This window comes from Chryseobacterium sp. SIMBA_029 (assembly GCF_046535275.1).
Lineage (GTDB): Bacteria > Bacteroidota > Bacteroidia > Flavobacteriales > Weeksellaceae > Chryseobacterium.
Genome location: NZ_JAWRXA010000017.1, coordinates 1 through 48,773, shown reverse-complemented (window position 1 = coordinate 48,773; position 48,773 = coordinate 1). Strand labels below are relative to the sequence as shown.

Sequence of the window (48,773 nt, the reverse complement as noted above, 5' to 3'; positions counted from 1 at the left end):
GCTTGACATACTGGGTTTCTAAATGTTCTTCCATAACGATTCTTTTTTTGTGTATCGATATTTCAGGACTAGACATTTCTAAATAATAAATACCTCCAATTTTTTTGGGGGTATTTTTTTTTCGTATACTTTTAAGTAATTTTGTTGAAAATTTAAAAATAAAAATGGGAAGAGCATTTGAATATAGAAAAGCTTCTAAAATGGCCCGTTGGGATAAAATGGCCAAAACTTTTTCTAAAATTGGAAAAGATATCGCATTAGCAGTAAAAGCTGGTGGACCAGATCAGGAAGCTAATCCTGCATTAAGGAGATGCATCCAGAATGCAAAAGGCGCGAATATGCCAAAAGACAATGTGGAAAGAGCCATTAAAAAGGCAAGTGGGGCTGATGCTGAAAACTATGAGGAGATTACCTATGAAGGATATGGACAGGGTGGTGTTGCGTTTTTTGTAGAATGTACCACTAATAACACAACAAGAACTGTTGCCAACGTAAGAGCTATTTTTAATAAGTTCGACGGTAACCTTGGGAAAAATGGAGAGTTAGCATTTGTCTTCGACAGAAAAGGTATTTTCAGTATTGATAAAGCCCAAATCAAAATGGATTGGGATGATTTCGAAATGGAAATGATTGATGGAGGTGCTGAAGATGTAGATCAGGATGAAGAAGAAGTAATGATTACGACTGCTTTTGAAGATTTTGGATCAATGTCTCATAAACTGGATGAACTTGGAGTGGAAGCTAAAAGTGCAGAACTTCAAAGAATTGCCAACAATACGAAAGAAGTGAATGCAGATCAGTTTAAGGCTAATATGAAAATGCTTGAACGTTTTGAAGAAGATGATGATGTACAGAACGTTTATCACAATATGGAAATCACAGAAGAGTTAATGAACTCTCTCTAAAAAAATAATATAGCATTCATATATAATTAACTTTCAATTAGTTTCTTTGCATAAAACTATGAAAAGAAACGTAGAGCTAGTTGTTATTTCGGATGTTCATTTGGGAACTTATGGATGTAAGGCTAAAGAATTGCTGAGATATCTGAATTCTATTCAACCTAAGACTCTGGTTTTGAATGGAGACATTATTGATATCTGGCAGTTCAAAAAGTCTTACTTCCCTAAACCTCATTTGAAAGTGATCAAAAAGATCCTTTCATTGGCTACCAAAAGTACGGAGGTCTACTATATTACAGGTAATCATGATGAAATGTTCCGGAAGTTTACCGATTTTGAATTGGGCAAATTAAAGGTCTGTAATAAAATCTGTCTGGATATCGATCAAAAGAAAACCTGGATTTTTCATGGTGATGTTTTCGATGCATCAGTCCAGCATTCTAAATGGATCGCCAAACTCGGTGGCAAAGGCTACGACCTGTTAATTATCATCAACAATATGGTTAATTGGTTCTTGGAGAAAATGGGACGGGAAAAGTATTCATTTTCAAAGAAAATCAAGAACAATGTAAAGAAGGCGGTGAAGTACATTGGCGATTTTGAGCTGACGGCTTCTGAGCTGGCTATTGACAATCATTATGACTACGTAATCTGCGGACATATTCATCAGCCTCAGATCCGGAAAGTAATCAATAAAAAAGGATCCTGTACTTACCTTAATTCCGGAGACTGGATAGAAAATCTGTCTGCACTGGAATACAATGAAAAGGAATGGACTATTTTTTATTATGATGAACATAAACATCTGCTTCAGGATGATGGAACAGAAGATATTCAGGATATGGATAATTCTGAACTTTTAAAAATAGTTACCAATTTTTCCTAAATGAAAATTTTATACGCATTTCAGGGTACCGGAAACGGTCACGTAGCAAGAGCACAGGAAATTGTTCCTATTCTTAAAAAATACGCTTCGGTAGACACGTTAATCAGTGGACATCAATCGCAATTAAAGGCTGATTTTGACATTAACTACCGACATAAGGGTATTTCTCTGCTTTATAACAAAACAGGTGGTTTGTCCTACCGCAAAACGTTTACTGAAAATAAATTTCTCGAAGCTGCTAAAACAATCAGGGAACTTGAGCTTTCCCAATATGATCTGATCATTAACGATTATGAGCCTCTCACCGGATGGGCTTGTAAATTGAAGAAATTACCCATGATTGAGCTGAGCCATCAGGCATCCATGAGCTTTGCAGAGACACCAAAACCTGAAAAGAAAGACTTCCTGGGAGAATTGATCTTAAAATATTATGTTCCCAGCGACAGAAAAATAGGATTTCATTTTGAAAATTATCATCCTCAGATTAAAAAGCCGGTTATCAGAAGAAAAATCAGAAATCTTAATCCGGAGAAAAAAGGATATTATTTGGTTTATCTTCCTAGTTTTGCCGACGAGAATATTATAAAAATCTTGCGGCAGATTCCTGTTGAATGGAAAGTATTTTCAAAATACAGTAAACAGCAGGTTAAAGTGAAGAATGTTGAGGTTTTTCCTATCGATGAAACTCAATATCTGAAATATTTTGAAAGCTGTGACGGTATTCTATGCAATGCAGGCTTTGAGAGCCCGGCGGAAGCACTTTTTATGGATAAGAAATTATTCGTCATTCCCATTCATAACCAATATGAACAGGAATGTAATACTTGCGCTTTAGATCAAATGGGAATTCCTAATTCTAAAGTGTTAGAACTTGAAGAGATCATGAATTGGGTAGCTTCTGATCATCACCTTAAAGTAAACTACCCGGATAATATTGAAGATATACTGGTGAATGAAGTTTTAATTCTTTAAGAAAATATCATCTACATCGGTCATTCTCGTCATCACAGCTCTTGCATAAGAACAGTGCGGATATACTTTCCAGTTGTTTTCCCTTGAAAATTTCAGGGCTTCTTCAACCAAAAATTTTCCCATTCCCCTTCCTTCAAATTCCGGATGTACCAGTACGAAAGAAATAATCAGTTTATTTTCTTCAGGGAAAATAGTATACGTAAGTCTTCCTACTTCTTTTACTTCGTTGTTGAGCATAATAACACCGCCGTTTCCTGATTTATTGTTTTCAAATTTCATAATCAATAATTTGTTAATGGAAATACAAAAATTGCACCGACCTTTTGGTAAACATAAATAACACGAATTTTTTCAGAAGCAGTATCAATTTTCAAAGTCATTCAGGCTATCAAATGAAGCCGTAAATTGAACTTTACTTATCTTTCCCTGTGTAGTAATTATAGTCTTTGATGATCACATTAATAAACTGTCTTTCTGTCAATTTTACTGCATCAACATCCAGTTTTAAAATACTCTTAATCTTGTCAGACAATTTACTGATGACCTGTCTGTCATCAATTTTAAGGGCTTTTGTGTAATTGTCTTTGATAATTCTAATGTCGTTATCACTCAAAGCAATTACCTGAGGGAATGAAGGAACGTAATCCTGGTGGATATTTTCTAAAATCGTATGAGAAATATTGATATTATTTTTGAGTGAAATCACGGCAGTACCGGAAGCAATATCTCCTAACCGCTGGTTATTTTTCGAAATGATCATTGAGATCAGACCAACCACTCCGGCAAAAGAAGTGTCAATGAGCCTGAAGACCCATCGAATCAGATAATCTCCAAAACTGGCCTGGTATCCATCAATTTTTACCACCCGGATTTTCATGGCTTTTTTACCGGGAGTCTGGCCTTCCATCAAACTTTCCAAAACAACGGGATAAACATAAATAGGAAAGGTAATGGCAATATAGATAGCCATTTGCGACCATTGATCAAGCCCGGTCAATATATATCCTAAATCAAAAACACTAAAAAATAGATACAAAGAAACAACTGCATATGCCACCTTTATCAAAAGATCAATGATGAAAGCAAGCATTCTTTCTCCAACACTGGCAGTGGTAAAGTTAATATTTACATTTTGTGAAGTATTTATCGCAATTTGAGACATATTTTTTATTATTTTAGCCTTACAATTATGAGAGAAGTTTATTTTATTAAACAAAATAAAGAAAAATGGTTGGGAATAGAACAGGTTATTCAAGGGAAAATCAAAAAAAATCCTGATGACCTGTCTTCGCTGTACATCAATCTCATCAATGATCTTTCTTTTGCACAGACCTATTATCCTAAAAGCAACACCACTGTATATCTGAATCACCTGTCTTCACAAATATTTCAGAAGATTTATAAAACGAAACGGGTGGAAGAAAACAGACTGTTGTATTTCTTCAAAACAGAAGTGCCTTTACTGGTGTATCAGTACCGGAGGTATTTGATGTATGCTTTTATTTTCTTCATTTTATTTACTTCCATAGGAGTTCTTTCCGCAATATATGATAAAGATTTCACGAATATCATTCTTGGAGAAGGGTATGTGAATGAAACGATTGAAAACATCAAAAAGGGAAATGCAGTAGGAGTTTATCAGAGCGGTTCCACTTGGGGAAGTACAATAGGAATTATTTTTAATAATATCGGGGTAGGTACTAAATTATATCTGTATGGGATTGCCGGAGGAGTAGGAACGCTGTATGCGCTTCTTTCCAATAGTGTAATGCTGGGTTCATTCCAGTATTTTTTCTATGATTACGGAGCCTTAATGGACAGCGCGAGAGGAATCTGGCTTCATGGCGTTTTTGAGATCTTTTCAATGGTGGTGGAAGCCATGTGCGGATTGATTCTCGGTGCCTCTATTTTATTTCCCCGAACCTTATCAAGATTTAATTCTTTTAAAAGCGGTTTTAAAGATTCCTTTAAAATATTTTTAAGCACAGTTCCCTTTACCATCTGTGCCGGAATTATTGAAGGATACGTGACAAGACATGCTTTGATAATGCCACTTATATTAAATCTTTTCATTATTTTCGGGTCATTGGTTATAATAGGATTCTATTATTTCATTTACCCGTCCATTGTCTATAAAAAAATTAATACCACACCAAATGATGCAGTTTTATAAAAAAAGGGAGTTCGGAACGTTTATCAGTGACAGTTTCAACTTTTTCAAAATATACGGTAAAAATTATTTCAAAAACTACCTGCTCATCAATGGTCTGTTGATTATTTTGATGATAGCAGTGGTTATTTTCGGATTCAGAGAGATTTTCGGGCAGCTTGCTGGTTCAAACCTTAGCGGTGAAAGCTACTACTTCGAAAGGTATTTTTCTGATAATGCCGGAATGCTTGCCATTGTAGGAGGGTTGATATTTGTGCTTTTTGCTGTGCTGATGATCGTCAATTATTTATATCCCGTGTTTTATCTTAAAAGAATAGCTCAGGGAGCTGAAAAGGTAAAAACTGATGAAATTTTAGGTGATTTTAAAAAGAATGCAGGCAGAATTATTATTCTTTGTTTAGGAATGATGTTCATTATAGTACCACTATCGTTTTTCGTGCTTGGGATCTCCTATGCAATGATGCTGATTATTATTGGATTCTTCCTCTTGCTGCTTGTGTATCCTACACTTTTTAATGTGGTGATATTTTTGATGTTTGATTATTTCAATACAGACAGAGGCTTCTTTGAAAGCTTAAGTTATGCCATCAGATCGCAGTTTTCTTATCCGAATGGAAGAGAAAAATCACCGTATTGGAAATATTGGGGAGCAACCATTGTAATGTCCATCATTTTATATGCGATAACTTCTATTTTCACACTGATACCGATGATGTTTACCTATGGATCAGCGCTTACGACAATTCCTGATGGAAGTTCCGGACAAGATGCTTTTGCAGGGGTAGCAGGGATTATCTTCTTCATATTTTACGGAATTTCAATGCTGATCTCATTTTTCCTCTCTAATTTAATCTTTGTAAATGCAGGGTTGATGTATTATGACAGCCGGACAGATCTTCATCAAAAAGTAGAACTTGCAGAAATAGAAACCATCGGATTTAATGAATAAATTTCTTTTTTTCATACTGATCTTTTTCTCGGTAGAATCGGTGTATGCTCAAAGCGACAGTGCAGCAACTGTGGTTGAAAGCTATATGGAAGATTCTCTGAGTTCGTCACATTATAGAAATATGCTTCGGGCAGATTCTGTTTTGTTGAGGAATCCTGTTTCTGAAAATACAGTGTATCCTAAGAAATTTAAAGAAAATCTTCAGTCAAGATACAAAGGGAATGAATACGATTATACTGTTTCTAAGCCCAGAGAATCTTTTTTTCAAAAGCTTTTACGGAAAATAGATCGATTTCTGCAAAGCATTTTTGGAGAAACAGCGTTTGATAAATCTGCCAATGTAGCCAGTATAGTCATTCGTCTTTTTGCTATCCTTCTTGTCGGGTTTTTGCTGTATTTTATCGTCAGATATATCCTTGGAAAAGATGGAAACTTCTTCTTTGGTAAAAAAAATAAGAAAGTAGAGATCAATGCGGAAGAGCTTCATGAAAATATTCATGAAATCAACTTTCCCGAGAGTATTGCTCAATTTGAAAGATCCGGAGATTATCGGTCTGCCGTGCGGTACCAGTTTTTATTTGTACTGAAAAAATTAAGTGATAAAAAATTAATCAACTGGAATCCTGAAAAGACCAACAAAGAATATGGTGCAGAATTAAAAGCCCCGCATCTTAAAAATGAATTTTTCAATCTGTCTTATATTTTCGATTATGTGTGGTATGGAGAATTCAATATTGATGAGCAGGGATATCAGAATTTTAAAAATCAATATCAGGCATTTAAACCGTAATTAAACTTTTACTATGAACAAAACTTTCAAAATATATGCTGTAATCTTCATCGTAGTGATGGTTATTCTGGCGTTGCTTGAAGTGAATAAAAAAGAAACTACGGACTGGCGGAAAAATTTTGATGTCAATGAAAAAACACCTTTCGGATTGTTTGTTTTTAATAATGAAGCTAAAAACCTTTTTAAAAACAATCTGAAAAAAATAGAACAGACCCCGTACGATTATTACAGCCAGCATCCTAAAAAGCCGCATAATATTCTAGTCATTGAAAGTGACATTGATGAAGAATCGTGGAGAAAAATCCTTGATGAGGTTTCAAAAGGTTCCGATGCGATGCTGGTTGTAAATGATATTCCGAGAGAAATTTCAGACAGTATTGGATACTATGATTCAGACATCTCTTTTCAGGAGGAAAATGTCCTGAAACTTACCGATAAAGAATACCAGAATGATTTTATTAAATTAGATAAATTTCCGTCGGGTAGAGGTTTTACCTTCATTAAACCCAACGTGGAAGTCCTTGGTAAAACCGTTGAAAAAGACAATGGAGATCAGGCTAATTTTATTAAAGTTAAATTTGGAAAAGGTAATATTTACGTTCACAGTGAACCTCTTTTCCTGACGAATTATTATCTTCTGAAACCGGGAAACATAAAATACACCCAGGATGTTTTCTCGTATCTTCAGGATAAAGAGACCCTTTGGTTTGTAGAAAGCAATACGAAGACTTCGCGTTTTTTTATGAGATTTATCTTATCAAATCCCGCACTCAAATATGCCTGGTGGCTATTCCTGGGAGGTCTTGTTTTGTTTATCTTTTTTAACGCCAAAAGAAAACAGCGTATTGTTCCCATTATTGAACCTCTAAAGAATACTTCTGTAGATTTTGTGAAAAGCATCGGAAACCTTTATTTACAGGAAGGCGATTTCCACGATATGATGGCAAAAAAAGCCCAGTATTTCTTACATAAAATACGGCTGGATCTTTTGATTGATACCCAGAATCTAGATGAAGATTTTGTTAAAAAACTTCAGTTGAAAACGGGTAAACCCATTGAAATGATTCATGAAGCAGTCAGGCTTATTAAAAAAGCACAGGATCCTTATTCCCATGTGATGAAAGAAGATCTTGCTGCGCTGAACACAATTCTGGATGAAATAATAAAATAAAAAGTGATAATCTGATCAGCCAGTGATACAAGAAGATTATTGCATTGTTAAATTGATATATTGGTAAATTATAATCCTATGGAAAACATTGAAAACCAAAATATAGAAGATCGAAGTTCTATAAACCTTACGAAAAAAGAAGATCAGTTCGAATCAAGAATTGATATGATTGAACTTCGCGCCAGCCTGGAAAAAGTAAAAGCCGAGATCGGGAAAGTGATCGTAGGGCAGGAAAGCATGATTGAACATCTTTTAGCAGCCCTTTTATCAAACGGACACGTTTTGATTGAAGGTGTTCCCGGAGTTGCCAAAACCATTACTGCAAAATTGCTTGCCAAAACCATTGACGTAGCGTTCAGCAGAATTCAGTTTACACCCGATCTGATGCCTTCTGATATTTTAGGAACCTCAGTTTTTAATGTTAAAAATTCTGAGTTTGAATTTAAAAAAGGACCTATTTTCTCCCATTTTATCCTGATTGATGAAATCAACAGATCGCCGGCGAAAACACAGTCTGCGTTATTTGAAGTGATGGAAGAAAGGCAGATCACCATGGATGGAACCCAATATAAAATGGATGAACCGTTTTTAGTGCTGGCTACCCAAAACCCGATAGAGCATGAAGGGACGTACAGGCTTCCTGAGGCACAGCTGGATCGTTTTCTATTCAAGATCAATGTTGGCTATCCTAATTTTGAGCAGGAAGTTGCCATCATTAAAAATCAGCACGAAAGTAAAAAAGAAGATAAAACGGAAACCGTTCAACAGGTTATTACTGCACAACAGTTGAAAAATTACCAGCATCTGGTAAAAGAAATTATTGTGGAACCTCAGCTGATACAATATATCGCTAAAATCACAGTAAATACCAGAGAAAACCAATTCTTATATCTGGGAGCCTCTCCAAGAGCGAGTCTTGCACTTCTTACCGCTTCAAAAGCATTTGCAGCATTAAGAGGAAGAGACTTTGTAACTCCTGAAGATATTAAAGAAGCCAGTTACGCTGTATTGAGACACAGGGTAATTGTTTCGCCGGAAAGAGAAATGGAAGGTCTTACTGCGGATGAAATTATCCGTCAAATATTAGAAGGAATAGAAATTCCTAGGTAAGGGACGTGATTAGGGCTTAGAAAACAGTTCTGATCCTTAAGAATCTACATCATGAAAAACTTATACATCAACACCCGTTTTTTCTTTACGCTCATTGGAGTGGGGATCCTTTATGTGTTCGCATTTTTCTTTCCGTTTTTAATGATCATTGCGCACATCATTCTTCTGATATGTTTTTTGATGGTGATAGTTGATTATCTTCTGTTGTTTCTTCAGAAGAACGGAGTTCTGGCCCAGAGAATATTACCGGAAAAATTATCCAACGGCGATGAAAATCCGGTGAAAATTGATATTAAAAATGAATACATTTTTCCCATTACAGCGAAAATCATTGATGAAATTCCGTTTCAGTTTCAGAAAAGGGATTTTTTGATTGAAAAAAAGATAGATTCCGGTAAAAACACGTATTTTCAATATGTTTTAGAGCCTAAAGAAAGAGGGGAATATCATTTTGGAAGTTTAAATATTTATGCTTCATCCCCGATAGGTTTTGTCTCCAAAAGATTTATTTTTCAGAAAGATGCCACTCTTCCTTCTTATCCGTCTTTTGTACACCTTCGTAAATATGAATTAATGGCACTGCAAAATGAATTTTTGCTGGGTGGAATCAAAAAAATAAGAAAGCTCGGCCATACCATGGAGTTTGAGCAGATCAAAGAATACGTTCCCGGAGATGATATCAGAACCATCAACTGGAAAGCAACTTCTAAAACGAACCGCCTGATGGTGAATCAGTTTCAGGATGAGAAAGCACAGCGTATTTTTATGCTCATCGATACGGGCAGAACAATGAAAATGCCTTTCAATGGATTAAGCTTACTGGATTATTCAATCAATGCGGCAATGGCTTTATCCCATATTATTTTGAAGAAAGGAGACCGTGCAGGAATGATGACGTTTTCGAAAAAAACAGAGAATAAAATTGCAGGCGAAAATAAATCGGGGCAGCTGAAAAAAATATCGGAAGCACTGTACAATGTAAAAACCGATTTTTTTGAAAGTGACTTCAATCGTCTGTACCAGGATGTAAAATACTCTTTCAATCAAAGAAGTCTGATTCTGCTATTTACTAATTTTGAAACGCTGGATGGCTTAAACCGTCAGCTGAAATACCTTCGTGGAATAGCCAAAAACCATTTATTGGTGGTTGTTTTCTTTAAAAACGCTGAACTTCAGACACTGATCCATAAAAATCCTGAAAGTACACAGGAGATCTATGATGAAATCATTGCCGAGAAGTTTGAATTTGAAAAGAAACTCATCATTCAGGAACTTCGGAAATATGGAATTTACACGGTATATACACTTCCTGAGAATTTGAATATCGATGTTATCAATAAATATCTTGAGATAAAAGCGAGAGGAATTTTATAATTTTGAAGAGATAAATTTGTTGGAGTTACTCTCTTAATGATTTTTTATTTAAATACATCAGATGAGAATCCTATTAATCATATTGTGTTTTTACTTTACATCGTCTTGTAATGATAAAGTGAAATATGAAAATGATTTTGTAATTTTTAAGACCAATCCAAAAATTGAAAATGTTTCGTTCTATTGGAAAGATGATAACGGAGTAATTCTTAAAAGTATTGATCATTTAAAAAGTAAAGTAGAACGGGATAAGAAAATATTAAAGTTTGCTGTGAATGGCGGAATGTTTGAAATGACAAATTCTCCTAAAGGACTTTACATTGAAAACTTTAAAATTCTAAATCCAATAGATACATTATCAGGTAAAGGTAATTTTTATCTCAATCCTAATGGAGTATTTTATCTCACAAAAAACAATGATGCTAAATTAATTGACACGAAAGCTTTTAAATATGATTTAAATATTAAATATGCTACTCAATCAGGTCCGATGTTGCTGGTTAATGAAAAAATAAATCCAATTTTTAAAGAAGATTCCCCAAATGTTTATATCAGAAATGGAGTGGGGATTTTAAAAGATGGAAATATAGTTTTTATCATGTCTAAGAGAAAAGTTAATTTTTATAATTTTGCTTCTGTATTTAAAGAGCTTGGCTGTACAAAAGCTTTATATCTTGATGGCTTTGTTTCAAGAACCTATTACCCTGAGAAAAAATGGATTCAAAAAGACGGCGATTTTGGAGTCATGATTGGGGTAACTGAACCTAAAAAATAAATTTGAAAATGAAAATAACACTTAATAGAATCAACGACGATTTTTTATTTGAATGTACCAATTCTCAGGGAAATTCAATTCTTTTAGACAATACTTCACAACCCGGAGCCAAAGGAGTTTCTCCTATGGAAAGCGTGCTGATGGCGGTAGCAGGATGCAGCGGAATCGATGTGGTTTCCATCTTGAAAAAGCAGCGTCAGGAAATCACAGGATTTAAAGCTGAAGTAGAAGGGGAAAGAGTAGTGGTGGAAGATGCAAAACCTTTTAAGGCAATTAAAGTAAAGTTTTTTCTGGAAGGAACAGTTGATCCTAAAAAAGCAGCAAAAGCAGCAGAATTATCTTTTGAAAAATACTGTTCTGTATCCAAAACCCTGGAACCGAATGTGGAAATTGGATATGAAGTTTTTGTCAACGGAGAAAAGATTTAGATTTTCAATCATAAAAAACAAAAAAACCGGACGTATTGCCCGGTTTTTTTATGTTTGATACGTTCATGTGATTATTATCTACCTTTCTGGTAAGTCCTTTTGCTAACTAAAAGTAATCTTGTTCTGTTGTAAGAATAGTTGTTAGCAAAAGCCCCTTAAAAAAGAGGCTTTGCAGTTATATTGTCAATCTTGGTTTCATAAGTTTTGCAACAGTAGCCGTCCATCCGGTTTGGTGGGAAGCACCTACACCGCGTCCGTTATCACCATGGAAATATTCAAAGAAGGTGATGTAATCTCTGAAATGCTCATCATAGTTAAACAGAGCATTCCCCCCATTGAAAGCCCTCTGGCCATGTTCATCTTTTAAAAATATAGAACACAGTCTGTTGCTTATATCCTGGGCGACTTCATCGAGATTTCTTTTGTCTCCGCTTCCTGTCGGAAGCTCGACCTTTAGGCTGTTTCCATAATAAAAATGGAAACGCTGTAAACTTTCAACGATCAGGAAATTGATAGGGAACCAGATCGGTCCTCTCCAGTTGCTGTTCCCACCGAACATTCTGCTGTCACTTTCTGCGGGTGTATAATAGACTACATTTTCATTGCCGTGAACAGAAAAAACAAAAGGATTTTCCTCATATACTTTTGACATGGCGCGGATTCCGTAAGAACTTAAAAACTCTTTCTCGTCAAGCATTCTTGTCAGTACTTTTGTCAATCTGTTTTTACGTAAAATACTCATCAGGTGCTTTCTGCCATGTCCTTCTTCATCCCAGTGAGAGACTAATTTTGTAAGTTCAGGCTTATTTTTTAAAACCCATTCCATTCTTATTCTGAAATTCGGCATTTTTTCAAGCAAGCTGTGATCAATAACTTCCACTGCAAATAATGGGATAAGGCCTACGATACTTCTTAGACGTAATGATACACTTTCGCCATTTCCAAGCTGCAGAACGTCATAGAAAAATCCGTCTTCCTCATTCCACAATCCTTCTTTGTCATCACCCAGGTTTTCCATAGCCTCAGCGATATACAGATAGTGCTCAAAAAACTTAATTGCCATATCCTCATATACCTGATAGTACTGAGCAAGTTCCATGGCAATACGCATCATATTAAGGGCATACATAGCCATCCAGCTTGTTCCGTCTGCCTGCTCAAGATGCTGGCCGTCTTTTAAGACCATATTTCGGTCAAAGGCCCCAATATTATCAAGTCCTAAGAAACCGCCCCCAAAAATGTTATTTCCGCTTTTATCCTTTCGGTTAACCCACCAGGTGAAATTCAGAAGAAGTTTTTGGAAAACTTTTTCAAGGAATAATAAATCGGGTTTACCGTTTTGCTTTTCATCAATCTTAAAAACCCGGAAACATGACCATGCATGAACAGGTGGATTCACATCAGTTAAGTTCCATTCATAAGCAGGAAGCTGACCGTTTGGGTGCATATACCATTCCTTGGTAAGCAGCAAAAGCTGTCCTTTTGCAAATTCAGCATCAATAATAGCATAAGGAACACAATGGAAAGCCAGATCCCATGTGGCATACCAAGGATACTCCCATTTGTCGGGCATAGAGATGATATCTTTATTATGAAGATGGTTCCACTCCGTATTTCTTACATAATCATTAAAATTTCTCGGAGCTTCAAAATTAGGATCTCCTTTCAGCCATTTTCCGACGTTGTAGTGATAAAATTGTTTATTCCAAAGCAGGCCTGCGAAGGCTTGTCTCTGAACATTTTTCTCATCATCATTCGTTACGTCATTTTGTATTTCGTTATAAAACTCATTAGCTTCATTAATTCTTGCATTCAGGATCTCATCAAACTGCAGGAAAGGCTCATCTAAATCATTCGGACATAATCTGAAATCAAATGTTTTTGACTCGCCGGCGCCAATCATTTCATCAATTAAAAAAGAAGCTTTCGTTCCTCTTTTTTCAGGATTCACTGTATTCGACTGATGAATAATAAAATTATTGATGCCATCTTTAAAATAGGTATTTTCCGTTTCGGGAGCTCCATATAATTTTGGAGTATTCGTTTCATTCTCACAAAAAACACTATTGGCATTCAATCTCCTTGAATACAATTTCTTAATGGAGATGCTATCGTGGTTAATGTCAATACATCCTTCATGAGATGCATTCAGCTGACCTTTATACGTATTATAACCCCATTTCCAGTTATTTCTGAACCATACAGTCGGAGCCACTACAATGGGAGCTTCCTGCTGGCTCCTGTTACACACAGTAACCCTTACCAAAATATCATTATGATCGGCTTTACCGTATTCAATGAAAATATCGAAATACTCATTATTGTCAAAGATCCCGGTATCGATAATTTCATACTCAGATTCTTTTTTACTTCGCCTGCCATTTTCAGCTACGAGGTTATCATATGGGAATTTATTGATAGGATATTTGTACACCATCTTCATATAGCTGTGGGTAGGCGTATTATCCAGGTAATAAAAAATTTCTTTAATATCTTCTCCGTGATTTCCCTGAGGATTACTCAGTCCAAAGAAGCGCTCCTTCACCATTGTATCTTTTCTGTTCCAAAAAGAAAGACCGAAACAAAAAATCTGTTTTGAGTCAGAGATTCCGGCAATACCTTCCTCTCCCCAGCGATAGGCATAGCTTTCTGCATTATTATGATTGGTATGGTTCCAGGCATTTCCGTTCGGACTGTAATCTTCCCGTACATTTCCCCATTGCCGGTTGCTTACATAAGGACCCCAGTTTTTCCAGTTATTATCTTGTAATCTTTGTTTTTCAACACTCATATTGCATCACTTTTCGATACGAAGGTAGTTTTTTTGAAAAATAATTCCAATTCTTTCAATCTGAATAATCCTTAACATAGTCTTGGAAATCTTTTATTTATGGGCTTTGTAAGGGGTAAATTATTTTTTTTAAAAATATAAAATAAAAAGTACTATCTTTGCGACACACGTTCATTCAAATATTGAAAATGTTATCAAGAAAGGTTGAGGGATTAGACCCTATGAAACCTTAGCAACCCTTTGTGCAAGCAAAGAAGGTGCTACGTTCTACCAATTTATTTTGGACAGATAACTTACTGAAGTTCTTTCAGCCATTTCTTATGGCATTTTCAATTGTATTAAAATAATAATAGAATTGAGAACAGAACTAAAAAATAGTACACTTTCGTATCAAACGAATTCCGGCAAGGAATACAATATCCCGTTGAGCTACCAGCTCTTCGGGAAAGACCTGTTTACTGCACCCATCATTGTTATTAATCATGCTTTAACCGGAAACTCCAATGTTGCCGGCGAAAAAGGATGGTGGAAACAGCTGATCGGAAAAGGACAGGTTATTGATACCAATACCTACACTGTTCTGTGTTTCAATATTCCCGGAAACGGATATGATGATTTTTTAATTGATGAATATGAAAATTTTTCTCCTTCAGATATTGCCAATATATTTCTGGAAGGACTTAAAATACTAAACATACAAAGCGTATACGCCATTATCGGAGGATCACTGGGTGGAGGAATTGGCTGGGAAATGCTGGCTAAAAAACCAGATCTGGCGGAAATCTTTATTCCGGTGGCTTGCGATTTCAAAACCCATGACTGGCTTCATGCACAATGTCTGGTTCAGAAATTTTTGTTGAGTGGAGATCACGAGCCATTACAAAAAGCGAGAATTCATGCGATGCTGTGCTACAGAACACCACAATCATTAAACGATAGATTTCAAACTCAATATAATCAGGAAAAACAGTGCTTAGAATCAGAAGACTGGTTGGTTTATCATGGAAATTCACTAAACGAAAGATTTAGTTTGTTGTCTTATAAGCTGATGAACCATCTGCTGATGAATATTAATGCTGAAGAAAAGAAATTGGAAGAGATCAGCGCACGAATGCACCTGATTTCGGTAGATACCGATTTATTTTTTCCGGCCTCTGAAATTCGAATGTGCTTTGAAAAACTGAAAGAGAAAAATAAAAATGTTGACTATCACGAGATACAATCAATACATGGGCATGATGCCTTCTTAATGGAATACGAACAATTAAATAACATCATTAAAAATATTTTGTAAAGAATGAAATGGAGCGGCCGCGAAATTCTATCTGACCAATAATAAAAATTAAAGTAAGAACAGATGAAAAATGCTAACGAAATAAAATTTTTAAAAAACAGATCAATCATCAAATTTGAAGGAGAAGATTTCTTAGGTGAAATCGGGATTGACGGAAGAATTTTCAAAGCCCTTACCCTGGCGAGGATCAGTGTGGGCGTAATTTCTCAACAGGCCATAGAAAACGGCCTCTCAATTTTGGTTCATGAGAATGATTCCGAAAAAGCGGTTAACTGTTTGATAGACGAATTTGAAGCAGAAAGACTATCGGGGAAAGTTTCTCAGATTTACAGTATTAATAATGTTTCTGTACTGGGATTTGTTGCTGAGGATTTTAATAAAATTCTTTCAGAGCTTGCCAGAAATAATGTTTTTCCATTGCTTTTAAACCAGGTAGCAAGTGAGAAAAGAGTCAATATAGTGGTTACTTCTTCACAGGATGAGAAAACTAAAAATATCATTGAATCTGAGATTTCAAAAAAACCTAAAACCGTTCATCTGGCAATTATCGGCCATGGAAACGTAGGGAAAACATTAATTGAGCAGGTGTTGAAATCATCAGAAGAAATTAAAAGACGTAAGAAGATTGATCTTAAAGTAGTAGCGGTGGCCAATTCAAAGAAAATTGCATTTAATAAAAAAGGCTTTGATGGTAATTGGAATGATGAGGTGTTGGCGGCGAAAAACTCTTCCAATGTTGAAGAACTGATTAGCTTCTCCAAAGAAAATCAATTGGAAAACCTGATCGTTGTAGACAATACGGCAAGCAAAGATTTTGTTAAAAATTACCATGCTTTAGCTGAAAATGGCTTCGACCTCGTGTCTTCCAATAAAATATTCAACACGCTTCCTATTGAAGAATATCGTAAACTAAGATATACGTTGAGTAAAAATAACAGAAGATATCTCTATGAAACCAATGTAGGTGCAGGATTACCGTTAATTGACACTATAAAATTATTACATCTTTCAGGGGAAAATATTACCAGAATCAAAGGTGTATTCTCAGGATCTTTAAGCTATATCTTCAATAACTATTCTGTAAGAAATGACAAATTCTCTACAGTAATCGGAGAGGCAATGGAGAAGGGATATACGGAACCGGATCCACGGGAAGACCTTTCAGGAAATGATGTCGCCAGAAAACTATTGATTCTTGCAAGAGAATTAGACCTTATTAATGAATTCAGTGATATCAATATTCAAAATTTAATTCCAGAAAATCTTCTTTCCATTGAGAAAAATGAATTCGTTTCAAGATTAGAAGAACTGGATGATGAATATCAAAAAATTAAGGACAATCAGGAACCTGGTCATGTGCTGCGCTATGTAGGAGATCTGCATGGAGACCTGCAAAAAGAAAAGGGCCAGCTGGATGTAAAACTGATTTCTGTTCCGGGAGGCTCCGCTTTAGGACAATTGAAAGGATCAGATTCAATTTTTGAAATATATACGGAAAGTTATGGTGAAAACCCGATCGTGATTATGGGGGCAGGGGCGGGAGCCCAGGTGACTGCAAGAGGTGTTTTCGGAGATATTTTAAGACTAAGCGAAACAAAATAAATTAATGTACATACAGCGATATAACAGTGTACCAAAAAAAACTACCTCAAAAACAGATACAGCTATTCATTGGTAAACTATTACAGTGATATATTGCTACATTATTAAAATTAAACTATATGGAAAATTTTGAAACATTTGCAATAAGAACACAGACTGAAAGAAGTCAGTTTGATGAGCATTCTACACCATTATACCTTACCTCAAGTTTTGTTTTCCAGGATGCGGAAGATATGCGGGCGAGCTTTGCAGAAGAAAAATCTAAAAATTTATACAGCCGTTTTTCAAATCCTAACGTCAATGAATTTACTGATAAAATCGTAAAAATGGAAGGTGCAGAAGCCGGATACGCTTTTGCAACGGGGATGGCTGCGATCTATTCTACATTTGCAACATTACTGGATGCCGGAGACCATATTGTAAGCTGCCAGTCGGTTTTTGGATCTACCCATACTTTATTTACGAAGTATTTTCCGAAATGGAATATCGAAACTACCTACTTTAAAGCGGATGATGCAAAAAATGTTGAGCAATATATTCAGCCCAACACAAAAATTTTATATCTGGAGACTCCAACCAATCCGGCCATTGAAATTCTGGATTTAGAATTTTTTGGGAAGATTGCAAAAAAACATAATCTGATTTTTATTGTAGATAACTGTTTTGCGACGCCTTATCTGCAACAGCCCATCAAATATGGAGCAGACGTGGTGGTGCATTCCGCAACAAAGCTTATTGACGGACAGGGAAGAGTATTAGGAGGAGTTGCTGTAGGAAGAGCTGACCTGATCAGAGAGATTTATCTTTTCGCAAGAAATACCGGTCCTGCCATGTCACCTTTCAATGCCTGGGTATTGTCAAAAAGTTTGGAAACACTTGCCATCCGTGTAGAAAGGCACTGTGAGAATGCACTGAAAGTCGCTCAGTTTCTGGAGAGTCATCCTAATGTAGAATTGGTGAAATACCCTTTCTTACCTTCTCACCCAAGTTATGAAATTGCAAAAAAGCAGATGAAATTGGGCGGAAATATCGTGGCTTTTGAAATAAAAGGTGGAATAGAAGGCGGCAGGAAGTTTTTAGATAGTATTAAAATGTGCTCGCTTTCCGCAAACCTGGGCGATACACGAACTATTGTGACGCATCCTGCTTCTACAACACACTCGAAATTAACAGATGAAGAAAGAAATGAAGTGGGAATTACTGCCGGTTTGGTTCGTTGTTCGGTAGGTCTTGAAAATGTAGAGGATGTAATAGCAGATCTGAAACAAGCACTGGATTAAAGTATTTGGACAGATTGATCTCAAAAAGTAGCCTTGACAAGGCTTCAGAATAAAAAGTTTGAAATATACAAGAGCCTTAATCGACGATTTCGTTCAGATAGAATGAAAATCCTATTAAAGTCATTTCAATAAAAAAGTAAAATGAAAAATTCAGCACAATTATATAAAGCACTATCCCAGAGAATCCTTGTCCTTGACGGAGCGATGGGAACTATGCTTCAGCGGTATAAATTTGAAGAAGAAGATTACCGGGGCGAGCGTTTCAAAGACTGGGAACATCCTGTAAAAGGAAATAATGACCTGCTTTCATTAACGCAGCCTCATGCTATCGAGGAAGTTCACAGGAAATATTTAGATGCAGGAGCAGATATCCTCGAAACCAATACATTTTCCGGAACTACCATCGCCATGGCGGATTATCATATGGAGGAATTGGTTTATGAACTTAATTATGAATCTGCGAAGATTGCAAGAAAAGTATGTGATGAATTCACCGCTAAAAATCCGGACAAACCCAGATTCGTAGCTGGATCTATCGGGCCAACGAACAGAACGGCAAGCTTAAGTCCCGATGTGAATGATCCAGGATACCGCGCGATTACTTTTGATGAACTGAGAATCGCTTACAAACTGCAGTCAGAAGCTTTACTGGATGGAGGTTCGGATATTTTATTAGTAGAGACGATATTTGATACCCTGAATGCAAAAGCAGCTCTTTTCGCCATTGATGAAATTCAGGAGGAAAGGGGCATAGAAATTCCCATTATGGTTTCAGGAACGATTACCGATGCATCAGGAAGAACATTGAGTGGACAGACTGCAGAAGCATTTTTAATCTCAGTTTCCCATTTGAACCTATTAAGTGTAGGATTCAACTGTGCATTGGGAGCCAACCAGCTGACGCCATATTTAGAAACATTGGCCCACAATTCAGATTTTTATGTTTCAGCCTATCCGAATGCCGGCTTGCCTAATGCCTTCGGAAAATATGATGAAACCCCTGAATTTATGGCAGAACAGATAAAAGAATATGCAGAAAAAGGATTAATCAATATCATCGGAGGATGCTGCGGAACTACTCCTGAACATATAAAAGCGATTGCAGATCTGGTAGAAAATTATCCGCCAAGAAAGGTGTCGGTTATTGGTTTATAGTTGTCTGTTTAATATTATAACATACCATGGAATATACAAATTTAGAAGTTTGGATAGAAGCTAGAAAATTGACAAATTTAATATATAACGGAACAAGAAACTTTCCCAAAGAGGAACTTTTCGGACTTACTAACCAGATAAGAAGGAGTGCGATATCGATTCCTTCTAATATTGCTGAAGGATGTGGGAGGAGAACGTCCAATGATACCCTGCAGTTTTTGCATATTTCAAGAGGTTCTTTATTTGAACTGGAGACACAAATTTTTTTGGCTCTTGACCAAAAATATATTTCTGAAAATGATTTTCAGGAAATTTCAAATCAGATTTTGACTTGTAAAAAACTGATTAATGGATTTATTAACTACTATAAAAATTTGAATAATGGAAACAGATAGTATACATCTGACAACCAATAACCAACAACCATTAACCAAATACTTAAGACTATCGGGCCTTGAGCCTCTTATTATAACGCCAGAAAGTAACTTCATCAATGTTGGTGAAAGAACAAATGTTGCCGGGTCTAAAAAGTTTTTAAGATTAATTAAAGAAGAAAAATTTTCTGAGGCATTGGATATTGCACGTCATCAGGTAGAAGGCGGAGCACAGATTCTTGATGTTAACTTTGATGACGGGCTGATTGATGGAAAAGCTTCCATGATCAAGTTTTTGAATTTAATTGCTTCAGAGCCTGATATCTCAAGAATTCCGATTATGATTGATTCTTCCAAATGGGAGATTTTGGAAGCCGGGCTTCAGGTAGCACAGGGAAAATGTGTAGTCAATTCCATCAGCTTAAAAGGGGGAGAAGAAGAATTTATCAAGCAGGCAAAAGCCATAAAGAGATATGGTGCGGCAGTGATTGTAATGGCTTTCGATGAAGATGGACAGGCAGATACTTTCGATCGTAGGGTAGAAATTACAAAACGTTCCTACGATATCCTGGTGAACCAGGTGAAATTTGCCGCAGAAGATATCATTTTCGATTTAAATATTTTCCCTGTGGCAACCGGAATGGATGAGCACAGGAGAAATGCAATCGACTTCATTGAGGCCACAAGATGGGTGAGACAAAATCTGCCGTATGCATCTGTAAGTGGAGGAGTGAGCAATGTTTCATTCTCTTTCCGCGGAAATGATACCGTGAGAGAAGCGATGCACTCTGTTTTCCTTTACCATGCTATCCAGGCGGGAATGAACATCGGGATCGTAAATCCAGCCATGCTGGAAGTATATGATGAAATTAATAAAGAGCTTCTTCAATTAGTTGAAGATGTAATTCTTGACAAAAGAGAAGATGCCACAGAAAGACTTTTAGAGTATTCTGAAAAAAATAAGTCGGTAAAAAAAGAAAAAGTAGAAGAGCTTGAATGGCGGACAAGACCTTTACAGGAAAGAATTACGCATTCTTTAGTGAAAGGAATTGACCGTTTTATTGAAGAAGATGTGGAAGAAGCAAGGCTCCAGTCGGCAAAACCTTTACATGTTATTGAAATTAATTTGATGACAGGAATGGGAGTTGTCGGAGATTTATTCGGAAGCGGAAAAATGTTTTTACCGCAAGTGGTAAAATCGGCAAGAGTGATGAAAAAAGCAGTAGCCTATTTACAGCCTTTTATAGAAGCAGAAAAAGACGGAGCAAGACCTGCCAACGGAAAAATATTAATGGCAACCGTAAAAGGAGATGTTCACGATATCGGTAAAAATATTGTGAGTGTGGTGCTGGGTTGTAATAATTATGAAATTGTAGACCTTGGAGTAATGGTTCCTGCAGAAAAAATTATCCAGGCTGCGATCGAACATAATGTTGATGTAATTGGCTTGAGTGGTTTGATCACGCCAAGTTTAGATGAAATGGTGTATATCGCTTCAGAATTGGAACGTCAAAATCTTAATTTTCCTTTATTGATTGGTGGAGCAACAACTTCCAAGGCCCATACCGCTGTGAAGATCGATTTAAAATATAAAAATGCTGTCGTACATGTAAATGACGCTTCAAGAGCAGTGAATGTGGTAAGTTCTTTATTGGGTGACCGCAATAAAGAATATGTCCATGATCTGAAAGATGAATATTCAGATTTCCGGGAAAAATTCCTGAACAGACAGGTAGATAAAGAATATGTAACTATTGAAGAGGCAAGAAAAAATCATTTTAAAATAGATTGGAAAAACGAAGAAATTTTTACTCCAAATAATATAGGTGTACAGGTGTTTCACGATCAGGATCTGAATGAGCTGGTTCCCTTTATCGACTGGTCGCCTTTCTTCAGAAGCTGGGATCTGCACGGGAAATACCCGAATATCCTGGAAGATGAGGTGGTGGGTGCACAGGCTAAAGAACTTTTCAAAGATGCTCAGATCATTTTAAAGAAAATTTTGGATGAAAAATTATTAACAGCCAAAGCTATTTTTGGAATTTTTAAAGCGAAAGCAAATGAAACGGATGATATTTTGATCTTCGATGAAAACGATAAGGAGCAGGCAAAATTTATCACCTTAAGACAGCAGGTTCAGAAATCCAAAGGAAAAGAATATTTGGCATTAAGCGATTTCATTGCACCGCAAAGTTCAGGGAAAACGGATTACGTAGGCGCTTTCTGTGTAACGACAGGTTTTGGAACAGATGAACTTTCAAAAGAATATGAAGAAGCTAATGATGATTATAATGCCATCATGGTAAAAGCACTGGCAGACCGTTTTGCAGAAGCCTATGCTGAATTTTTACATAAAAAAGTAAGAACAGAATATTGGGGCTATTCCAATCAGGAAAATCTAAGCAATGAAGACCTTATTGCAGAAAAATATAAAGGAGTACGTCCTGCTCCGGGCTATCCTGCGTGTCCGGATCACTTAGAGAAACATACGATTTGGGATCTTTTAAAAGTAGAAGAAAGTATTGGCGTTTTCCTTACGGAAAGTTTAGCCATGTTTCCTACCGCATCAGTTTCCGGATATTATTTCGGAAGCCCGCATGCCAAATATTTCGGGCTCGGGAAGATCACAGAAGACCAATTGAAGGACTATTCCAAAAGAAAAGGGATTTCCTTGCAAGAAGCAAGAAAATGGTTGTCACCTAATTTAGCAGATTAATACTAAACATGAAAATTACAGATCATATAAAAAACGCAAAAGGAAAAACATTATTCTCCCTGGAAGTTGTTCCGCCGCAAAAAGGAATTGGGATTGAAGATTTATATAGAAATATAGATCCGTTGATGGAATTTAAGCCGCCTTTTATTGATGTAACGACCTCGAGAGAAGAATATATTTATCTTGACAAAGGAAACGGACTGGTAGAACGGCGTATTACCAGAATGCGCCCCGGAACACTCGGGATATGCTCGGCGATTCAGCATAAATATAATGTAGATACCGTTCCGCATCTCCTTTGCGGAGGTTTTACAAAAGAAGAAACAGAATACCTTCTCGTAGACTGTATGTACCTTGGGATTGAAAATGTAATGGCGCTTCGTGGCGATGCGATGAAGGGGCATCAGTATTTTGAACCTACTTCCGGGGGACATGCCAGTGCGATGGATCTTGTATATCAGATCAATAATTTAGGTAGAGGAAAATACTTGCATGACGAAGATCAAATATGTGACGAACATAATAAATTCTGCATTGGAGTTGCTGGATACCCGGAAAAGCATATCGAAGCTCCCTCCATGAACTACGACCTGAAATGGCTGAAACAAAAAGTGGATGCCGGAGCAGATTATATTGTTACCCAAATGTTTTTTGATAATAAAAGATACATTGAATTCGTAACCAAGGCGCGAGAAATGGGAATTACCATCCCGATAATCCCAGGCATTAAACCAATTGCTACCAAAAAACATCTGAAATTACTGCCTCAGGTCTTTAAAATAGATCTTCCGGAAGAGTTAATTAATGAAGTGGAAAACGCTAAAAATAATGAAGCGGTCCGACAGATCGGGATAGAATGGGCCATCAGCCAATGCAAAGAATTGCTTGATTTTGGAGTGCCTGTTTTACACTTTTATTCAATGGGGAAAAGTGATAATATTAAAAAGGTAGCGGGCGAACTTTTTTAACTAAATTAACATTAAAATGTTTAATTTGGTAATATTTATATCTATCTATGGGTGCTTTTATTCATAAATAGATATAAACTTCTGATAGATATATTTATTATCAATCGTAACTATTGGTAGTTTCTATTTATTTTACTTTATTTTGTAAAAATATATACACATATGAAAAGAAACACTTTATTACTTGGTTTCCTTGCTTTTACATCCATGTTATATGCACAAGTAGGGGTTAACACAACTACACCAACTGCAACTTTAGAAGTAGTGGGAAAAGGAGCTACAACAACAATTCCTGACGGGATTATTGCTCCAAGAATCAGTAAGCAGCAATTAGCAGCTAAAACAGCTGGCACCTATGACACACCTCAGACAGCTGCTGTCGTTTTTGTAAACGATATTACTACTCCCACCGGAACAATCCCTAGTTTGGCTCAGGTGGTAGAAGTTACTGCACTCGGATATTATTATTTTAATGGAACTATATGGAAGGCAATAGGTGGTACGCCTACTGTTGATACAAGTATCTATACAAATAATGGTACTTTATCAGCGAACAGAACTGTTAACCAGGGAGGTTTAACATTAGCCTTTACCGGAGGAACCACTACTAATTCATTTTCTGTAAATGGTTCAAGTTTGTCTGTAGATGCATTGAATGATCGGGTAGGTATAGGTACAACCGCACCACTTACAAAACTGCATGTTGTTGCTCAAACTATGCAGGGGAATAGATACAATTTGATAGATGCTCCCTCTTCAACCAATCAATATGCATTGCTTGCTTTAAGAAATACTTCACCTTTAGCCACGGGTAATTATTCTTTATTAGGCTTTACAAATGACGGACCTACATCAGGAGGTGCCAACTGGGGTGTGGGAAGTATACGTACAGGAGCATCCTCAACAACTGGTTCTGAAGAAGATTTTTATATCGGTAACTCTTTAGGAGGAACCTTACTTGAACGCTTCAGAATTAGCTCTACTGGAAATGTTGGTATAGGTACTTCTCTGCCGCAAAGACCATTGGATGTTAATGCAAATACAGGACCTATACGATTTGAAAACCTTGCAACGCTGGCTGCAGGTACATCTGCCTCCGGCTTGGTTATCGATGGCAATGGAGATATTTACAAAAATAATAGCGTATCCGTTGAAGGACAGATTCTGAGAGTGGGACTTAATGCGGCAACATATACAACGGGAGGAGAAGTAGGGCTTAGATTTAGTGGAAACGATAGTACCGCAGAAATGGTAAATGCACCCAATGGTGCCCCAAATTTCATCAATACCATTGTAGGGGCAACGGTAACAGACAATGTAGGTGCTACTGCAGGACAGGGCTCTGTAGCCAGAACAACGGATCAGATAACTTTACAACCCGGTGTTTATAAACTTCAGGTGAGGCTGGTAGGAAACTTTGCTAATGCTAGTGCCTCTAATACTCTGTTTTTAAAAGCCATCGTAAATAATAATGAGTATTCTCTAATCAATGCTGCTATTAATTCTAATCTGACCTCAGTATTTTATTTTGATGACTATATCAATATTACAGGAGCTTCTGCACAGACAGTAGATTTTTCAATTTCTCCAGTGGGTAATAGCTTTGTTGTTTCATCAAATGCTTCCCCAGGAACAGGAAACTCATATAGAAGTTTAATTTTAATACAAAGATTGAGATAATTTCAATTTTTCAGAAATAAATAAGCGGCTTTATCTTCTGGATAAAGCCGCTTGTATATCATAAAGAAGGATGCCTTTCAAAAATTGTATTTCGATCAAATAAATAGCGGTAGGTAGCTAGGTTTCTTGTTAGATCAGTATCAAGGTTTTCTGCAATTTTGATCATTTTAGGATTAAAATCTCCAATCCATTGAAGTTCAGTTTCGGTAAAATCAGTGTGCTTTCTTATATGCTGAGTTCCCTCCCAGATCATATAGCCATCAATCCCCTTCTTCTGCCATTCAGGAACAACTCCAAAAACAAGGCCCACCATTTTTTCATTCTTCCTGAATTTTTTGAGGAAAAAAAACTTGATTTTTTCAAAAATCCCAAACTTTCCATTCAGATATTTAAACCACTGGTTGAGGTCCGGAATATTGATCCACATAGCAACAGGATTTCCGTTTTCATAGACGAACCAGGAAATATGCTCATTGATAATAGGTTTCATCGTCTTGAACATCTTTACCACCTTAGCCTTTTCCAATTGTTTGCCTTCTCCGTGTGAGGCCCAGGCTCTGTTATAAATTTCCGTAAAATCTTCAGCAAACTTCTCCAGGTTATTCTTTTTCATTGGCTTGGCTGTAATAGCCGGATTTCTTCTGTGCTTTTCATGCATCACGGTGAAGATTCTTGAAACGTCTGCAAAAATGGATCTTGAAAAACAAAGCTGTTCAAAATAAACCGAAAACCCATAATTTTCAAAAAGCTCTTTATAATACGGGAAATTATAGTTCATTCCATATAAAGGCTCTATAAACTGATCAATAAGCAGTCCCCAGAATTTATCCCTTTCCCCAAAGTTGATAGGTCCATCCATGGCTTCCATTCCTCTTTCCTGCAACCATTTTTTGCAATAATCAAAAATGAAATTTGCTGTTTCCTGATCATTAATACAGTCAAAAAAACCAATTCCTCCTGTTGGCTGATTTTGTAGATAAAGGTGGTTGACAAAAACAGCTATTTTTCCAACAGTAATGTTGTGTTTATCTTTAAATAAAAGCCTCCGGCATTCTCCGTTTTTAAAAAACTTATTTTTTTGAGGATCAAAAATGTTTTCGATATCCTTATCTAAAGGTCTGATATAATTTTTATCATGCTGATAAAGGCGGGCCGAGAATTCTAAAAATTCTTTTTTCTGGTCTTCATCCTGTACTTCTTCAACAATAATCATAATTTTTTTCTCCGAATGAATAATAAGGTAATGTTTTTAAGCTCAATTGAAATATAACAAACAGATATAATCCGTATTTTTGCTGCAAATTAAATAAAAATGGTTGATTTTACTGATAACGACGATGATATTTTCACTGGAAAAGAACATACACCTATAAGGAAAGATGCTTTTGATAAATCGCCACAGGAAAAAATAGAAAAGATTACAGCGCTTTTTGGCGAGATTATGGAGACATTAGGTCTCGATATGACAGACGATTCTTTAAAAGATTCTCCGAAACGTGTTGCGAAAATGTATGTAAATGAAATTTTTGGAGGATTATTGCCTGAAAATAAACCTGGAATTTCTACATTTTCAAACAAATATAAATACCGACAAATGTTAGTAGAAAAAGATATTACAGTATATTCATTCTGTGAACATCATTTTTTGCCGATTATTGGGAGAGCACATGTTGCTTATATTTCAAATGGTGATGTGATTGGTTTATCGAAGATCAATAGAATTGTTGATTATTATGCCAAAAGACCGCAGGTTCAGGAAAGACTGACCATGCAGATTGTAGATGCTTTAAAAGAAGCTTTGGGTACACAAAATGTTGCTTGTATTATCGATGCAAAACATCTTTGTGTAAATTGTAGAGGAATAAAAGATACAGCAAGTTCTACGATTACCGCAGAGTTAAGCGGAATTTTCAGAACCAATCCTATAACCAGACAAGAATTCCTTCATTATGTAGGAAGCCATGCGAAATTGGATTAAATTTGTTTCAAATGGATTATCAGATTCTTAAAAATATTATCACAGCAGAGCTTGAGAGATTTAAAACGATTTCTGAAGAAGAATGGTCATATAAAATCTCCCCTGAAAAATGGTCTAAAAAAGAAATTTTGGGACATCTTTGTGACAGTGCGTTTACCAATATTAGAAGATTTGTAATCACCCAATATAAAGAAAACGAGAATATTGTATACGATCAGGATCTTTGGGTAAAAGTCCAGAATTATCAGAATATTTCAGCTTCCGAGATCATCAGTCTCTGGAAGGTTTTAAATAGACAGATCGTACATATTGTGGAAAATATTCCGGATGAAGCTTTGCAGAGAATTTGTGACACCACGAAAACGGAACCCAGGACTTTTACACTGGCCTATATTATTGAGGATTATATAGATCACTTACAATATCATTTAAAAGCAATTTAATAATGATACAATTTAAAAAAGTTTCCAATAAAATTTTTGTAGCAGTAATTATTTGTTGCGATACCCTATTTTTATCCTAATTTTAAATTTATTATTCATTAAAAAATCATTCAATTTTGTAATCATGCAATTAAAAATATATAACTCGCTTACTGCAGAAAAAGAAATATTCAAGCCTATTTTAGAAGGAAATGTTGGAATGTATGTCTGCGGACCTACCGTGTACAGCAATGTTCATTTAGGGAATGTAAGAACGTTCCTCTCTTTCGATTTTATTTATCGCTCATTGATGCACTTAGGATACAAAGTGAGATATGTAAGGAATATTACCGATGCCGGACACCTTACCGATGACGGAAATGTAGAAAATGACCGTTTCGTAAAACAGACCCGTCTTGAAAAGCTTGAGCCCATGGAAATCGTACAGAAATATACGGTGGATTTTCATAAAGTCCTGGATATGTTCAACCTGCTGCCTCCCAATATTGAGCCTACAGCAACCGGACACATTGTAGAACAAATAGAATTGACTCAGAAGCTAATTGAAAAAGGTTTTGCCTACGAAAGCAATGGTTCAGTTTATTTTGATGTTCTGGAATACAACAGAAGAGGATTAAATTACGGTGAACTTTCAAAACGTAATATCGAAGAACTTTTCGCCAATACCCGTGATTTAGATGGACAAGGTGAGAAGAAGAATCCGCAGGATTTTGCTCTTTGGAAAAAAGCATCTCCCGCTCATATTATGAGATGGAATTCTCCTTGGGGAGAAGGTTTTCCGGGATGGCACCTTGAATGTACTGCAATGAGCACTAAATATTTAGGTGAAAAATTTGATATTCATGGCGGCGGAATGGATTTAAAATTCCCACACCACGAATGTGAAATTGCCCAGGGGAAAGCCTGCAATGATATAGCTCCTGTAAATTACTGGATGCATGCCAATATGCTGACCATGAATAGCCAGCGTATGAGTAAATCAACAGGAAATTATATCCTGCCGATGCAGTTGGTGACCGGAGAAAATGATTTCTTTGAAAAGCCTTTCCATCCGACGATTGTAAGATTCTGCTTCCTGCAGGCTCATTACAGAAGTGTACTGGATATTTCCAATGACGCAATGATCGCGAGTGAAAAAGGATTCATCAGATTAATGGAAGCGGTTAAAGTATTGAATGCAGTTACTCCTAATGATGAAAAACAATCTGGTTTTAATCTTGAAGAATGGAAAACGAAATGTTATGATGCATTAACCGATGATTTCAATTCACCGATCCTGATTGCTCATTTATTTGAAGCAGTGAAATTTATTTTCGCTTTAAATGATGATAAAGAAACGATCTCAGCTAAAGATCTTGAAGACCTGAAAACAACTTTACAGGCATTCATCTTTGATGTATTGGGATTGCAGGCTGTTGAAGAAAACAACAATGAAAAATTAGATCAGACATTACAGGTTTTAATTGAATTGAGAAATCAGGCTAGAAAATCCAAGAATTTCGACCTTTCGGACCAGATCAGAGATAAACTGCTTGCAGAAGGTATCGAGCTGAAAGATGGCAGAGATGGAACAAGCTATGTTTTGAATTAATCAAGACACTGTAAACTTATTTATACTCTCGCAGATTATGCGGATTGAGCAGATGATTATGTCATATGAATTTGCTTTATCTGTTTAATCTGCGGGATTTTTTATTAAAAATAGGTATTGAATTTTTAGAATTGATTAAAAAAATAAACGTTCATTATCAATTATATATAATATTCAACAGGAAGAGAATTTTTTGTTATTTCATGTGGAAAATTGTGTAACTTAGTAATAGTAAAACAATTACACATCTAAAATTCTATTATTATGAAAAAACATTTATTCCCTTTATTTTTACTGCTGTTAGGTATAGAAGCACACGCACAGCAAGATTTCTTTGCCATTACCGGAAAAGATTCTCCAGCAATTATTTTTAATGATTTCCGTTCAATGGATCCAATAATCGGTACTTCCGGAGAACGTATTTTTACGGCTGATTCTCCAGCAAAAGTATTTTCACAGGCTAGGAGAGGTATTGCTTCTGAGGACAAAAATTCATATAATAATTCTCAGGCTACCACAATGGCAGCATTAGCGTACGACTCATCTAATAATAATCTGGTCTACATGCCGATGTTTTCTTCCAATATTTATGTATTGAATCCAAATACAAAAGAAATTACACTCGTTGAAAATACCGTGGTGAGAGTAACTTCCTGTGATATCAATTCTCACATTACGAGAATGACCGCAGGATATGATGGAAATATATATGCCATGAATAATTCCGGGACCCAGTTTTTGCAGATTGCTAAAAAGAACAATCAGTATGTAGTAACAGATCTTGGAATCGTTAAAGATGATCCTTCCAACGGAAAAAATTCATTTACTACCATGGAAACCGGTTTTGGTGGAGATATGGTTGCGGATGCCGATAATAATTTCTATGTTTTTTCAGTGTCAGGAAATGTATTTAAAATCTCAACTAAAGAATTAAAGGCAAGATTTGTCGGAAAAATTACAGGGATTCCAGAAAATTATTCTGTAAACGGAGCTGCGGTTAATTCCAAAGGGAAAGTGGTCATTGCAAGTGCAAAAGGAGCTCCTTTATTCGAAATAGATATAGAGACTTTACAGGCTAAACAGCTTCCCGGAGATCTTAATCTGCATATTTATGATTTAGCAAGTAAGTATTTTATCAATGACAAAGCGGTATCCACTAATACCCTTGCTAATTTGGATATATACCCAACAAGAGTGGATGAACATTTCATTACCATAAAAGGGAATGATAAAGCGATAAAAGGAAATATCAAACTTAGTGTTTTTGATTTATCCGGTAAAAATGTAATGCAGCAGCAATTATCTGTAAAAGAGGGTTCACTGAACCAACAGATATATTTGAAAAATCTTATTAGCGGTGCCTATATTGTGAGTATTACAGATGAGACCAACAAAATTCTTTTAAACAAGAAAATTTTGGTCACTGAATAATCTTCCGCTTTCATAAAAATCAAGAGCCTTTTCAAATAGTTGAGAAGGCTTTTTTAATGAAGATTTGATATTCAATAAGTTTTGTTTTTCAAGATTATAATGTATTTTTATAAAAAAATATAAATGAGGCTATACTTTATTATCGATTACAGAGCAAAATCTGGAGAGTCTTTGGAGTTGGTTATCAATGAAGAAGGAGCCACTGCTCAGAGTCATACATTATTTTATGCAGAAAATGGAATATGGAAATGTGAGGTGGATTATTTTTCAAAATCAATTTCTTATCAATATAAGCTTAAGGATGAAAGAGGAGTTATCCTTCGTGAGGAATTTGTAATGCACAAACTTCATTTTCCCCATAACTACAAAGAGTTTGTCATTTTTGATGAGTGGAATAACAAAAATTTTCCTGAAAACTATCTGAATAACAAAATTCTTTACAATAAACTTAATCATTTTGTTCCTGAGAAAATTACGGTGTTAAAAAAACACACCCATTTATTCCGCATTGAAGCACCTATTTATAATCCGGACTGGAAGATTGTACTTTTTGGAAGCACAGCATCATTGGGCAATTGGGACTATGAAAAAGCCGTTCATTTAGCTCAGACTGATTTCGGAATTTGGGAAGTATCAGTTGAAATTCCAGAGAATGAACTTATTCAGTTTAAGTACTGCATTTATGATACAAAGGAAGGCCGTGTAATTGATGTGGAGACGGGTGAAAACAGATATACAGCACCCAATTTATCGAAAGATATATTGCATATTGTTTCCAATCATTATTTCAAATTCAAGCTGTATCAGATGTACCACGATGCAGGAGTTGCCATTCCCGTATTTTCACTGAGAAGTAAAGACGGTTTTGGAGTCGGAGAATTTTCCGATATGAAAAAACTGGCTGACTGGACAAAAGAAACGAGTCTTGGAATCATCCAGATTCTTCCGATTAATGATACCACTGCGAATTATACCTGGACAGACTCTTATCCGTATGCTGCAGTCTCAGTATATGCATTGCATCCACAATATATTTCATTAGAAAACTTAGATTTTCCTTTACCGGTGGATTTAGTTGAAGAATATCAATCCGAAAAAGAAGCGTTAAATCTCTTAGAATTAATAGATTATGAAAAAGTGATTTCCGGGAAATGGAAATATATAAAAGCTGTTTTCGGTGGGAATAAGGAAAAGATTTATAAAGACAGAAACTTTAAGAAATTTATAAAAGATAACGAAAGCTGGCTGGTTGCCTATGCGGCGTTCTGTGTGTTAAGGGATAAATATAAAACGCCCAACTTTAATGAATGGAAGACACATAAAAAATACATTGCCGGCAAAATTTCTCCATTCTTTTCTCCTAAAAATAAAGACTATGATGAATCAATGCTTCATGCGTGGGTACAGTATCAGCTCCATCTACAGCTTAAAGATGCTGTAGATTATATGCATAGTCTGGGCATCTCTGTAAAAGGAGATCTCCCGATCGGTATTTACAGATACTCAGTAGAGGCATGGACAGAACCGGAATTATTCGGAATGGATTTTCAGGCTGGGGCACCGCCGGATCAGTTTACGGAGCTTGGACAGAACTGGGAATTTCCAACCTATAACTGGGAAGCCATGAAGGCTGATGATTATAGATGGTGGAAAAACAGATTCAAAGCGCTGGAACAGTATTTCGATGCTATGAGGATCGACCACATATTAGGATTCTTCAGGATCTGGAGAATGCCAATTTCTGCGACACAGGGAATTTTAGGGTATTTTTACCCCGCTGTTCCTATTGTTTTGGATGAATTCAACGCACGCAGCATTCCTTTCAGTTTTGACAGGTATTGCAAACCTTTTATCAATGGGCAGATCCTTTGGGATTATTTCGGCGAGGACAGTGGTAAAACGCTAGAATTCATTAATAATAACCAGAACGGAACGTATTCATTTAAAGAAGAATTTGATACCCAGAGAAAGCTGTCGGATTTTTTTAAGAAAAATCCGCGAGGTCCTATCGAAGAGCAGCTGATTTCCTTGTGCGCAAATGTTTTATTTCTGCCTGAGGAAAGAAACGGACAAACGGTATATCACCCAAGATTCAATGTATACAATACTGAATCTTATAAATATCTTTCAGATTGGGAGAAGAAGGCCATTTATGAACTGTATCATGATTATTTCTTCAAAAGACAAGATCATCTTTGGTATGAAAAAGCGATGGAAAAACTTCCGGTCATTTTAAATGCAACCAAAATGCTTATCTGTGGAGAAGATTTGGGAATGGTTCCTGCAAGTGTACCTATCGTAATGGATGAATTGGCAATTATCGCGCTGAAAGTACAAAGAATGCCATCTGAAAATATACCTTTCTACAATCCTAAAGATGCGGGTTACTTAAATGTAGTGACCGCTTCGTCACACGACAGTTCTACGTTAAGACAATGGTGGAAAGAAGATCCGGCATTAACGCAGAAATATTTCAACCAGCAGCTGAATCAATATGGAAAAGCACCGGAAGAACTCAATGCTGATCTTGCTGAAATTATTATGAAACAGCATCTGTACAATGATGCCATGCTGGCTATATTCCCAATACAGGAATTTTTGGCTACAGATTCGGCATTGACCAATCAGAATATGGATCAGGAAAGAATCAATAATCCTGCTGTTTTTCCACATTATTGGCGATATAGAATGCATTTGAATGTAGAGGATTTAAAAAACAATATCTCATTTAATCAAAAAATTGCCGGTTGGATAAAAGATAGCGGAAGAGCATAAATTTAATATTTGATTATCAATTAGTTAATGATATTTTAAAAGAAGTTAGGTCAAAAGATTTAACTTCTTTTTTTTATTTACATCAAAGAGATAGAATAGAGATATTCTACTATATACTAACCAATTAACGACTATAGAGATGAAAAAAATACTTTTGGGATTTGCATTGAGCCTGGCGACTCTGTCGTTCGCTCAGCAATACCCTAATAACCCTAATAACAACGGTTGGGGAGATAACGGAAATAATAACGGGTATAACGGAGACAACAGCGGATATAACGGAAATAATAACGGATATAACGGAAGCAACGACGGATATAATGGAAGTAACGATGGGTATTACAGCGATCAGGATGATCAAAATTATTTCCCTAATGATTACTACTACAATTATCCACAGGATTATTATCCGCAGGATTATTACCAAAGCTATTACAACGACTACCGAAATAGTATTCTCAATATCAACTGGAATGGCTTTTTTGCCCAAAACAGACTGAATACTTGGCAGATAGACCAGGTGTTAAGACTTAACAATCTGTATGTAAGCTTCTCAAACTGGAATAGCTTCTACAGATACAATCCGGATAGATGGTATTACGATAGATTTTATGCACTGCAAAGAATTTTAGGACCGAGAGTATTCGTTACTTTCCAAAATAATTACTATCATGGATACAGCCCTATTAGATATTTCCAGAATTACAGAACAACCTATTACGCACCAAGATTTAGTGTAATGCCGCGGTATAGAAATGTAAATATCAATGTTTACAGAGTAGATAGAGCAAAATTCAGAGGGGTGAATAATCCGACTTTGAATATCGTGAGAAGAAGTAGCAGAGAAGACAATGGATTCAGAGGTTCTGTAAGAGATAATAATGGCGGAGGTTTCCGGGGAAATAGCAACAATAACAATTCCGGAGTTCGTACCCAGGGAAATAATGGAGTAAGAAATAACGGAAACAACGGAAACAATGGAAATTCAGGAGGGTTCAGAGGGAATAATAATATGAACAGTGGAACCCGAACTGAGAATAACGGAGGTTTTAGAAACGGAAATTCCAGTGATGGAACCAGAGTAGGTGTAAGAACCGGTGGTGGATTCAGAAGCCAGGAAACAAGAAGAGAAAGCATTCCCGTAAGACAGGAAAATAATGGAGGAGGCTTCAGACAACAGCGTTCTGAACATTCAGCTCCAAGACAGCAGCACAATAACAGCGGCGAAAATAGAGGTGGAGGTTTCAGACAACGTTTAGCACGTAATTAATTTTCATATATTATATTTAAGTGGTGTGAAGGACAGATTTTTTTTAGAATCTGTCCTTTTTTATTGAGATATAGTTTTGATAATTAAAATTAACATTTTTTATGAATTATTTGATTTAACTTCTGTTTATATCGATAATCAAATAGATGTATAACAATTAATTAAAAATTTAAGAAAGATGAAAAAGTTAATTTTAGCAATAGCAATGATCGGAATGGGAAGTTTTGCCATGGCGCAACAAATAACTACTCCACAGGATAAACAAGCGAGAAGAGCAGAAATGCAGCAAAAAATGCAGGAAAGAGAACAGGAGCATATGGCACAGATGCAGAAAGATCTCAACCTGAATCAAACTCAGGTTAACCAGATAAAAGCGCTTAATGAAAAAAGAAAAGTTGAAATGAAGGCTACCTTTGATCAGAACAAAGAGAACAGAGAAGCCCAAATGGACCAAATGAAAGCGAAAAGAGCTCAAATGGATGCTGATATGAAAAACATTTTGACACCACAGCAGTATGATAAATGGCAGGCAGACAGAAAAGCTAAAATGGAGCAGAGAAAGCAAGGAATGAAAGACGGAAAAATGATGAGGAAACCAATGAATACGGGAGCAGCTGAGGTAAAATAACAGCTTATAATGTTAGTTTTTTAATGTGTGAAGGATGGAAGTAATTCCATCCTTTTTGTATTAATTTTCATTAAAACTTTTGATTTCGGGGTTTTATTCCATAATTTTGAATATAAATTTTTATTATGGTAAGCGAAAAAATTGCAAAATTAATTAACGAACAAATAGCACACGAACAATACGCCGCACAATATTATCTTTCAATGTCTGCATGGTTTTCAGGAATTGACCTGGACGGAATTGCCAACTATTTCAGAGTTCAGAGCAAAGAAGAACTGATGCACGCAGATAAAATGTTTGATTATTTAAATGATGTAGGAGGTCAGATCATTATCGGAGAAATTGCAAAACCTCCACATGAGTTCGAAAATGCAATTGATATTTTCGAAAAAGCATTACAGCACGAAAAAACGGTAACGAAAAGCATCTTTAATATTGTAAAAAATGCCAACGACGAAGGTGATTTTGCAACGACATCTTTTCTTCAGTGGTTCATCAATGAGCAGGTAGAAGAAGAGGCTAGCGCATCACAGTATGTTACTAAAATCAAAATGGTTTCAGATAACCCGTCTGCATTATACCTTTTTGACCAGGAATTAGCACAGAGAGTTTTCACTCCGGATCCACAGGCATAATATCAGGATTCATTTACATACAAAACCCGCGATTCATTAGAATGGCGGGTTTTTATTTATAATGGATTGATATCTATTGATCAAGAAATAGAGTTACAAATAAATAAGCTGGGTCTTCGAAACCTTTCTTCCCAGGCTTTCCAGAATATTTTTATATCCTTCGATCTGCATTACATCATCTTCTTTTGGCTCTCCGGTTTTAAAATCTACAATCACATGATCTTCTCCATTTTTCAGAATACGGTCAGGTCTGAAGATTCTGCTTTTTCCTCTTACCGTGATCATAATGTCTTTTTCATTGATGACATCCCACTTTTCGTCGAAAAATTCAGCATAGGTGGTGACGATATGCTCTAAGGTCTGCTGAATTTCATTTCTCTCATCCAAAGTGATCAAACCTTCCAGAACATAACTGTCCAGGACCTTAACAATATCTTTTCGGGTATTTATTTTAGATAATAATTCGTGGACGAAGAGACCTATTCTTACCTTTTCAACCCGTACCTGATAGTTTTTCGATGGTGTTGCAATCTTTATCGAAGTACTTTTTTCATTGATATTTTTTAAATTCCGGATGTTTTGGGTTTTAAATGATGAACTCTTATGTTTCGACTGTTTTTTTAACAGCTCAGGATCCACCGGATAAACGTCAAATTCATCTGCTTCACTGGTGTTTTTTTCCTGAAGGAATGCTAACAATTCAAGATTATTTGATGTTTTATTCTGCTTTTGAAGATAAAAGAAAAGCTGCTCAACAGGTCTTGTAGTAGCCACATACTGCAAACATAATCTGTCGATGAGGTTTTTATATGAATTCTGCTTGTTGAATTTTTCAATAGATTCGTCATACACCTCAAGATTTTTACTGAACTGATTGATGTTAACAGATTTCAGAGCATCATTGTTGTCGGTCTCAAACCAATTACTGAACTCGCTGTCCCTGTTTTTATTCATCATAGGAATAAAGACAATAGGAAACTCAAGACCTTTCGATTTGTGAATCGTCATTATCTGAATGGCATCAATGTTTTCTGAAGCCTGAATAGTGTAGGTTGAGGCTTCTTCATCCCAGTATTTTAAAAATTCTTTTGTACTTGCGCCTGCATTTTGGGTGAAATTAAAAAGCATTTCCAGGAAGTTCAGAAGAAAATCAGTTTCCTTGTTTTCAATAGAAAATTCGTTGATGTAATATTCTACAAAATTGTACAGGTTAAACTTCGGAAAGTTGTCCTGTTTTAAATGTAAAGCGTACGTTTCCTGAAGAAACTGAAGAATCTCTTCATGCGTTTCAATTTCCAGAATTTTTTTCATTTCCAGCGTGAAATCTGCCATCTCAACTCTTCCTAACGTATTAAGATGATACATCATCATGATCAGATTCGGCTTGCTTTTAGGATTCATTTCCCATTTCAGAAATTCGATGACCGCCTTTAAGGTATTCGATAGCTCAAGGGTCAATCCTTTATCTGAAATTGTCTTGATATTGGTTTCCCCGCCCTGATACTGTACTTTCAGATTTCCCAGTTTCTGAGAATAACTGAAAATATCGAAGTTTCCACGGCATAAAATTGTAATATCCGAAAATTTAAAACCGTTGTCCAGACTTTCCTGGATATCTTTACGCATCCGTTCGGAAGTATCGTTGTAAAAATCTTCATTGGTAAGATTTTCAATCAGGTTTACTTTTACCCTTCCTGCAATTTTTGACTTTGAATTTTGTTCAGCATCCGTCCCGAAAATATTTTTATGTTCCTCCTCCAGATCCCGGGAATGGTATTGGTATAATTCATTATTAAACTGAACAATATTGGTAGCACTTCGCCAGTTGTCTTTCAGAACCAGAAGATCCGCTTGTTTAGGCGCAAATTCCTTTTTATTGATAATATCCAGCATTAACTTGCTTTCCCCGCCACGAAACCGGTAGATACTCTGTTTAGGGTCTCCGACTAATGTGAAAGAAGTGTTCTCAGACGACACACTATGATCTCTCAACGGAACAAAATTCTGCCACTGAAGTTCTGAAGTATCCTGAAACTCATCAAAAAAGTAATGCTGAAACTGTGAACCTACTTTTTCATAAATAAAAGCGGAAGGTTCATTTCTCAGGTTTTCATTAATCAGGATATTAAATTTTGAAAGCAAAACCAGATCATTTTCCTCTTCAATCTTTTTTAACTCATCCTGAATATCTTTGTTGACCTTTAAAGGAAGAAGAGCAGACAAAATTTTCTCTTTCTTTTGCGTTTCGATATATAAAATAATAAGACGCATCCTGCTTTCAAGGAGCTGCTCTAGAATTTCTAAGATGTCCGGCTCTTTACTTTTTGATTTTGAAGACGCTCCCTTTCTGTAATTATTGACCACAGATTCTTCCTGCGTCGTTGGAAAAGGAAACCCCGGTCTTTTCTGCTGATAAAAATCCAAAACCTTGGTAAAGAATCCTCCAAGCCCATTTTTACCCTGGGCGAAATCTTCAATTTCGATATTTCTGGACTTGAATAAATCTACAGACTGCAAAGCAAGTTCCGTGGATTGTTTTTTATTGGCTACAATTTCTTTCCGAAGCGTATTTTTGATGTCTTCATACGTCGTATCATCAAAACTTTTATTGCTTTTAAGATGTTCATAATGAATATCTTTTACAAACTCTTTTGCTGATCCGTACAGACTCTTGTTGAGGTTGATCCTTTCATTATTCTCCAGGCTGTAATCCACATAATCCATGAAAGAATTGGAGATCGACTCATTTTCACCAATCTGATCAAGCATTTTATCAACCGCTTCGATCAGAAAAGGTTCTGCATCAATTTCAAGGTTAAAGTTTTTTGCCAGTCCCAGCTCATAAGAAAAACTGCGTACCAGCCTTGAATTAAACTTGTCAATCGTTCCGATATTTAAAGTGGAATAATTGTGAAGAACATAATCCAGCAGCTTCTTAGATCGGAGATGAAGTTCATCGATGGTAATTCTTAAGCCTTGTTCTTCAAAAGCTTTCTGTATATTTTTTAGATCTGCATTTTCTGCAAACTGATCAGAAGCAAAATTTCCCAGCCACGATAAAATCCGTTCCTTCATTTCATTGGCTGCCTTATTGGTGAACGTAAGTGCTAAAATGTTCCGGATTGAATGCGGTTGGTTCGGATAACGTAGACAGATCATCAAAAGCCGCTGTACAAGGGCATAGGTTTTCCCTGAACCCGCAGAAGCATTGATCACTGTATAAGAATTTTGCATTGTTTTAATAGAATTGAGACTGCAATTTAGCTAAAATTTAAGTGGGATTTTAACAATTTGGGCCGGCTCTTTAACAGTTTTAGAATCAAAAATTAAAAATAAATCCTAAAACAAGTTAACTGAGGTTAAACTTATGATTACATTTAAAAATAATTTTAGCTTTGCTTTATTAAAAACTGCCCGTGAAAATTAAATTATTCTTTCTTTTATGTACAATTTTTTTTATCAATCTGAATGCCCAAAGCTATATTTTTGGGCGGGTCACCACTGAAGATGGCGCCGAGATGGCGGATGTTGCCGTCATTAATATAAGAACGGACGAAATGGTGGCATCTAACCAGGACGGACACTTTATGCTTTCAGGAAGAGCAGGGGATGAGCTGCGCTTTATAAAAGCCGGCTATGAACGTATGATGAAAAAAGTATCCAAAGAAAATATAGAGTCCCCTTTAAACGTTAGTCTCGCAAGAACAACCATATTGATTCCCGAGGTTGAAGTGAAGAAAGGGATTACCGGAAATTTGAGGGTAGATTCCAAAAACCTCAATAAACCAAAAGTGGAGAAACTTACGAAAGAGATAGACCGCTACATTGCTCAGAAATCAGATCCAAGGATATTGGCAGCACAGCCTGGCGAATTTGTGCAGCCTAAAGGACAAGGCTTTTCAATTGGAAAAGTGAAAGACCAATGGGATGATACAGATTTTGTAACCTACATTCGAAGTGCTTTGGGTGACGAATATTTTATCCATCTTAAAATAGAAAAACCCCTTATAGATCATTTTATTTATTACGTGCTGGCGGGAGGTTTTGAAAGGAAAAAAATCTTGAAATATGGATTTTGCAGTGATGCAGACCTCTATAGGTTTCAGCGTTTTGTGCTGACCAGAATTTCTTCTTACCGTGCTCCACAAACCCAAAGATAGGCGATGATGAGAAAGTATATCAGACAAAGCCTGTATGCAGTTCCTTGTTTTATTTTTGCAGACATATGGTCGCAGCAAAAGATTACAGGAAGCATTATAGACAATAATGGAAGTTCAACTCTGAATTCTGTCTTAGTGGTGAATATTTCCAATCATACAAGTACATTCAGTAATACTTCCGGAAATTTTGTAATTGATGCTGATGAAAATGACGAGCTTAGATTTGTAAAGGAAGGCTATTATCGTGTTGATAGGAAAATAACCAAGGAAGATATCAGAAGTCCATTACTAATTGTTCTGCCTCATGCCGAAATCCTGATTCCTGAAGTAAAGATTAAGTACCAGCCTACAGGAAACCTTGAAAAAGATAGCAAACATCTTGATGAGTCAAGAAGAATAGCCTCTTTAAAATCTGATTTGGATGATTATATGAGAAGCCCTCTCAATGAACCGCTGCCGAAAAATACGATCCCGAAACAATTTGGAGGTCATGACTTTTCAGCAGGACAAGGAGATGCATTAGGAGCTCTCGGTCTTGTAGTAAATTTGATTAAAAAATCAGGCAAGCCTAAGATCACGAAAGCTGATTATAATGAGACTCAAAATTTTATTAAAAGAGTAAAGGAAGAAATGAATCTTGATTTTCTCAGGAGATATGGAATGGGTGATGAACAGATAGACCGTTTTTTACTCTATGCCAATGACACCAAAAAACTTGCAAAATTATATAGAAAAGATTTTAATGTGGCAGCCATAGAATTTGAATTGAAAGCAGCATTTCAGGAGTATAAAAAGACGAATAAACTCGAAGGCTAAACAATAAAGAACATAAAAAATATACATTGAATTTCAAAAGCAGATACAGATATGCACTCACCGGAAAAATAGTTTTTCTTTTCCTGGTCTTTCTGTTTATGCATTTGTTTTCACAGCAAACCGTCACAGGGAGAATTGTGGATAATGACGGAATCAATTTGAGTGGTGTTATCATTATCAATATGGCTACCGATCATAAAACCTATTCGAATGCTGAAGGGGCATTTTCTATTGAAGCTTCGCAAAATGACGAGTTGAGATTTGTCAAAGAAGATTTCGGAAGAGTTTCTACAAGAGTTCTGACGGATGGTAATAATCCTCCGTTATTAGTCAGCCTTATCCCGATTCCAAAAGAGATAGAAGAGGTACAGATCGTCAAAAGGCTTACAGGTGACCTGTCAACAGATTCCAGAATTGTGGCGAAGATAGATAAAGGAGAAATCGTTCAACAGGCAGTTGGGCTTCCACAACCCATTGGAAAAATGAGGGAAAAACCTGCAGAAGTAAAAAGCGTGTTGCTGCCAATGCTTTTGGGAAGTCTTAATGTTCAGGGAGTGTATGATCTCATCAGCGGAAAAGCCCGAAAGCAAAAACGGCAATATAAATACGATGATCTTCAGGAACATATTTCCTGGATTAAAAATAGAGTAGACGAAGACTATTTTACACAGGCAGGTATTCCTGCAGAGAGAATCTCAGAGTTTATAGAATTTTCATTTCTTGTTAAACCTCAGGTAAGAACCTATGTGAAGGCTAAAAATTTGTCTGGAGTCCTGCTGAGGCTGGAAGAAACGATACCATTGTATGTAGATCGCTTACAACATTCCGGGAAGTCAGAATAATGTTAAAAAAATCTTAAAATTTCGGAACGGAAATTGATGTACTTTCTGTGAAAAATTAAATCACCCCAATTCACCAATTTTATGAATAAAAGCAGTATTATCACCGTTGCCATTGGAGCATTAGGATTTGTACTCGGTCTCGGTCTCCTTGGAAATGCCATAAAAAACAGGAATAAATCTGAAAACACCATTTCTGTAACCGGTTTAGGAACAAAGCATTTTACAGCCGACCTTATCACCTGGTCCGGAAGCTTTTCGAAGAATAATATGGACCTGAAATCAGCCTATGATGAATTGGCAATGGACAGAAAAGTAATCAACGACTATCTTGTTTCAAAGGGGATCAAGCAGAATGAGATTGTATTTTCTTCCGTAGATATTCAAAAACAATTCAGAAATTACAATGATGCCAACGGGAACAATATTCAGGGAGAATTTTCGGGATATAATTTAACCCAGAAAGTTTCCATTGAAAGTAAAGAAGTGGCTAAAATTGAAAACGTTTCCAGAAATATTACAGAGATCATCAACCGCGGCATTGAATTCACCTCTTCATCGCCATCTTACTTTTACACAAAATTATCTACCGTTAAGCAGGAAATGATTGCCGGTGCGACAAAAGATGCTAAAGAACGTGCAGAGAAAATTGCGGAGAACTCCGGAAGCAGTTTAGGCCACCTTAAAAAGGCAACGATGGGTGTAGTGCAGATTACAGCTCCTAATTCTAACGAAGATTATTCGTACGGAGGAACGTTCAATACGTCTTCCAAAGAGAAGGAAGCCAGTATTACTATCAAACTGGAATATGAAGTTAACTGATGTTTAGTACATCGAGCAGGTTTTCATCAAAATAAATACAAAAAAGAAAAAGTCAGAGCAATCTGACTTTTTTATGTTAATGATAAACGATATCGTAAATCTCGTCTTTGATGATGTTGAGGTTTTCAGGAGAATAATTAGCCAGCAGCCAAAGATCTAAAGGTTTCTTCCCTTCGCCGTAACTGGGCTGTATATGGGCTTCATCAATCAGTCTGAATCCATTTCTCTGATAAAAAGCATACCGTCTTTTGGCATCTTCGTCCAGATGTTCAGGCTCTATTTCTAAAATAATCCTCGGATAATTGTCAAATAAATAGCCTGTAATATGCGAGCCTAATTTCTGGCTTCTGAATTCCGCAAACACTTCAAAATGTTCTACGAAAACATAATTGCTGAGTTCCCAGATGATTAGATATCCAATTGTTTTAGATTCGTGAAGGACCGAAATAATCTTCACATGGGGATTCGAAAATAAATCCACGAATTGGTTCCAGTCTCTTCTTTCATCTTCAGGAAAGGTGCTGGAGTAAGAGTTGTATATTTCCTGAACTCTATAATCCTCTGATGAGGTGATCTGTAAAAATTCCATAATTATAAGTCAAAAACGCTGGGTCTTCTTGTGATGAAAATGTCTTTAATCCAAAGAGTAAAAGCAAGTCCCAGATAAATTAAAAAGAAAAAGCCAGCCGTGGCAAAAGTTGAATAGATAAAGAATACCCGTAATTTAGACACAGGGATCCCCAGTTTAGCGCCCATTCTCGTAAGAACACCAAACCATTCTCTTTCCATTTTATGGCGGATATTATCAAACATTTGAAGATTCTTTTAAAATTTTAAATCCAATACTGCAATGTAAGCAATTTTTTTCTTCACAGAAACTTTTGTAATGATAAATAAGACTCTGGCTTTCTAACGCAGTGGGAATAGATGTACCCAGGTTTTTCCAGTTTTTGGTCACTGAATTTTTTTCGGCAGCAATCGTTCGGTAAAAACTGATGATCTCCTCCGAAATTTCTTCATGATGATATTTATGATAGGTATATTTTAAGGGAAGAATCGTGTTAAGAATAATAAGATCCACAAAATCTTTGCTTACTACCTTGGGATAATTACTGTTCGATATTTTTCCGAAATTAAAATGATTATCCCAATATTCGGAAGCGCTGCTGTCTTTAAAAATAGAAAATAATTCCTCCGAATTTTTTGCAGTGATCACTTTAGAAAATATATTTTGCTGCTGATGGTAAAGGTTTGCCAGTTGAGAAAGCCGGATCGTAGGAAAATTAGGTGGACGTAATCTCAAAAATTTAGGATGAAAATGTAAATCGAGAATATTGAACTTTGCTTTGATAAAAGTAAATTCTCTTTTCCAGATTTTTATCTGCTCATCTTCATCAGTTTCGAGCCATCCTGAAATTCCAAATAACAAAGCTTCCAGCTGATATGGGTTTTGCCGGATTTTATTAATAACACTGAAATCAACACTTTCAGCGATCTGCCGGAAAATATGGGAATTCACTTTTAGTCCGAAAGAATATGCTAAACTATGGAATAGAACCGCTTCAAAGTTATTTTTATACTGTTTCAGACTCTGCTCAAATTCCATGGATTTTTCTTCCAGTTTTCTTAGAATATTTCCCTCATGAAAATTGACTGGGATTTTTTTCGAATCAAAAATACGTTCACAGGGAATGAATTGGTTTTCACCGGAAAGTTTCTCGTATTTCCAGAGAATATTTTCATCGATGTAGTCTTTAAGCTCCAGTGTTGGGATATTATTGATGGTAAACTCATCAATAGAAGTGTCGTTGTGGAAAACGACGTGAAGAATAATATTTTTGTAGTTGGGATCTGTAGAGTGGTTATGGAAAATCCAGTCGGAGGCTTTTACATGAAGCTCAATATTTCCAGCCAGTATTACATTATTGAATTTGATTTTTCCCGTTAAAAAATCCGGGCCGGCATCCGAGTTCCATTTTCCAAACTCTAGTATTTCAACGGAATTCCCTTCAATATCTTTGAAGTCAAAATGTTTGAAAACCTTATAGTTCCAAAGATATTGAAGTAGTTTTTCCGTCATAAGTGACGATAAATATAATAGAAATATTATACTTTCGACACCTCCTTTTTAAAATTTTCGATGGTCGTTCTATACATTTCTTCATAAATAGGAAGAATGTTTTTCAAATCGAATTTTATAGCCTGTTCTTTCGCATTTATTTTCATTTTGGCTAAAAGTTCATCGTTGCTTAGTAGCTTAATGGTATAATTACTCATTGCTTCTACATTTCCGATTTCTGCCAAAAATCCTGTTTCCCCCTGAATGTTCACTTCCGGAATTCCGCCTGCATTAGAACTGATAACCGGAGTATAAGCGGCCATAGCTTCAAGTGCCGCAAGACCGAAGCTTTCCTGCTCCGAAGGAAGTAGAAATACATCTGAAAGCTGTAAAATTTTATACAGATCATTAACTTTTCCTAAAAGACGGATTTTGGAGATCAGATCTGGATTTTCTTCCAAAAACTGATTGATCTTTTCCATGTCCGGGCCTTCACCGATAATGATCAGTTTCGATTTTACTTTTTTCTCCACATTTTTAAAGATCTGCAATACTTCTTCCACACGTTTTACCGGACGTAAATTGGAAACGTGGATCAGTATTTTTTCATCCGGACTGGCAAACTGCGTTCTCTGGCATTCATCACAGTCATCAAACTCAGAATTATCAATAAAATTAGTAATTACCTGAATCTCCTTTTTGATGTGGAAAAACTGCAGGGTATCTTTTTTTAAGCTTTCGGAAACAGAAGTAATTGCATCTGATTTATTAATAGAAAATTCTACCGCATGCTTATAGCTCGGGTGCTGTCCTACCAGCGTAATATCCGTCCCGTGAAGGGTCGTAACCAAAGGAATGTCATTGTTGTCTTCCATAAGCATTTGCTTCGCTGTAAAAGCTGCATATGCATAAGGAATAGCATAATGAGCGTGAAGTAAATCCAGCTTATAAAGATTAACGACCCGGTAGATCATTGAACTTAATGCAATATCATAAGGCTGATACTGGAAAAGCGGATACGTCTGGACATTCACTCTATGGAAAAAAATATTCGGATTCGTGATATCCAGTCTTGCAGGAAGTGCGGAGCTTATGAAATGTACTTCATAACCTTTGTTGGCAAGAGACATTCCTAATTCTGTTGCTACGATTCCGCTTCCGCCGTATGTTGGATAGCAAAGTATGCCTATTTTCATTAGATTACTGTTGTTTTGATGTTGTGAAAACTGTTGAGTTCATATTGGTGGTGCTGGCAGAAGCCGGATTGAGATCCATGCCTATTCCTGCTTTCAGCTGGTCATTGACAAGGACAGGAAGTCTGCCCCATATTTTTGTTTTTCCGTTAAGAGCATCTGCTGTTGCAGTCATTGAGTCGTCATTATTTTCATAAGAAACGAGAACGGTTGAAACGTTTGAAATATCGATGTCTTTTAAAGCATAAGCGCTTCCGAAAACATTCAGGATAATATTTTGATTTTTTGTTAATTCAGATAGAATCTTCTTTGATTCAGCTGATATTTTATAAGGTTTGTACGCTGTAGAATTATCTTTATGCAAGCCTACAATCACTGTTGAGTTAGCTGGGATTGTACTAATTTCATTGGCTTTTTTGATAATTACAGCTGCCCCCAGTTGATTGGCAAAAGCTTGATAAGGAGCTTCTTCTAGCGGAACGTAATAGACTTGTTTTCCGGTAAGAGGAAGCAGTTTTTTGTCGTCTTTCAGTAAAGTCAGTGCATTGGAATACAGATTTTGAACCAAAACTTTATGAGAGTTATTGTTCAGATCATTATTAACGTTTTCAGGATTGTTGGGATTATAGTGATCTAATCCTAAAAAATATTTTGTCAATAAGATTTTCTTAACACTTTCTTCCACTCGCGATTGAGGAATTTCTTTATTGTCAATCGCTTTCTGAATTAATTTTTTCCCATCAGCAACCCCTTGTGAAAACAGCATGATATCATTTCCTGCTTTAAAAGCCATTGCATCCAGTTCACCGGGTTTAAATTTATTGGCAACAGCACCCATATTTAATGCATCAGTGATGATAAGGCCTTTATATCCCAGTTTCTCTTTCAATAACCCTGTAATGATGTTTTTCGAAACCGAAGCAGGAATTCCTTTAGCGGGTTCCAAACTCGGTACATAGAGATGAGCTACCATAACACCACCGATTCCTTTATCCATTAATGCTTTGAAGGGTGCTAATTCTATGCTGTTAAGTCTGTCCAAACTGTGGGAAACTACCGGAAGGTCAAGATGTGAATCTGTGCTGGTATCACCATGTCCCGGAAAATGTTTTATGGCCGCAAGGATATTGTTATTCTGAAGACCGTTTGAATAGGATAGGGCAGAACTAATTACATTATCCACTTCTGAACCGAAACTTCTGTTTCCAATAATCGGATTGTTGGGATTGGTATTAACATCAACTACTGGCGCAAAATCCCAATTAATGCCCATTCTATGGCAGTCTTCGGCTATTTTGGCAGACATCTGCTCAATTAGATTTTTGTCTTGTATAGCTCCTAAAGTCATAGCCCAGGGAAACTTATGAGCGGCAGCAATTCTTTGGTAAAGGCCCCATTCTGCATCCATTCCGATGATTAACGGAACTTTGGATTTTTGCTGGAATTCATTAACAAGGTTAATTTCTCTTGCCGCATCATCCTGCATCAGGATTAATCCCCCGATTTTATCATTAACAACGATGTTTCTGATCTGGCTGATGTGGTTTTCGTCTTTATTGGTATATAATGCTACAATAAATAACTGACCCAGTTTTTCGTCCTGTGAAAGGGACTTGTATGTTTTATCAACCCATTGATGAGCCTTTTTTATATCTTCTTTAGAGAGGTTTTTAGGCTGATATTGGGCGGTAATAGCTGAACTTATAAATAAAAAAATAAAGAGGGAAGTATATGATAATTTCTTCATGATTTTTTGAATAAGAACAAAAATACAACTAAAAAAATGATGAAAACAATGTTTTTAAGTTTTTTGGTATATGTTTTGAATATGCTTTATGTATAATAACTAAACTTTTATAAAAATGAAAAAAATTCTTCCATTTTTACTTATGGCTTTTGTAGGTCTTTTTGCTTACAGTTGCGACAATAATGACGATGTAACGCCAGTAAATACTGTGGATTACGATACATATTCAGTAGCATACGATATCGCGCCTAGTTTTACCAAGGTAAGTGATAATCTTTATAGATACACGGATGATTTTAATAATCCTCTTGTAGAGTCTGATGTAGTATTAATCTACATGCAGAATGGAACTGATGGAGGATCACCGGTTTGGAAACTTCTTCCTTATACTTATTATGTAGGAAATGCAAATAATGATTCTGTTGATTATCTATTTGATTTCAGCAAATTTGCCATCACAATTAATATCAATTCTACTCCAACATTAAGTTTAACGGCAAATCCGACTTATTATCAGGGAAAAAAATTCAGAGTGGTTGTAGTTCCTGCAAAAACAGGTACAAGCAAAAATGCAGCTGCTGCTGTAGATTATGCTGATTATAACAGTGTAATTAAATATTACCATATCGACGAGTCTAAAATCAAGACGAAGTAAATAAGAAATATCTTTTCAGTTTTTTATAATTAAAAAAGCTCCGGGAGAAATCCTGGGGCTTTTGCTTTTACAATAAATGAAACTCTTGCAGAAGAGCTTTAAATAATAAACTTATTTATGCTTTGTATTTTAAACACAAAAGTCATAAAGTTTTTTGAATACTTAAATTTAACAAAGCTTTGAAAATAAGTTCACTAAGCTCACATAAGTTTTTAAAAAAAATCAAATATTTTTTTCTTTAAGTGTACTTTTTTTATTTTAAATAAGCTGACTAGTCCTGAAACTCCGATACAGATTAAAGGACAAAAATAAATAATTAAACCAGAGCAAATTTGTTTTTGCTT

At 36.1% G+C, this 48,773-nt stretch carries 42 protein-coding genes and 1 riboswitch; of the genes, 32 read left to right on the top strand and 10 right to left on the bottom strand.

Translation table 11 applies throughout. The features are described from left to right. The first annotated feature begins 164 nt into the window (after positions 1-164). The 3 genes from SB679_RS22455 to SB679_RS22445 are packed head-to-tail and all read left to right on the top strand — an operon-like array spanning position 165 to position 2,760. Positions 165-905 carry a YebC/PmpR family DNA-binding transcriptional regulator gene (locus SB679_RS22455; RefSeq protein ID WP_410704525.1) on the top strand — a complete coding sequence of 247 codons (741 nt, stop codon included), beginning with the start codon at positions 165-167 and terminating at the stop codon, positions 903-905. A gap of 58 nt (positions 906-963) precedes the next feature. Further along, positions 964-1,788: a UDP-2,3-diacylglucosamine diphosphatase gene (locus tag SB679_RS22450; RefSeq protein WP_034712910.1), complete on the top strand. Its 825-nt coding sequence runs from the start codon at positions 964-966 to the stop codon at positions 1,786-1,788. Then, complete coding sequence (locus tag SB679_RS22445; protein ID WP_410704524.1) at positions 1,789-2,760, top strand: glycosyltransferase family protein; 972 nt, start codon at positions 1,789-1,791, stop codon at positions 2,758-2,760. Here SB679_RS22445 and SB679_RS22440 read toward each other — a convergent pair. Next, positions 2,749-3,039, bottom strand: coding sequence for a GNAT family N-acetyltransferase (locus SB679_RS22440; RefSeq protein WP_317741857.1), 291 nt, complete (start codon positions 3,037-3,039; stop codon positions 2,749-2,751). The two genes, SB679_RS22445 and SB679_RS22440, sit on opposite strands and share 12 nt — an antisense overlap. A gap of 133 nt (positions 3,040-3,172) precedes the next feature. After that, on the bottom strand, positions 3,173-3,922 hold the full coding sequence (locus tag SB679_RS22435; RefSeq protein WP_410704523.1) for an RDD family protein: 750 nt from the start codon (positions 3,920-3,922) through the stop codon (positions 3,173-3,175). Positions 3,923-3,949: 27 nt separating this feature from the next. Between SB679_RS22435 and SB679_RS22430 the strand changes: the two genes are divergently transcribed. The 8 genes from SB679_RS22430 to SB679_RS22395 all read left to right on the top strand — a co-directional run bounded on the left by SB679_RS22430 (position 3,950) and on the right by SB679_RS22395 (position 11,527). Beyond that, entirely contained in the window at positions 3,950-4,933 is a 984-nt protein-coding gene (locus tag SB679_RS22430) for a stage II sporulation protein M (protein ID WP_410704522.1), read from the top strand. Next, positions 4,917-5,879 (top strand): DUF4013 domain-containing protein, encoded by a 963-nt coding sequence (locus SB679_RS22425; RefSeq protein ID WP_410704521.1) that lies wholly within the window; start codon positions 4,917-4,919, stop codon positions 5,877-5,879. Before SB679_RS22430 ends, SB679_RS22425 begins: the two co-directional genes overlap by 17 nt. After that, positions 5,872-6,669 carry a DUF4129 domain-containing protein gene (locus SB679_RS22420; protein ID WP_410704520.1) on the top strand — a complete coding sequence of 266 codons (798 nt, stop codon included), beginning with the start codon at positions 5,872-5,874 and terminating at the stop codon, positions 6,667-6,669. The genes SB679_RS22425 and SB679_RS22420 overlap by 8 nt, the downstream gene beginning before the upstream one ends. 13 nt (positions 6,670-6,682) lie before the next feature. Beyond that, positions 6,683-7,840, top strand: a complete 1,158-nt coding sequence (locus SB679_RS22415; RefSeq protein ID WP_410704519.1) for a DUF4350 domain-containing protein — start codon at positions 6,683-6,685, stop codon at positions 7,838-7,840. 78 nt (positions 7,841-7,918) lie between these two features. After that, positions 7,919-8,950: an AAA family ATPase gene (locus SB679_RS22410; protein ID WP_410704518.1), complete on the top strand. Its 1,032-nt coding sequence runs from the start codon at positions 7,919-7,921 to the stop codon at positions 8,948-8,950. A 51-nt stretch (positions 8,951-9,001) separates the two neighbouring features. Further along, positions 9,002-10,324 (top strand): DUF58 domain-containing protein, encoded by a 1,323-nt coding sequence (locus SB679_RS22405; RefSeq protein WP_410704517.1) that lies wholly within the window; start codon positions 9,002-9,004, stop codon positions 10,322-10,324. A 61-nt stretch (positions 10,325-10,385) separates the two neighbouring features. Then, a complete protein-coding gene (locus tag SB679_RS22400; RefSeq protein WP_410704516.1) occupies positions 10,386-11,099 on the top strand; it encodes a phosphodiester glycosidase family protein in 714 nt (237 codons plus the stop codon). Between the two features lie 8 nt (positions 11,100-11,107). Further along, positions 11,108-11,527 (top strand): OsmC family protein, encoded by a 420-nt coding sequence (locus SB679_RS22395; RefSeq protein WP_410704515.1) that lies wholly within the window; start codon positions 11,108-11,110, stop codon positions 11,525-11,527. Between the two features lie 175 nt (positions 11,528-11,702). Here the strand turns inward: SB679_RS22395 and SB679_RS22390 are convergent, their stop codons facing one another. After that, positions 11,703-14,318, bottom strand: coding sequence for an MGH1-like glycoside hydrolase domain-containing protein (locus SB679_RS22390; RefSeq protein WP_410704514.1), 2,616 nt, complete (start codon positions 14,316-14,318; stop codon positions 11,703-11,705). Positions 14,319-14,506: 188 nt separating this feature from the next. Continuing rightward, a riboswitch (SAM riboswitch) is annotated at positions 14,507-14,613 on the top strand. Positions 14,614-14,673: 60 nt separating this feature from the next. Here SB679_RS22390 and SB679_RS22385 point away from each other — a divergent pair. The 8 genes from SB679_RS22385 (at position 14,674) to SB679_RS22350 (ending at position 25,387) form a co-directional block, all read left to right on the top strand. Beyond that, positions 14,674-15,612: an alpha/beta fold hydrolase gene (locus SB679_RS22385; protein ID WP_410704513.1), complete on the top strand. Its 939-nt coding sequence runs from the start codon at positions 14,674-14,676 to the stop codon at positions 15,610-15,612. Positions 15,613-15,675: 63 nt separating this feature from the next. Continuing rightward, on the top strand, positions 15,676-17,214 hold the full coding sequence (locus SB679_RS22380; RefSeq protein ID WP_410704512.1) for an ACT domain-containing protein: 1,539 nt from the start codon (positions 15,676-15,678) through the stop codon (positions 17,212-17,214). Between the two features lie 119 nt (positions 17,215-17,333). Then, entirely contained in the window at positions 17,334-18,494 is a 1,161-nt protein-coding gene (locus SB679_RS22375; RefSeq protein WP_410704511.1) for an O-succinylhomoserine sulfhydrylase, read from the top strand. A gap of 141 nt (positions 18,495-18,635) precedes the next feature. Beyond that, positions 18,636-19,649: a homocysteine S-methyltransferase family protein gene (locus SB679_RS22370; RefSeq protein WP_410704510.1), complete on the top strand. Its 1,014-nt coding sequence runs from the start codon at positions 18,636-18,638 to the stop codon at positions 19,647-19,649. 26 nt (positions 19,650-19,675) lie between these two features. Next, positions 19,676-20,044 (top strand): four helix bundle protein, encoded by a 369-nt coding sequence (locus SB679_RS22365; protein ID WP_410704509.1) that lies wholly within the window; start codon positions 19,676-19,678, stop codon positions 20,042-20,044. After that, positions 20,031-22,739: a methionine synthase gene (gene metH / locus SB679_RS22360; RefSeq protein WP_410704508.1), complete on the top strand. Its 2,709-nt coding sequence runs from the start codon at positions 20,031-20,033 to the stop codon at positions 22,737-22,739. Before SB679_RS22365 ends, metH begins: the two co-directional genes overlap by 14 nt. 8 nt (positions 22,740-22,747) lie before the next feature. Beyond that, positions 22,748-23,707, top strand: a complete 960-nt coding sequence (gene metF / locus SB679_RS22355) for a methylenetetrahydrofolate reductase [NAD(P)H] (protein WP_410704507.1) — start codon at positions 22,748-22,750, stop codon at positions 23,705-23,707. Positions 23,708-23,869: 162 nt separating this feature from the next. Beyond that, a complete protein-coding gene (locus SB679_RS22350) occupies positions 23,870-25,387 on the top strand; it encodes a hypothetical protein (protein ID WP_410704506.1) in 1,518 nt (505 codons plus the stop codon). Positions 25,388-25,445: 58 nt separating this feature from the next. On the opposite strand, the gene SB679_RS22345 is transcribed toward SB679_RS22350, so the two are convergent. Continuing rightward, a complete protein-coding gene (locus SB679_RS22345; RefSeq protein WP_410704505.1) occupies positions 25,446-26,600 on the bottom strand; it encodes a hypothetical protein in 1,155 nt (384 codons plus the stop codon). 99 nt (positions 26,601-26,699) lie between these two features. Between SB679_RS22345 and folE the strand changes: the two genes are divergently transcribed. From folE to SB679_RS22305, 8 genes are all read left to right on the top strand, one after another. Then, entirely contained in the window at positions 26,700-27,365 is a 666-nt protein-coding gene (folE, locus tag SB679_RS22340; RefSeq protein ID WP_410704504.1) for a GTP cyclohydrolase I FolE, read from the top strand. An 11-nt stretch (positions 27,366-27,376) separates the two neighbouring features. After that, positions 27,377-27,808: a DinB family protein gene (locus tag SB679_RS22335; protein ID WP_410704503.1), complete on the top strand. Its 432-nt coding sequence runs from the start codon at positions 27,377-27,379 to the stop codon at positions 27,806-27,808. A gap of 124 nt (positions 27,809-27,932) precedes the next feature. Beyond that, positions 27,933-29,399 carry a cysteine--tRNA ligase gene (gene cysS, locus SB679_RS22330; protein ID WP_410704502.1) on the top strand — a complete coding sequence of 489 codons (1,467 nt, stop codon included), beginning with the start codon at positions 27,933-27,935 and terminating at the stop codon, positions 29,397-29,399. Between the two features lie 264 nt (positions 29,400-29,663). Beyond that, on the top strand, positions 29,664-30,830 hold the full coding sequence (locus SB679_RS22325; protein WP_410704501.1) for a T9SS type A sorting domain-containing protein: 1,167 nt from the start codon (positions 29,664-29,666) through the stop codon (positions 30,828-30,830). Between the two features lie 123 nt (positions 30,831-30,953). Continuing rightward, positions 30,954-33,605 carry a 4-alpha-glucanotransferase gene (locus SB679_RS22320; protein ID WP_410704500.1) on the top strand — a complete coding sequence of 884 codons (2,652 nt, stop codon included), beginning with the start codon at positions 30,954-30,956 and terminating at the stop codon, positions 33,603-33,605. A gap of 139 nt (positions 33,606-33,744) precedes the next feature. Further along, complete coding sequence (locus tag SB679_RS22315; RefSeq protein WP_410704499.1) at positions 33,745-34,875, top strand: hypothetical protein; 1,131 nt, start codon at positions 33,745-33,747, stop codon at positions 34,873-34,875. A 178-nt stretch (positions 34,876-35,053) separates the two neighbouring features. After that, a complete protein-coding gene (locus SB679_RS22310) occupies positions 35,054-35,503 on the top strand; it encodes a hypothetical protein (protein WP_410704498.1) in 450 nt (149 codons plus the stop codon). Positions 35,504-35,628: 125 nt separating this feature from the next. After that, the gene (locus tag SB679_RS22305) at positions 35,629-36,138 is read left to right on the top strand and encodes a ferritin (protein ID WP_410704497.1); all 510 of its coding nucleotides are present in this window, start codon (positions 35,629-35,631) and stop codon (positions 36,136-36,138) included. Between the two features lie 93 nt (positions 36,139-36,231). Here the strand turns inward: SB679_RS22305 and SB679_RS22300 are convergent, their stop codons facing one another. Then, positions 36,232-39,372 carry a UvrD-helicase domain-containing protein gene (locus SB679_RS22300; protein WP_410704496.1) on the bottom strand — a complete coding sequence of 1,047 codons (3,141 nt, stop codon included), beginning with the start codon at positions 39,370-39,372 and terminating at the stop codon, positions 36,232-36,234. Between the two features lie 182 nt (positions 39,373-39,554). Between SB679_RS22300 and SB679_RS22295 the strand changes: the two genes are divergently transcribed. From SB679_RS22295 to SB679_RS22280, 4 genes are all read left to right on the top strand, one after another. Next, positions 39,555-40,298 carry a carboxypeptidase-like regulatory domain-containing protein gene (locus SB679_RS22295; RefSeq protein WP_410704495.1) on the top strand — a complete coding sequence of 248 codons (744 nt, stop codon included), beginning with the start codon at positions 39,555-39,557 and terminating at the stop codon, positions 40,296-40,298. A gap of 3 nt (positions 40,299-40,301) precedes the next feature. Continuing rightward, positions 40,302-41,114 (top strand): hypothetical protein, encoded by an 813-nt coding sequence (locus SB679_RS22290; protein ID WP_410704494.1) that lies wholly within the window; start codon positions 40,302-40,304, stop codon positions 41,112-41,114. A gap of 26 nt (positions 41,115-41,140) precedes the next feature. Further along, positions 41,141-41,956, top strand: a complete 816-nt coding sequence (locus SB679_RS22285; protein WP_410704493.1) for a carboxypeptidase regulatory-like domain-containing protein — start codon at positions 41,141-41,143, stop codon at positions 41,954-41,956. Positions 41,957-42,037: 81 nt separating this feature from the next. After that, entirely contained in the window at positions 42,038-42,775 is a 738-nt protein-coding gene (locus SB679_RS22280; RefSeq protein WP_410704492.1) for an SIMPL domain-containing protein, read from the top strand. Positions 42,776-42,851: 76 nt separating this feature from the next. On the opposite strand, the gene SB679_RS22275 is transcribed toward SB679_RS22280, so the two are convergent. From SB679_RS22275 to SB679_RS22255, 5 genes are read right to left on the bottom strand one after another with little or no spacing between them, the layout of a single operon-like run. After that, entirely contained in the window at positions 42,852-43,364 is a 513-nt protein-coding gene (locus SB679_RS22275) for a GNAT family N-acetyltransferase (protein WP_410704491.1), read from the bottom strand. A 2-nt stretch (positions 43,365-43,366) separates the two neighbouring features. Continuing rightward, positions 43,367-43,588 (bottom strand): PspC family transcriptional regulator, encoded by a 222-nt coding sequence (locus tag SB679_RS22270; RefSeq protein ID WP_034712816.1) that lies wholly within the window; start codon positions 43,586-43,588, stop codon positions 43,367-43,369. Beyond that, a complete protein-coding gene (locus SB679_RS22265; protein WP_410704490.1) occupies positions 43,581-44,855 on the bottom strand; it encodes a DUF2851 family protein in 1,275 nt (424 codons plus the stop codon). Before SB679_RS22265 ends, SB679_RS22270 begins: the two co-directional genes overlap by 8 nt. Positions 44,856-44,881: 26 nt before the next feature. Beyond that, the gene (bshA, locus tag SB679_RS22260) at positions 44,882-46,030 is read right to left on the bottom strand and encodes an N-acetyl-alpha-D-glucosaminyl L-malate synthase BshA (RefSeq protein ID WP_034712811.1); all 1,149 of its coding nucleotides are present in this window, start codon (positions 46,028-46,030) and stop codon (positions 44,882-44,884) included. A gap of 4 nt (positions 46,031-46,034) precedes the next feature. After that, entirely contained in the window at positions 46,035-47,774 is a 1,740-nt protein-coding gene (locus SB679_RS22255) for a glycoside hydrolase family 3 protein (RefSeq protein ID WP_410704489.1), read from the bottom strand. A 115-nt stretch (positions 47,775-47,889) separates the two neighbouring features. Here SB679_RS22255 and SB679_RS22250 point away from each other — a divergent pair, with 115 nt between their 5' ends. Then, a complete protein-coding gene (locus SB679_RS22250; RefSeq protein ID WP_410704488.1) occupies positions 47,890-48,429 on the top strand; it encodes a hypothetical protein in 540 nt (179 codons plus the stop codon). Positions 48,430-48,773 lie beyond the last annotated feature (344 nt).

Bases quoted from the DNA above. Each gene is read 5' to 3' on its own strand.
- SB679_RS22290 (WP_410704494.1), top strand. From the start codon at position 40,302: ATGATGAGAAAGTATATCAGACAAAGCCTGTATGCAGTTCCTTGTTTT.
- SB679_RS22350 (WP_410704506.1), top strand. From the start codon at position 23,870: ATGAAAAGAAACACTTTATTACTTGGTTTCCTTGCTTTTACATCCATG.
- metF (WP_410704507.1), top strand. From the start codon at position 22,748: ATGAAAATTACAGATCATATAAAAAACGCAAAAGGAAAAACATTATTC.
- cysS (WP_410704502.1), top strand. From the start codon at position 27,933: ATGCAATTAAAAATATATAACTCGCTTACTGCAGAAAAAGAAATATTC.
- SB679_RS22430 (WP_410704522.1), top strand. From the start codon at position 3,950: ATGAGAGAAGTTTATTTTATTAAACAAAATAAAGAAAAATGGTTGGGA.
- SB679_RS22415 (WP_410704519.1), top strand. From the start codon at position 6,683: ATGAACAAAACTTTCAAAATATATGCTGTAATCTTCATCGTAGTGATG.
- SB679_RS22275 (WP_410704491.1), bottom strand. From the start codon at position 43,364: ATGGAATTTTTACAGATCACCTCATCAGAGGATTATAGAGTTCAGGAA.
- metH (WP_410704508.1), top strand. From the start codon at position 20,031: ATGGAAACAGATAGTATACATCTGACAACCAATAACCAACAACCATTA.
- SB679_RS22305 (WP_410704497.1), top strand. From the start codon at position 35,629: ATGGTAAGCGAAAAAATTGCAAAATTAATTAACGAACAAATAGCACAC.
- SB679_RS22345 (WP_410704505.1), bottom strand. From the start codon at position 26,600: ATGATTATTGTTGAAGAAGTACAGGATGAAGACCAGAAAAAAGAATTT.
- SB679_RS22335 (WP_410704503.1), top strand. From the start codon at position 27,377: ATGGATTATCAGATTCTTAAAAATATTATCACAGCAGAGCTTGAGAGA.
- SB679_RS22365 (WP_410704509.1), top strand. From the start codon at position 19,676: ATGGAATATACAAATTTAGAAGTTTGGATAGAAGCTAGAAAATTGACA.
- SB679_RS22320 (WP_410704500.1), top strand. From the start codon at position 30,954: ATGAGGCTATACTTTATTATCGATTACAGAGCAAAATCTGGAGAGTCT.
- SB679_RS22425 (WP_410704521.1), top strand. From the start codon at position 4,917: ATGATGCAGTTTTATAAAAAAAGGGAGTTCGGAACGTTTATCAGTGAC.
- SB679_RS22455 (WP_410704525.1), top strand. From the start codon at position 165: ATGGGAAGAGCATTTGAATATAGAAAAGCTTCTAAAATGGCCCGTTGG.
- folE (WP_410704504.1), top strand. From the start codon at position 26,700: ATGGTTGATTTTACTGATAACGACGATGATATTTTCACTGGAAAAGAA.
- SB679_RS22405 (WP_410704517.1), top strand. From the start codon at position 9,002: ATGAAAAACTTATACATCAACACCCGTTTTTTCTTTACGCTCATTGGA.
- SB679_RS22395 (WP_410704515.1), top strand. From the start codon at position 11,108: ATGAAAATAACACTTAATAGAATCAACGACGATTTTTTATTTGAATGT.
- SB679_RS22410 (WP_410704518.1), top strand. From the start codon at position 7,919: ATGGAAAACATTGAAAACCAAAATATAGAAGATCGAAGTTCTATAAAC.
- SB679_RS22280 (WP_410704492.1), top strand. From the start codon at position 42,038: ATGAATAAAAGCAGTATTATCACCGTTGCCATTGGAGCATTAGGATTT.
- SB679_RS22315 (WP_410704499.1), top strand. From the start codon at position 33,745: ATGAAAAAAATACTTTTGGGATTTGCATTGAGCCTGGCGACTCTGTCG.
- SB679_RS22390 (WP_410704514.1), bottom strand. From the start codon at position 14,318: ATGAGTGTTGAAAAACAAAGATTACAAGATAATAACTGGAAAAACTGG.
- SB679_RS22400 (WP_410704516.1), top strand. From the start codon at position 10,386: ATGAGAATCCTATTAATCATATTGTGTTTTTACTTTACATCGTCTTGT.
- SB679_RS22435 (WP_410704523.1), bottom strand. From the start codon at position 3,922: ATGTCTCAAATTGCGATAAATACTTCACAAAATGTAAATATTAACTTT.
- bshA (WP_034712811.1), bottom strand. From the start codon at position 46,030: ATGAAAATAGGCATACTTTGCTATCCAACATACGGCGGAAGCGGAATC.
- SB679_RS22255 (WP_410704489.1), bottom strand. From the start codon at position 47,774: ATGAAGAAATTATCATATACTTCCCTCTTTATTTTTTTATTTATAAGT.
- SB679_RS22270 (WP_034712816.1), bottom strand. From the start codon at position 43,588: ATGTTTGATAATATCCGCCATAAAATGGAAAGAGAATGGTTTGGTGTT.
- SB679_RS22300 (WP_410704496.1), bottom strand. From the start codon at position 39,372: ATGCAAAATTCTTATACAGTGATCAATGCTTCTGCGGGTTCAGGGAAA.
- SB679_RS22420 (WP_410704520.1), top strand. From the start codon at position 5,872: ATGAATAAATTTCTTTTTTTCATACTGATCTTTTTCTCGGTAGAATCG.
- SB679_RS22370 (WP_410704510.1), top strand. From the start codon at position 18,636: ATGAAAAATTCAGCACAATTATATAAAGCACTATCCCAGAGAATCCTT.
- SB679_RS22250 (WP_410704488.1), top strand. From the start codon at position 47,890: ATGAAAAAAATTCTTCCATTTTTACTTATGGCTTTTGTAGGTCTTTTT.
- SB679_RS22325 (WP_410704501.1), top strand. From the start codon at position 29,664: ATGAAAAAACATTTATTCCCTTTATTTTTACTGCTGTTAGGTATAGAA.
- SB679_RS22380 (WP_410704512.1), top strand. From the start codon at position 15,676: ATGAAAAATGCTAACGAAATAAAATTTTTAAAAAACAGATCAATCATC.
- SB679_RS22310 (WP_410704498.1), top strand. From the start codon at position 35,054: ATGAAAAAGTTAATTTTAGCAATAGCAATGATCGGAATGGGAAGTTTT.
- SB679_RS22450 (WP_034712910.1), top strand. From the start codon at position 964: ATGAAAAGAAACGTAGAGCTAGTTGTTATTTCGGATGTTCATTTGGGA.
- SB679_RS22440 (WP_317741857.1), bottom strand. From the start codon at position 3,039: ATGAAATTTGAAAACAATAAATCAGGAAACGGCGGTGTTATTATGCTC.
- SB679_RS22445 (WP_410704524.1), top strand. From the start codon at position 1,789: ATGAAAATTTTATACGCATTTCAGGGTACCGGAAACGGTCACGTAGCA.
- SB679_RS22375 (WP_410704511.1), top strand. From the start codon at position 17,334: ATGGAAAATTTTGAAACATTTGCAATAAGAACACAGACTGAAAGAAGT.
- SB679_RS22265 (WP_410704490.1), bottom strand. From the start codon at position 44,855: ATGACGGAAAAACTACTTCAATATCTTTGGAACTATAAGGTTTTCAAA.